Origin of the sequence: Enterococcus sp. AZ088 (genome assembly GCF_051714845.1) — a bacterium.
GTDB lineage: Bacteria > Bacillota > Bacilli > Lactobacillales > Enterococcaceae > Enterococcus > Enterococcus faecalis.
Window position 1 is genome coordinate 1,910,204 of sequence record NZ_JBIOSQ010000001.1, and the last position, 57,671, is coordinate 1,967,874.

The following is a 57,671-nucleotide window of genomic DNA, read 5'->3' on the forward strand; positions in this document are numbered from 1 at the left end:
CTTACTTTGAATAGTTAACAGCTCCTGCAGTAAAAGCTGGAGCGTTTGACTATGTTTTTCTCCCGCAGCAGATAAATAATCAATACGTTCTTTGGTTAAAAGCAACTCCTGATGGTCTATCCGCTTCTGTGTTTTACTAAATAAACGATGCAGTTCAAAAAGAAAATCTTGCCATTCATCCACAAAATCCAGTAAACCTTGCTGATAAATTTTTACAAACCGCTGCTCTTCAGAAAACTGTTGAAAAATTTGCTGTAAAGCAACAAAAAGTTGTTCTTTTTCAATAAAATGTGTGACTTGTTTTTTTAGTAGCACACTGTTCACTCGTTCGCTCGCCATCCGACTAGCGATGTCTGGTAAATGATGTGCTTCATCAATAATTAGCCACGGACTTTCAGGTAATAACGGTTGTTTTCTTAGCGACTCTTGCGCCAAAAATGCATGATTAACAATCAACACGTTACTTTGAGCGACTTTTTTATACAGATGTCTTAAAAAGTCAACTTCATAAAGTTCATCTTTTTTTGAAAGAAAATCCAATCCGCGATGTGTAACTTCTTTCCAGAATAAATGATTTAAATTCGTCAATTGTAGTTCATCTAAATCGCCCGTTTCTGTTTCTAGCAACCAGACGAGAACGCCCATTTGATAAAGAGCGTATTGTTTTTGCGGAGTTGGCTGATTCAACGTTGCCTTAAAGCGTTGTAAATCAAGATAGTGTCGATGGCTTTTAATAACAATGCCTCGTAATTTCCCTTGGCAGATTTGATTGGCTAATGGTAAATCTTTTTCCACTAATTGATTTTGTAAAACAATCGAAACTGTTGAAATGATGACTGGTTTTTCTGGCGTTGCTAAATAGCTCATTGGCAACAGATAGCCTAATGTTTTTCCCGTTCCAGTCGCCGCTTCAATAAATAAATCTTTTGTCGTTCCTTCTGTAAAATGATCATAAACTAAATTCATCATCCGACTCTGTTCCGCACGATAAGCGAAACGTTCGCCAAACAGTTTTTCTTTGGCTTTTTTAGTTTTGGGATACGTGCTAGTCTGATAGAACGTTTCTTCAAAAAGAGGAACTTCTTTTTTGCGTAAAGCAATGCCACTGACCACTTGATAAGCTGGATTTAATGGTGTGACTTGTTTTTTCATTAGTTCATACGTTTGTTGAATAAAAGTACTGGTTTCCCGCGCTGTCTGTTGACTTAATTCCGCAATTTTTTCCATAGTGACTAATGGTAAAGATTTCATTTTTTCTTGAATTAATAACAAAAGTTCGGCTGTAACCTGCGCATCACTATCTGCTTGATGGGGATTCTCATGAGACAAACCTAAGCTTTCCGACAAATCACTTAAACGGAAACTTTTTTCTGTCGGTAAAAAAATCTGTGCCAATTCCACTGTATCAATGGCTGGAATAGTAAGTGGCGGCGTGCCACACCGTACCAGTTCACGAGCTAAAAAATTATAATCAAAGTGGACGTTATGCGCCACAAAAATAGTATCTTCCAGATAATGATAAATTGTATGTGCTACATCTTCAAAATAAGGCGCTTTTTGAACTTGCGTATTACTAATCCCCGTTAAACTTTGAATTTGTTTTGGTACTACTTGATTGGGATTCACATCTGTCGCAAAGTTCGCAATAATCTTTCCATCTTGAACGAGAACGCATCCAAACTGAATGATCCGATCACTTGTAGGATCTGTTCCAGTCGTTTCAAGGTCAACTACTGCATACACTTGTTTGTCTTTCAATGACTTCACGCCTTTCATTCATCTTTGAAAATTATACTACAATTTATAGGATTTTCACTAGTATTTCAAAAATTCTCTTGAAATCTTTTCCAGAGATAATAAGAAAGAGCCTGAAACAAAAATCCAAAGTGATTTTTGTTTCAGGCTTAAAAGCTGATAAACTGAACGGTTTTGTCTTACCTTCTCCTAAATAAACGATTAATAACAGTCAAGGATTTTCTGCATATACTGGTTTAATTGCCCATAGCCTTCCAATTCTCTGATTACTGGGAGCGGACAACGAACCTTTTTATTAAATAGTGTCCGCTTTTCAACATATTCTGTAACTTCGTCTAAAAATTTATCTAATCCTTTTTCTAATTTCATACAACTTAACTGATTGCAAATTCGCACGTCTCCTGCCTTTTTCTTTTGAACTTGTTTAAATGATTGTGAGAATGCTTTTGCTTCAAACATTTGTGCTTCTAACTGTCTTTTTTCAATCGTTATTTTCGGAACTGCTTGATTTCCATCAGTATCCTCTAACTGGCGACTCATAAAGCGACGATAAATTTCCTCTTCTAATTCGTCCAATTGTCGTTGAAAGTCTGCAGGAATTGTCCGACTTGATGAATTTTCTTTCTCACTTTCCATAGAGACAGCTTCTTTTTCTGGCTTCTGTTCCTCCTCTTTTTCGGCAGACTCATTCGCTGAATTTAGCGAGCTTTTTTCTGTTTCTTGTAGAAAAGTAAATAAAGGTTTTGCCGCAGTGCTCTGCTGGTTTTCTTGTTTTTTTTCTAGCTGCACTTCTTTAATTGGCGCTGGTTCAGATAACACTGGTTCTTTCGCTGGTTCTTCAAGCACTAGTTTGTTAACGGGAAGCACTGCTTCACTTGTTGCTACAGTTGTTTCACCTTCTTGATTTTCCAGATTATCAGGCGATAGATTGACGTCTGGTTGTTCCAGATTAGTATCCTCTGATACTTTTAGCGATGCCTGTTCTGCGGCTATCACAGGAGAAGCTCTTTTCAAATGGATCGTTTTTATTTGTCTAGAAATGACGGGATTTCTCGTTTGATTAACGGCTTCATTTAAGGAGGCTAAATTTTCTTTTAAAAGTGTCAACATTTCACGTAAGACAGCAATTTCACCAGCTAATTCCGTTAATTGATTTTCTTGCGGCACTACTTGCACATTGGTTTCATTCATACGGACTGTTTTTTTATTTTTAGTTGTCGGTATTTCATACATCCATTGTTTCAATGCGAATCGTAAGTCACGAGTGGTCGGCTCAAAGCTTCCAAAATAAACAGTGTAGTACATTAACTCCGTTTCAACATAGACATAAATCTTTTTAACAATTAACTCTTCAAACTGTTCTGATTCATCCCAACTTTCACATAAAGCCTCAAAAAATTGTTCCCCTTCTGCTAAATTTTGGTACTCTTTCGCTAAATAAAGCTTGCGAATTAAGTAAAAATTATACGGTGTTTCAACATTATCCGCATAAATTTCTCGTCCTAAAAAATCTGGATTCGTTTCTTTACAAAGAAAGACCGTTTTCTCTTCTGGTTGTGTTTCAAGTGTTTTAGTCATGAGGTTCACTTCCTTTTTCTCCGTTAATAACCATTTTTAATGATAGATACCTTTAGTATACAGGAGAAATTCTTCTGATTTTCTCATATTTTTAAGAGACAATAGAAATTTTAGAGAAAAATCGACAGAAAAAAACGTGAGACAAACAGTCCTATTGACCATTTATCTCACGAAAAATACTTAAACTGACTATTTTATCCTTGAAACATGTAACCAATTATTCTGCTGAATCAATTGGCAAAATCGTGTCTTTTTTCTCGCGACGTGCAATTGCTGGTAAAATCATTCCTAATAGAATTAAGACGATTGGTGTCACAATGTTAGAAGCTAATTGGAACAACCAGCCTTGGGGATCTGAGGCATACTCAAATTTAGGCACCATTCCTAGGATACAAGCAAAGGCTGTAAATAGGAAACACCAGAGACCAAACACAAAACCAATTTTAGGATTTTTAACAAATTTATATTCTGAATTAAATTGTTTGTATGCTTTGTTTAGAAGCATATAGGCAAAGAAGACCCACAAGTAACGCATTGGCATAACTACAGAATTTAAGTTAGTTAGCCATTTAACCACTTCGTTCATGTCCTTCAACCCAAACATCGGTAAAGCAATAATAATACTTACTAAAATACCTGTTAATAAGTAACCATTAATTAACGTACCTTTTTTCGTACGTTTACGTAACCAACTTGGAACAAATTCTGGATCTGCTTCAGCTAAAAGAATTTTCAGTGGAGCATCAATTGAAAAGGCTAACGCAGCCACTTGACCCACTGTATTCGTCAAAGCATAAACAATCATTAAGAGATTACCGACACCATAATATGCGCCTAATTTTTGGAAGGCACTGTAGGCACCATTTGCCATTAAATCTTTAGGAATATTGTCACTTGAGAATAACATTCCCATTGCAAATGAACCTAAAACAGCCGATAAACCAACCATTGCTGCTAGGAAAATCATTCCTTTAGGGAACTCTTTGGCTGGATTTTTAGTTGCATTTACGTAAGGAGAAATTTTTTCAGCGCCACCTACCGCAAAAACTAACATTGATACGGTTGTAAAATAACTAAAGTCAAATTTAGGAATGTAGGTGCTGACTTGTGACATGTTTGGCGTCGCAAATTCAACCGTTGAATTAATAAATGGTGCGCCTACCGCTAATAAAATAAATAAAATAGACATCACAAACATGGCGGTTCCAGCTAAACCACCAATAACTTTTAAGGTGGTTAACCCTTTTGTTGATAATAACAAGAAAACCAAGAAAATTATTAATGAAATAAATGATACCGTTACGATTGGCATCGTATTGACTAAGTTTCCATTCCCTTGAACTGCCCAACCTAAGGCAATTAAAATTGCTTGTGGTTTTTGTGCCAAGTAAGGAATGTGCACTACCCAATAAGTCCATGCTGCATAATAGGCTAGACGTTTAGTACTGGTATTTTGCACCCACGAACTAACTCCACCATTGCTGTCTTTAAATGTTGAACCTAACTGTCCTACGATTAACGCATAGGGAATAAAATATAAAACTAAAATCAAAAGCCATGAAGTGACCACTGAAATCCCTTGTTGTGCATAATTATTCACAACATTTCCAAGACCCCAGACCATGTTAAAGGCAATTAACCCGACGGTGAACCATCGTAATTGCTTTTTGTCCATATAACCAATTCCTTTCTTATTAAAAAAATAAAGCTCTTCATTTATCATAAGCATTTTACTTTTTATGCACAAGCTCAACATAATTAAATAAAGATGGCTTTTTAATAAGTAATTAAAACGCTTCTAGCAATGATTTTCTAATTTATTTGATGACTAAAAAAGGCCGGTGAATAAGTTGCTTCACCGGCCTTTTTCTAAAAGATTTTTCTTTTATAACATATCAAATAATGATAATTGGTTTTCATCTGGCAAGTCTTTTAAGACACCATTTTCATTCATGTATTCAATTAACGTTTTAGAAACTTTGCCTCGTGTTGCCAAATCTTCTTTCGACAAGAACGGTTGCTCTTCTCGCGCAGCGACAATGGCTTTCGCTACGTTGAGTCCTAAACTTGGCACTGCTCGGAAAGGTGCAATCAAGGTATCCCCTTCAATCACAAAATTTTCAGCGTCCGATTTGTACAAATCAATCATGCCAAATTTATAGCCCCGTTCCAGCATTTCATTACATAATTCTAAAACCGTTAATAAGTTCTTCTCTTTAGTGGAGGCGTCCATCCCTTTGTCCGTAATTTCTTTCATTCGTGCTTTCACAGCTTCTTTCCCTTGTGACATTGCCACTAAGTCAAAGTCATCCGCCCGAACGGAGAAAAATGCACAGTAATATAAGATTGGGAAATAAACTTTAAAGTAAGCGACCCGCAATGCCATTAATACGTATGCTGCCGCATGGGCTTTCGGGAACATATATTTAATTTTAGAACAAGAATCAATATACCAGTCAGGGACGTTGTTTTCTTTCATCGCATTTAAATACGTATCCCGTAGTTCATCAGGAATCTTATTCCATTGTCCTTTACGTACCGTTTCCATAATCTTAAAGGCCATCCCACTGTCCAAACCAGCATGAATTAAATATACCATGATATCATCCCGACAACCAATTACTTCAGCAAGATTGGCTTCGCCACGGCGAATCAACTCTTCTGCATTCCCTAGCCACACATCGGTTCCGTGAGACAGTCCAGAAATTTGAAGTAATTCTGCAAAAGTTGATGGATGGGTCTGCTCTAACATGCCTCGAACGAAACGTGTTCCAAATTCAGGAATTCCTAACGTTCCTGTTTTAGAATAAATTTGCTCTGCATCCACACCTAGAACCTCAGGTCCTTCAAAAATACGCATCACTTCTGGATCGTCTGTTGGGATGGTTTTTGGCTCAATCCCAGATAAATCTTGTAACATCCGAATCACGGTTGGATCATCATGTCCCAGAATATCAAGTTTTAAAATATTATCGTGAATGGAATGGAAATCAAAGTGCGTCGTTTTCCATTCTGCCTCTTGATCATCAGCAGGGTATTGAATTGGCGTAAAGTCATAAACATCCATGTAATCAGGAATTACAATAATACCGCCGGGATGCTGCCCAGTCGTCCGTTTAACCCCTGTTGAACCTTTGGCTAAGCGATCAATTTCAGCACCACGCAAATGTAAATTATGATCTCTTTCATATCCTTTAACAAAGCCATACGCTGTTTTGTCAGCTACTGTACCAATGGTTCCTGCCCGATAGACATATTCTTCACCAAAAAGAACTTTCGTGTAGTTATGGGCTTCGGCTTGATAATCGCCAGAAAAGTTCAAATCGATATCGGGAACTTTGTCGCCATGGAACCCTAAGAACGTTTCAAAAGGAATGTCGTGACCATCTTTAAACAATCGAGCACCACATTTTGGACAGGCTTTTTCAGGCATATCAAACCCTGAACCATAGGAACCATCTTCATAGAACTCAGAATATTGACACTCAGGACAATAATAATGTGGCGCTAAAGGATTTACTTCAGTAATCCCTGTCATTGTCGCAACAAAACTCGAACCGACAGAGCCCCGTGAACCGACTAAATAGCCGTCTTCATTACTTTTATGCACCAGTTTTTGAGAAATTAAATAAATGACCGAGAAACCATTCCCGTTAATCGAATTCAGTTCCTTTTCTAACCGTTTTTCGACAATTTCTGGTAAAGGATCGCCATACAATTCGCGCGCACGATTGTAGCTTAAATCAGTGATCTCTTGTTCAGACCCAGGAATTTTTGGCGTATACAAATCGTCTTTTACTGGAATAACTTCTTCACATAAATCAGCGACTTTGTTGGGATTTTCTACTACAATTCGCTTAGCGACGTCTTGTCCTAAAAATTGAAATTCCGTTAACATTTCATCGGTGGTTCTGAAATGAACCTTTGGTAAACTATGGCGATTTAACGGATTAGCGCCACCCATAGACCCGACTAAAATTTTCCGATAGATGGCATCTTCTTCATTTAAATAATGAACATTTCCAGTGGCGACAACCAGCTTGCCAAGTTCGTCACCGATTTTCACCAGATTACTAATAATTTCTTCCAAATCTGCTTCATTTTTCACCAATTCTTGTTCAATTAATGGCGCGTAAACTGGTTTGGGCATAACTTCAATATAATCGTAGAATTTGGCACGATTTTTTGCTTCTTCGACACCTTTTTGCATCATTGCTTCAAAAATTTCGCCGTTTGAACATGCGGAACCAATTAAAAGCCCTTCTCTTAACTTCGATAATTGCGAACGAGGAATCCGTGGTACTCGGAAAAAATAATCTACATTGGACATCGAAATCAATTTAAAAAGATTTTTTAATCCTGCTTGAGTTGTTGCTAAAATCGTTGCATGGAAAGGTCGAGCTCGTTTGTATGAATCTCCTTCGCCAATATGACGATTCAAATCATCATGGAAATGCATATCATGATTCTCTTTCGCTTCTTTTAAGAAAATCCAGCACAAATGACCTGTTGATTCCGAGTCATAGATGGCGCGGTGATGTTGTTCTAAGTTGACGCCAAATTTTTTCGATAAGGTATTTAGACGATGGCTTTTGAAATGTGGATACAAGAATCTGGATAATTCTAATGTATCGATGACGGGATTAGCCGCTTCAGGTATTCCATGTTTGCCATAACTTGTATTTAAAAACCCCATATCAAAAGAAGCGTTGTGGGCCACTAAAATAGTTCCTTCTGAAAACTCTTTAAACATGCGTAAAACTTCTTCTTCGGATTTTGAACCGCGCACCATTTCATCTGTAATCCCAGTTAAATTGATCGTTGTTTGAGATAATGGATGGCCAGGATCAATAAATTGCTCAAAAGTCTCAATGACATTTCCTTTGTGCATTTTGACTGCGGCCAATTCAATAATTGTATCATAAACAGCGGAAAGCCCCGTTGTTTCCACGTCAAAGACCACATAGGTAGCATCTGTTAATTCAATATGTTCTTCGTTGTAAGCAATGGGTACACCATCATCAACAATATTGGCTTCCACGCCGTATAAAATTTTAACGCCTGCTTTTTTACCTGCAGCATGGGCATCAGGAAATGCTTGGGCTCCGCCATGATCCGTAATTGCGATGGCCTTGTGACCCCATTTCCCCGCTTGCGCCACCAAGTCACCGACTTTATTGGTCGCATCCATTGTACTCATGTTACTATGCATGTGTAATTCTACACGTTTTTCACCTTCTGGCGCGTAGTCTTTTCTTGGCGCATGGGCGACTTCCATCAAATCTTGAGCATTCATGACTAAATCACGCATGAAGGTATCTTCTTGTACACTACCACGAACACGAATCCAACTTTGCGGTTGAATCGCATCAAAAACTTGTTCATCTTTTTCCCCATTCGAAAATTTCTTCACCACGAAAGAGGAAGTATAATCAGTTATTTTCAAAATTAAAATTTTTCGTTTAGAACGCAATACACGCACTTCTTTATCAAAAATAAAGCCTTCAATCGTTATCCGACGTTCTTCTTCCAGTATATTTCCCATTGGCATAATAGGTTCATCATTGGGAATATTCCGACCTAAACGAATTGGACCATCAAACGCAGGCGTTTGTTGTTGTTTTTCTTTTTTCATTTGTTCATGTTTAACAAGCGATTCAGCAGCTTGTTGTTGAAAGGCTGCGGCTTGTTCTAATTTTTGCTCTTCAAACTTTTTCAGCACTTCTGCAGCTTGCTGTTGATCCATTTTTGGTTCAATATGAAATTTAGGAAACCCGTAAGAGAAATAAAGTTCCTCAATAATTGGTAAATATTGTTGCTTCAAATAAGGAATAACTGCTTCATTATCAACAGGTAAAATAATTTTCCGATCTTCAAATTGTGGTGTCTGTGTTTTTAAGACTTTCTGAACTAACGGCGTATTGCATTGACTATTTAACAAGGCCAACTGCCAATAATCCGTTAATTGTTCCTCAGTAAATGTTGTCTGATTTGTGGTTATTTGAACGGAAACCTGTGCAATTTGTTGAAAAGCTAGTTCCAATTGTTGCATAAATGTTTGATATAGCATCACTGGCATCAATTCATCAAAACTTAAATGAAATTCCCATAAGCGACTTTGTTGGTGAACAATGACCTTGTCAATCCGGCCATTTTGAATTAAGGGATGTTCTTTCGCTGTGTCATCTAACTGAATTTGCGTCATCAGTTTATCAAATAAATCGCGTGCTTTTTCTGTCACAAAATGAACCTCCTTCTATCATTGAAAAAAGGCCCTCAGACAAATCTGTCAAGTGCCTTTTTTCGGTTTCTCTGCATTCGCTTCTCTATTAAGTATACTCGTTTTTTGTAAAAAAACAATCTTGTTCCGTCACTGGCTTGCTAAAAATTAGAGAACAAGAGTAATGTACTCGTGAAGAATCCCATTATTTGTATGAACATATTGAACAAAAAAATCCTGTCAATCCGTATTTACCAATCCTTTACAAATCCATTCTTGCCATTTCTTCCAATTTCTCAATCTCTTTTCGATAATTTTTCCGCATGGCTTGTTCTGTTTCTTCTAGAATTAAAACAAATCGGTTTTCTGTTCGTTTCACTTCATCTAAACTGGTGGCTATTTGATGATGAAACATTCGTTTGTCCCAAGTATCATTTCTAGTAAAATAAGCCACCTTGTCTACTAGTTGGTTCGTTTGTTGTCTAAATCGCTGGATTTCAGTGAAAACATGTTGCTGTTGTTGATTGATTCTGCGCTTTTCTTGATAATAGTTGTCTTCAATCATCTGGTAACTGCGGCGTTTTTCTTCCGGCGTCATCTCCTAACCTCCTTTTGCTGGTGTTTTTAAATTTGCGTCAGGAATCGTTTTCAAATAATGGCTCGCTGCGTCCGCCACTTGCCCTTGGAACGCACCTTTTAAGGAAGTAGGCAACGTAGTTTTTGATTGTTTGCTCATCAATTCTGAAAGTTTCTTGATTGTATGTGTGGAGGTTTGTTTGATTGTTGCGATTCTGGTTTGTTTTGCTGTAATCACAGCTTGAATGGCTTGGCGTTCTTGTATCTTTTGTACACGTTCTAATTCCAATTGAAGTTCTCTTTCCAGTTCATCCATGTGCGACATCCTTTCATTTCTGTGCAAATAACTGATTCCCTGCTTGGCGATCGTAGTCTTGAATATTTTTAGCCGCAGTTGTTAACTTTTCACTAAATGTCATCAGTTTTTGATTATATTGTTAAACTTGTTTCCGATTGTGACTGGCCTGTGCCTCGTCCCACAAACGACTTTTTTCATAGGGTGCAATCATTGCTTGGACCTCAGAATAAGACAAATATTGTCTAATTTCATTGGCACTTGTTAAAATTTCCTTGGAAATTTCTGCTAACGCTTGTTCTGTGTCTTGCTGGCTTTGTTTCAGCAATTTCTCCGCTTCTTCACCGATTGTTCTAGCCTGATTAGCTACCTGTAATGCCAAGTCTGCTCGTAACTTGATTTTTTGACCACCAGAAGCACTGGCAATTTTTGTATGTAAGGAACGAATAGCTTTATCAGTACCAGATTTTAATTTTTCCAAATTCGCATTCGTTTGCGCAAATTCGCCATAGAGTTCTAAGTACTCCTGCACTCGTTTTTTCGCTTCGGCTTCATTATTTGTGGTGGGATCCCAGTCGCCATTTTTCTTTGCCCAGACTTTCGCTGCTAACTTGACTTGCTCCAAAGTCATATTCGGTGCGAAAATGCCATCTTTGGCTAAACGATCCAAATCCAAGTCGTCTCCATCAAAATAGTTGGCTAAAGTATTATGTTCACCAACCCCTGAAATCGAAGAAAGCGTGCCATATTTACTATCACGTCCTGACAGTGCTGCCCACGAATCATTTTGGTAGCGAATCAAAAATTCTGGATTTTCTTGTAGCCACTGTTTTTCACTCGTCGTTAAACGTTCAAATTGATTGCGGCCCCAATCATCAAAACTGGTGGTACGAAAGCCCATTTCTTGCCCGTATTTCCCTGCCATTTTCATCATGTAGCCACCTGATTGACTAAAGCCTGCAACATCGGTAATTGTGCCGTTTTGCGAGGCGATTTTTTGCTGCGTTTGTTTTAAAAATTTTTCAGCTTCCTGATATTCTTCAGAAAGTCCACCTACAAAAGCTGTTCCAGCTGTTTCAAAGCCTTTTTTACCTTCATCGCCAAAGGAATTGGTACCAGCGTACACGACAGCGACGTTGTTATAGTCAGGTTTGCCTTGGTCATCTAAAGGGGCGATGGCCATGGCGTTTAGTTGGCTGGATTTGGTGCTGGCGGCTTTGTGGATGATTAGAAACTCTCTTTTTTCTCTCTCAACATCTAGTTTTATTGCATCACTGTTTGTATGGACTATCTCTTTAGTATCATTTATCGCTTTTGCTAAAGTTTCTGTTGTGATTTCATTAGACAAATTCCTTTACCTCCTAATAAGTTAATTCATAAATCTCTAGGTTATACATTATTTTTGCATTTGGACTTCCTTGTGTGGATTTTTTTAGTTTTTCAAAAACTTTCTTTTCGACTTCACTTAATCCGTTTGTAGCATTCTTCAAGCCAACTCTAACTGAAACATCTGTATTTTTGGGGTTCAATGAGTCTAGAACAAAATATTTTTCTGACTTATCATCATATTCTGCTTCATCTGTCAGAAGAAAATATGTCATAAAATATTTATCTTTTGAAACATATACATGTACTTTACTGTTCACATAATTCCCCAACAACGAAGGCCCATATCCTTTTGCATTCCGCCACTCTACACCAATACCTTGCCATTCAATCTTCTCAATGCCTTCGTAGTTTTCCACCAAATAGTTTGACACATATTTTTGAATTAAATCGATTCCTTGTTGGTAATCCTTTTCTATTGCTTTTTTATCCATGTATTGTTTCCCTCCAATTCCTATTATGATTAGTAATGCAGTAGCTAAACCAATTAGCCACCATCTTCCTTTTTTCACTAGCTTCCCTCCTTTCTTTTTATGTACAATCGTGTTTTAACATTCTATTGGATTCGTTCCATAAATCCCTTTCACTAGTACAGCGCCAATGCTACTGGGTTCCCTTTACTAACCTAACTTCATTCAATCGTTTCTATTCTGAAAGAGTATTTTCTTTAATTTTCTAACCTATTTTTTATTAGTTATAACCTCCTCTATTTAATCTAATGAATTAGTCACTATTTTATAATATCATTAACATATAATTTCTGTAAATATAATTTTAAATCCTATCTATATATGAAAATTTTGTTTAAAAACACAAAAATATCATTTAATCAGCTTAAATCACTTATTTATTTCCTTTGTTATTAAAAAAAATAAATGGAATAATTTTATATAGATTAATTTTTAAAATCGAATATTGTTTATAGCTTGAGACATTTAAGTTTTTTATTACATTAAAAAAGCTTAAAACAAAATCAGAGAAACTTTGATTTCGTTTTAAGCTTTATACTGTTATTAAGTTTGTTTATTTATTCCACTTCTGATGTTGTGTTCATCAAAATAGAAAGTGTACTTTCTAATTCTTCTTTGCGTACTTCCAACATTTCACCAGTACGTTTGATTTTGACTTCTACCACACCATCGACTGCTTTTTTCCCGACTGTGATACGGATTGGACAACCAATTAAATCAGCATCAGCAAATTTTACGCCTGCGCGCTCGTTGCGGTCATCAACTAATACTTCGTAGCCCGCTTCGGTCATCATTGCTTCAACTTCTTGTGATAGTTTTGTTTGGTACTCATCTTTCACATTCATTTGGACCACGTGTAAATCAAATGGCGCAATTCCTGTTGGCCAATTAATACCACGCTCGTCTGCATTTTGTTCAACGATTGCTGAAAGTAAACGACTAACGCCGATGCCATAGCAACCCATGATCACTGATTTTTCACGACCGTTTTCATCTAAAACTGTTGCGCCCATAGCATCACTGTAACGCGTTCCTAATTTGAAGATATGACCAATTTCGATTCCTTTGGTAAAGGCTAAGACACCATTGCCATCAGGAGAAGGATCGCCTTCTTGAACAAAGCGTAAATCTTCGTAACTAATTGGTTGGAAATCACGATCTGGATTTACATTTGTCAAATGATAGCCGTCTTCGTTAGCTCCAACAATGGCGTTGGCTAAATCTTGAACAGCTAAATCTGCATAAATTTTAACATCTTCAGAAACATTGACTGGACCAATTGAACCAAAGCCCGCTCCTAAGACACGGCGAGCATCTTCTTCTGTTGCTTCATCTAAGAAATCAGCGCCTAAGAAGTTTTTCAATTTGACATCATTGACATCATGATCGCCACGAACCAAGACCATTACTGGCTCTTCATCGGCAATAAATAGTACTGATTTAATAATTCGTTGTGGCTCAACTTCAAAGAAGTTTGCCACTTCGGCAATTGTACCCACTTCTGGTGTTGCAATTTTTTCTAAATCTAATTGTGTTTCATGTGATTTTTTCGGCGTATAAAGACTTGTTGCCATTTCTAAATTGGCAGCATAATCACTTTCTGTTGAATAACAAATAGTATCTTCCCCAATTTCAGAAATCGCCATAAATTCTTTAGAATCTTTACCACCCATGGCACCACCGTCCCCAATAATGGCACGGAATTCTAGTCCACAGCGTTCAAAAATGCGTGAGTAAGCTTTTTCGTAATCACGGTATGATTGATCTAAACTAGCTTCATCGGCATGGAAAGAATAGCCATCTTTCATGATAAATTCACGGCCTCTTAATAAGCCAGAACGTGGGCGTTTTTCATCACGATATTTTGTTTGAATTTGGTATAAATTCAAAGGTAATCGTTTGTAAGAATTGATTTCATCACGAATTAATTCTGTGAAAGTTTCTTCATGCGTTGGGCCTAAGATATAGTCACGATCATTGCGATCTTTTAAGCGATACAAGTTAGGTCCATAAGTTTCATAACGGCCTGATTCTTTCCAAAGTTCTGCGGGTAATAACGCAGGCATTAACATTTCAACTGCATCAATTTTCTCAAATTCTTCTCGCATAATCGTTTTTAATTTTTCTAAAACACGATTGGCTAAAGGTAAATAAGAATAAATCCCTGCAGCGACTTGACGAATATAGCCTGCGCGCAACAGAATTTGATGACTTAAGACTTCTGCATCATTTGGTACTTCTCTTAACGTTGGAATTAACATTTTTGACTGTTTCATTAAAACTCTCCTCTATTTTAAAATCAACTATTTTTGATTTCTTTACACACTTTTTTACTTAAGCTTTCTCCTTAAAAGAAAAAGCGTTGAATATCGTTCCAAGTAACTAACACCATTAACACCATGACAAACCCAAAGCCAATTAACGTAATGATGCCTTCTTTTTCAGGACTAATTGGTTTTCCACGTACACCTTCAATAATGTTTAAGACAATTTTCCCGCCATCTAAAGCTGGGATCGGCAACAAATTAATAATCCCTAAGTTCATTGACAACATGGCCATTAAGAATACAACTGTACTTACTCCAGCATTGGATGCTTCTTCCGATAATTTAAACATCATGACTGGCCCACCTAGTTTGTTTAAACTAAAGCCTGTGAATAGTGAGCCCAGTGCTTTAAAAATCTGTGTCGTACTATTTAAAGTATCCTGAATACCGCCCATCAATTTTGACGGTAAATCGGTTTTCATATAAGGATAAACACCGACTTTACCAATCGTTTGTTTTTCCACTTTTTGTTTTTCTGGTGTCACTGTTAGTTGCTCTTCTTTGCCGTTACGCTCAACTACGAACGTCAACGGCTTTTCGGGGTTCTTCTGCACAATAGTTGTAAAATCTTCGTATTTTTTGATTTTTTGATTATTAATCGATAAGACTTTATCGTTTTCTTTCAACCCAGCTTCTGCGGCTGGGCCATTAGGAATCACTTGTCCAATTTGATTCGTGTTTAAATCAGTAACGCCTCCTTGTAGAAAGACCGCTAACGTAAACAGAATAAACCCTAAGATAAAGTTATTCATGGGTCCCGCAAAGTTCGTCAAAATGCGTTGCGATAATTTCGCTGATTGAAATTGAACGTCAAGTGGCGCAATCCGCACCTCGGTTCCATCACTTTCAATAATCGTTGCATCATGGTCAACTTTATAAACGGTTTCTTCTTCCTCGTTTCCATTGACATAGCCCTTGATGAATAATTCTTTTTCAAGATCAAAATCAACGACTTCCATCGGAATGCTATGAGGTAATTGTACTTTTTTACTTGTATTAATTTTAACCACATTACCCACGGCATTTAACTCAACAGATAGAGGCATACCTGGTGTGATTTCTGTCATGTCTTCGCCCATCCCAGCCATTCGCACATAGCCACCAATTGGTAATAAGCGAATCGTATAAGTGGTGCCATCTTTTCCACGATGCGCAAAAATCTTTGGTCCCATTCCGATTGCAAACTCACGAACTAAAATACCCGCTCGTTTTGCAAAATAAAAGTGGCCAAATTCATGTACGAGGACAAGAATACCGAAGACAATAATGAATGTGATAATTGTTTTCATAGATGTCCTTCTTCCTTCATTCACTGACGTTCAGTGCTTTTTATTATTACATGGGAAAGTCTCGTAAAACTTGCTCTGTTCCCTTCCCGATAAACCAGTGCAACTGTTTACTGAGAACAGTCGCCACTGTTAGTGAACAAATCTTTCCTTATGTAAGACAAGTTTTATTTTAGCATATTCACTCATAAATAACCATTGGACTTGACCACTTCGCCTAGATATTTTGTGTTTTTTTAGAAAACTCTATAAATGAGAGGAATTGATTACTACGACCAGTATTTTTTTAAAGACCTTCAACAATAGTAGCTAACTTTAGACCATAAACTTTTCCGACAGTTTGTCGTATTTTATCAACACGCTGATTGACATGTGCTACCATGAAAGTATTAATAGTAATTTTAGGGGGAATGAATCAATGTATGGAGAATTACATGGTAAAGTGGCCGTTGTCACTGGTGCAGCTACGGGTTTAGGATTATTTATTACTCTGCGTTATATCTTAGAGGGCATGAATGTTGTTGCTGACTATGTCGGTGAGCTGCCTAAAGAATTTGAAGATGTCCAAGCCAAGCACGCAGACCGCGTAAAATTCGTGAAGGCTGATGTCTCTAATGAAGAAGATATTAAAGCGTTAGCTGAAACCGCTTTAAAAGAGTTTGGTCATGTTGACATTTGGGTAAATAACGCCGGTGTGGAGGCTTCTTTTCCGACAATTGATATGCCATTAAAAGAATGGCAACGTGTCATTGATGTCAATTTAAACGGTGTCTTTTTGGGTTCTAGAGAGGCACTCCGAATATTTAGAGATCAAAAAATCAAAGGGTCAATCATTAATATGTCCTCCGTTCACCAAAGAATTCCTTGGCCAACGTTCGCCCACTATGCGGCAAGTAAAGGTGCAACCGAAATGTTCACGAAAACAATCGCTTTGGAATATGCGGAATATGGTATTCGTGCCAACTGTATTGCACCTGGAGCGATTAACACACCTATTAATGCTGAAAAATTTTCCGATCCCGAACAGTTAAAACAAACAACGAGCATGGTTCCTATGGGCATTATTGGTAAACCAAATCAAGTAGCTGCTGCGGCCGCTTGGTTAGCTTCTGATGAATCCTCATACGTAACCGGAACAACACTCTTTGTAGATGGCGGGATGTCTCTATACCCTTCGTTCCAACACGGAGCTGGTTAAAAAGTAGTCTGCAACAAAATTCTCTATGAATTTTTGTTGCAGACTTTGTACTATCGCACACAAAATCTATTCAGGAGGCTTACCATGAAACTAGTCAAAAATGTTCTTTTAATTTTAATTGGTTTAGTTATTATCGGGATTGGCGCATCCACTTTAAGAGTGGCAGGTTTAGGAGTTGATCCTTTCACTGCTATGAATATCGGACTTTCTTCGATGTTTGGTATGCAATTAGGCATTTTTCAAATTATTGTCAATGCGTTTATTTTATTCTATGTCTATTTAAAAAACAAAAAAGCCATTGGTCTAGGAACTATTTTAAATATGCTTTTAGTAGGGATTTTGATTCAACAGATTTCTACTTGGCTTCAACCTTACGCCGATAGTTTAGGAGGCTCAACAATTGGCAAACTACTTTCTTTATTCGTCGGAGTCCTGATTTTTACATTTGGCTGCGCCTTATACATGGCTACAGATCAAGGCGAATCCCCCTATGATGCGATTGCGCCAACCATCTGTCAACAAACCAACAAACCTTACGCTTCTGTTCGAAAAGCACAAGATTTGTTGGTCCTATTAATTGGCTTTATTGCTGGTGGTCCAATTGGGATTGGTACAATTATTTGTGCATTTGGTGCTGGCCCACTTATTAGTTTTTGGAACAAGTTACTTCAACCTTTAGTAAAATGATTTTTTAACTAAAATATAAGAAAAAGCGATGACTTCATAGAGATTTTCTTCTCGAGTCATCACTTTTTTATTTGTGCTTCTTTGAAGAAGCATGATTAGTATGTTTCTTGTTTGGCTTTCCGTTGTTATTTTGGTTGATTATTTGTTGGTAGAGTGAAAAACTAGCCGACAGAGCCTTCATATTGGAATCGGCTTCTCAACCAGTGTCATTGAGTGTCAAACTAAACAATTAAGATGATTCATAGCAGTACAATTAGTCAATATTTAGCAACAATTATTAAATTAAGATGGTCAAAATCTGGTCAATTTTGATGTGTTATTGGGAGCAATACTTAATGTAAAGTCAGTCTGCTAAGATTGACTTTTTTTATTAACTTGAAGATCTTTCCCCATGTAAATTTTTGGCGTAAAATTATTTTCCAATATCGAACTATACCAATCAACAATTTTTAATTTTAGTAAAATTGAACCTATTTGATTGAAATCAAATTGTCGTTCATCCGCCATCTTTACATATTTTTCTGTACTTTGTAACCATAATACGGAGGAAATTCTAGAATCCAAAATTTTTCCAATAGTTGGTTTCTTAATAGTAGGAAATTTTTCCTTATCTTCATAAATATTTCTGTCATTGTATTTTCGTAATTCTTTTTCTACATCAAACTCAGTAGTATTTCTTAGTAGCTGAACCGACAAAATAGATTGCTCAAAACTATACATACTATTTGATGTATCCATTCCCCTTTTAATTGCTATTAGCTCTTGGGTATCCCTTTTGTATATATCTGCTATTTCTATTGGAACTCCATTATAATTAATATTTCTTTGGTGCAACTTTATATAGTTTTTACCCTCACTTAACTTTTCAATGTATCCGCCCTCTCCTTTTAGACGTCCTTCACCAGAAATATAGGGTATATTAAACTCATCATTGTACTCTATTACTCTATTTACCTCTTCCAATTGTTTCCTTAATAATTCTGAGAATTTGTCGTTAAAATACCCCCAATATCCTGAATCCAGAGTATACAGCATACTCTCATATTCTAATTCACAATAAATCCACTCTTTTAAAGGACGACTTTCGATTACATGGTACTCATGATTAGTTACTCTAATTTTTATGTCTGTTAAAGAGGTTATTATTTCATTGTTCTTACGAATGTATTCTACTATAGCACCATCATAAGGTTCTAGCTCTTCTTTGGTTTTTTGCAAATGGTTGCTTATATATATTTCTAAATGATTGTTTTCTGAATATATATTAATTGAATTGTTTACTAAGTGTATTTTACTTACATCCAAAGCTATGCCTATTTCATCAGTATTATCAACTATCCTTTTTACGACTTCCTCATCCAATAACTTTGATAATTGAGATTTTTTTGCAATCCTTTTCTTTCTTGGTAAAATGGATTTATTATCCTTTAAAGTTAATGCTTCATCTACATTTTTTAGCAATTCAGACAATTGATAAAATCCTTCTGTACTATTTATATCAAAATTTTTCGGAAAAGATACACCAGTTCCACAATCAATAGAATTTCCATAAAAATCAAAATCTGGTTTTCCACTTACATAAGCATAGCTTTCACTCGCTTTAGGAAATTCTCCTTGGTCTTTCTTATAATTAGTAATCCCCTTCATTTTATTTTTTTGAATGTAACTAACATTTTTTAAAGTGATATGTTCATTTTTTATTGTCTTTTCAGCAAACTTTAAACCAAATTCTTCATCAATAATTTTTTCAAGAACTCTAAATCCTTGACTTAATGAATGTGCGTATAAGTTATTCGGAGTTTTTAGAATAATAACTGCATTATACTGATGTAGAGTATCATCAAAAATATTATGTTCTTCGTAATCCTCTTCACTAACATTAAAGAATTTCAATAATTCGGAAAGCCAGTTTACCCGCTCTTTTTCATGACTTTCAAAAAAAAGAAACATTTCTAAATTATTTTGTGGCTCAACTCTACTATCACCTATTTGTATATAATTATTCTCACTAAGTATTCTAGACACCTCATCGAAATCACTTGTTTTACATTTAGACAGTATCAGTTTCATTTTTCTCCTCCTTAAGATTAGAACAACCCAAACTCTATTTTTAATTACTGACTTCAATATTTCTAAAGTATAACTGCTTCTTTTTTTTCTCTACAGGTACATCAAACTTAGTTCTCACGTGGCATAATGTATTCTTATAGTGTTCAAGGTTTCTTTCCCGTTCTATTGATTGAATCGCAGCTAGACACCCCTGTAGTCTATTGCATGTATCAATAAACTCATCTTGAGTATATTTAGTCGGCTCCTTGTCCATATCAAGCAGTAATCTATAATAATCATACATCTTCTTATGAAGCTTTTTAGGAGCCTTTTTAGTATCACCATGAATAATCACTCCTGTAACTCTTGTATGATTACATATTGTTAATCTTGTTTTTTTCTTATTGACCTGTAAACCATATTTTTCTATTATTGCAATTGCTTCTCTCCGCTTACTAGTATGGATAAACTTATCGGATGAAAATGTAAAGTCATCATAGTAAGCTGAAAAAGTAAAATTATTTCTTTTCGAAAAAACATCTAACTCTTCGTACATTTGATGATAAGATAGAAAACTTAGCATAGGACTTGTTGAAAAACCTTGTGGTAAAAAACGCTCTTCATCTTTCTTTATAGTCGTCAAATTAGTTAAAATTTTTGCTATATCCGCTGGCTGAGACATCGTATTATGAAAAAAATCATAAACATATGAATCTTTAGTACTAGGAAAAAAATTTGTGATATCTAGCAATAGCAAATATTCTTTCTCCAAATGTCTACTTGCATTGTCCACATATCCCACAAGAGGAATCCCCCCATATATGTAATGTGGAAAACCAATATAGCTCAGTCTCTTAACAATATTTTTAAGTGCTCTTTTGTGAGCATCTGATGGGTTATATAATTCTCTAATTTTTCCATTAACTTCTTTAAAAAATGGTTCCACTTCGTAATTACTATCAACATCTTTTAAAGTTTTTAATTCCAACTGCAGTAGTTCTGACAAGTATTTTTTATTTGATACCCCATAAAGCCTAGATTTAGCAAAATCCATAAAAAAATCCCCTTCTTTTATAAGAAAGAGATGAAGCCAAGTTTTCTAATAATTGGACAACTTCTATTAGAAAAGGCAAGACTTTATACAGATTACTCAATACGATTACAATTAACTTACAGAATAATTTGAATACGCCTACATAACCCATCATTTCTGCAAAAAAGATAAAAAGTAATCTAATACTGATTTTTCCATTTTTATATGTCTTTTGTTTGAGCCACTGTTTAACTAGAACAATTTTTGACATTATCATGACATTTACCTCCTATAATTATTTAGGTCATTAAGACCCTCCCCTGCGTTATAATTATAGATTTAGAAGTTAAACAGTCTTGTTAACGCTTCACTCTTACTTAGCTAACAACTTTTATTAGCTTGATTAAATCCCCTGCTTCTCACTGAGTGATACAACACAAAGTCATGATATCCTAGACTTATGCTATAGTCCAGATATGCATATATACGTAATCATGATATCAAAACAAATTTTGACGTAATAGAACATGTAGGGGCTTTTTCATACCGCTATTATTTTGAATAATAGCAAATTTATTTGCAGGGAACTCTAGGTAATTGTTCTAAATTAATGATATCACAATGGTAAAAAACAATCAATATAGCGTTTTCTTTTATACTATATGAAATATTTGTAGGTCTGTCTCATCTACAATAACTCCCACAACTATGTAGTACTTTTTAAGGATTTTCAACCAAAAACTATTTTTCATTTCATCTGTATTTGAAACATAAAAACCGTTCTACCTCAACGTTTATAAGCCTTTTTTTCATTTCGTTTCATGTATCAAAACTTATTAACCTTTTACAAAAGTCAAAAAAAGAATACCCCCAGTGAGCACTGTAGCTCATTTAAAGGATACCCTCAGTACGGTCAAATAATAACGGGGTAGGATTCTATATCCTATTCATCCAATTCCTTGTATCATTCTACCGAAGGTATGATTAGCTTGAGTTGGTTGTACTTCAATTAGAGTAAGAGTGTACCCCGTTTTCAGTGGCTCTTTTAAACTTACTGTTATCCCTTCTCCCACATTCTGCTGAACAGATAGGCTAATTGCTTCTGATATAGCTTGCTTATCATTTGGAATAGACTCATCAACATAAATAGAAAAGTAACGTAATCTATCTATACAGATATTGTGAACAGCGCTCCTAAGAAAACTGGTCAAGAGTTTGCTGATATGATGGCTCATCAGTAAAAAGCTGGTCATTTCTACTATCAAGACAAAATAAAAAAGCTAGAATCCTTATAGATTAAGGGTTCTAGCTCCTATAACAGGTTTATCCCACACTACCTTCCATCTCATAACTAATCAACCGATTCAACTCAACCGCATATTCCATCGGTAATTCTTTCGTAAATGGTTCAACAAAGCCCATAACAATCATTTCTGTCGCTTCGGCTTCAGATAAGCCGCGACTCATTAAATAATATAATTGTTCTTCAGAAATTTTTGAAACTTTGGCTTCGTGTTCTAAGGACACTTGGCTGTTATGGATTTCATTAAATGGAATCGTATCTGATTTTGATTTTTCGTCCATGATAATCGTGTCGCATTCGATGTGGGAAATCGAGCCTGCGCTGTCTTTTCCAAAAGTCACTTGGCCACGGTAGTTAACTTCGCCGCCGTCTTTAGCAATTGATTTTGAAACAATTGAGCTAGAGGTATTCGGCGCATTGTGAATCATTTTGGCCCCAGTATCTTGGATTTGGTTAGCGCCAGCAAAGGCAATCGATAACATCGTGCCACGGGCACCTTTGCCATCTAAGTAAACACTTGGGTATTTCATGGTTGTTTTAGCTCCTAGGTTCCCATCAATCCATTCGACAGTGGCACCCTCGTAAGCTTTAGCACGTTTGGTTACTAGGTTGTACACGTTATCTGACCAGTTTTGAATAGTGGTATAACGACAATAAGCATCTTTTCTAGTGAAAATTTCTACGATGGCCGCATGCAAGCTGTTACTTGAATACGTGGGTGCCGTACATCCTTCAACATAGTGAACGCTGGCCCCTTCATCGACAATAATCAAGGTCCGTTCAAATTGGCCGGTATTTTCAGCGTTGATTCGGAAATATGTTTGTAATGGTACATCAACTCGAACGCCTTTTGGTACATAAATAAAGGTCCCACCTGACCAAACAGCTGAGTTTAAAGCGGCCAGTTTATTATCTGTTGGCGGCACAAGTTTTGAAAAATATTCTTTGAATAAGTCAGGATATTCTTTTAAAGCAGAGTCAGTATCTGTAAAAATGATGCCTAATTTTTCAAATTCTTCTTTCATATTGTGGTAAACAACTTCTGATTCATATTGAGCAGAAGCCCCAGCTAGATAAGCACGCTCAGCTTCGGGAATCCCAATTTTTTCAAAGGTTTCTTTGATTTTATCAGGTACATCATCCCAATCGCGTGCGGGTTTGTCACTCGGTTTTTGGTAATATTTAATTTTACTAAAGTCAATATCTGACAGGTCTGGACCCCATTCTTGCATGGGCATTTTATTGAATTGTTCTAACGATTTTAAACGGAAGTCAAGCATCCATTCTGGTTCGCCTTTCACGCGAGAAATTTCGCGAACGACGTCTTCTGTTAGGCCGTCTCCGGTACTAAAGACTGGTTCCACATCGTCGTGAAAGCCAAATTTATATTCTTCTAATTCAGGTACTGTACTCAATTCGTCGTCACCCTTTCTTTATTTTTCACAATGTAAATGACCGGCTTCGCCTTGTCCGTTATTAGCAACAGCCTGCTCTAAGGCTTTCCAAGCCAGGGTTGCACATTTAATCCGAGCTGGAAATTTAGCTACGCCGCTTAACATTGCTGCATCGCCTAATTTTTCATCTTCGGCCACTTCATTTCCTTGAACAAGTTGAGAGAAATCCTCTGCTAAGTCCGTTGCTTCGGCGATTGTTTTTCCTAAGACCGCATCAGTCATCATACTAGCACTTGCTGTACTGATAGAACAGCCACTTCCTTGAAAGGCGATATCTTTAATCACACCATCTTCAATGGCCACATCCAGTTCAATCACATCTCCACAAGTAGGATTATTCAGTTCAATTGTTTGGCTAGACGCATCTAGCGTTCCGTGGTGATGTGGGTGGCTAGAATGGTCCAAAATGACTTGGCGATATAAGTTATCTAATTTAGAAAGTGCCATGCTGGAAAAACTCCTTTGTCGCTTTAATCGCTTCAACTAAGCGATCTGCGTCTTCTTTGGTATTGTATAAATAAAAACTTGCCCGTGCAGTTGCTGGCACGCTCAGATAGTTTAATAGCGGTTGCGCGCAATGGTGACCCGCTCTGACAGCGACCCCTTCCATATCTAACGCCGTAGCCACATCATGTGGATGTAAACCTTCAATATTAAAAGCAATCACACCTGTGTGGTCTTTTGGATTCTGTGGACCATAAATCGTCAGGCCCTCGATAGCTTGCAACTTCGGCAAAACATAGTGAACAAGGGCTGCTTCATGTTGATGAATGGCCTCTAAACCAATTTCTGTTAAATAATCAATGGCGGCACCTAAGGCAATTGCCCCAGCAATATTAGGTGTGCCAGCTTCAAATTTCCAAGGAAGCTCTTTCCAAGTACTTTCTTGAAGATGAACAAAGTCAATCATTTCGCCACCAAATTCCACAGGTTCCATTTGTTCCAATAAATGACGTTTGCCATAAAGGACACCAATTCCAGTTGGTCCACACATTTTGTGACCACTAAATGCATAAAAATCAGCATCGATGGCTTGAACGTCCACAGGCATATGAGGAACTGCTTGCGCGCCGTCTACCACCATCACAGCGCCATTTTGATGAGCTAATTGTGTTAATTCTTCGATTGGATTAATGACCCCTAACACATTTGAAACATGAGCAATCGAAACAATTTTCGTTTTTTCTGTAATTTGTTGACGTGCACTTGCCATATCTAAAAAGCCGTCTTCAGTGACGTCTATATACTTCAAAATGGCCCCTGTACGTTGAGCTAATTGTTGCCAGGGAATAATGTTTGAATGATGTTCCATGTAAGATATGACGATTTCATCCCCGGCTGTAACTGCCAAGTCACCATAACTTTTGGCAATCCAATTCAAACTGGTTGTTGTTCCTCGTGTAAATAAAACTTCCGCTGTTTCTTTGGCATGGATAAATTGGCAAACCTTTTCGCGGGAGGCTTCATAGTCCTTCGTTGCTCGTTCGGCTAACGTGTGCACCCCACGATGAACATTGGCATTATCGGTTTCATAATAATGTCGTAAAACATCTAACACTGCCGTTGGTTTTTGGGTTGTCGCAGCATTGTCTAAATAAACTAGCGGTTCATCATTAACTTCTTGAAATAAAATAGGAAACGATTGACGAATGGTTGCTGCATCCATCATGCGTTTAACTTCCCTTCAATTACTTCTACAAATTCATTTTGTACTTCTTTAACTGGAATTGCTGTAATGACAGAACCTAGGAAGCCACGAATCACCAAACGTTCCGCTTCTTCTTTACGCAAGCCGCGGCTCATTAAATAATACATTTCTTCTGGATCTACTCGACCAACGCTGGCTGCGTGTCCGGCAGTCACTTCATTTTCATCAATTAAAAGAATTGGATTGGCATCACCACGAGCTTTATCAGACAACATTAAAACACGACTTTCTTGCTGTGCGTCGGCTCCTTTTGCTCCTTTTAAAATGTGGCCAATTCCGTTAAACGTTAAAGTACCACGTTCACGAATAACTCCATGTTGTAAAATATGACCAATTGAATGTGGCGCTTTGTTTGTCACTCGTGTGTCGATGCCTTGTGTTTGTTTACCTGCACTAATTGCAACGACTTTAACTTCTGAATGAGCGCCTTCGCCAACTAAATCAGAATCAAAATCAGCAACAACATCGCCATCATTCATGACGCCTAGAGCCCAATCAACAGAGGCATCCCGCATAATATAGCCACGACGATTCATATAAGTCGTTACAGTTTGCCCTAATTGATCTACAGCTGAGTATTTAACTTTTGCGCCATCTTTCGCAATCACTTCCACAACAATATTTCCCGAAGCTTTCTCTGCATGATGACCGGTTGATTGAAAGCGTTCTAAATAACTGAATTCACTATGATTATCTGCAACGATTAAAACATGTTTAAAGAAAGGTTGGTTGCTATCTGAATCCTGAATAAACAAAGATTCAATGGGCTCTTCAATCACTACGTTTTTAGGAACGTATAAGAAAACGCCACTATTCATGAAGGCTGCATGAGCTGCTGTCAGCTTATCTTCTTCTGGTAATACGGCTTTAGTCATATAGTATTCTTTAACTAATTCTGGGTGCTCTTGTAAAGCAGTAAAAATGTCTGTAAAAATTACCCCTTGTTCTGCTAATGAGGCTGGCAATTGCTCAAAAGCATGAAAAGATCCTTGTTGAACAATTAAAGGATTGTCTTTCATTTGATCAAAACTTGCGACATTTCCTTCAGAAGGCACATAACTTTCCATGTGAACATTTAATAAAGGCCAACGATGAAATTTCACACGATCAATATGTGGTAACTCACTTTCGTCAGCGTTTCTTAAAGCCGTTGTTCGCAATTCAGTCATCCAAGCTGGTTCTTCATGTTCTAGTGAAAAAGCGGTGACTTCGTCAAGATAATCCATTAGATTTACTTTTTTCATTTATCTTGTCCTCCTTACGCTTCTTCTTTGTAATCAATACCTAATTCTTGGCTGATACCAGCATAGCCTTCTGTTTCTAAACGTTTTGCCAAATCAGCCCCACCGGTTTTCACAACGCGGCCTTCCATCATGATATGAACAACATCTGGCGTGATATAGTTCAATAAGCGTTGATAATGGGTAATAATTAACGCACCAAAGTTCTCACCGCGCATTTCATTAACCCCTTTAGAAACTACTTTTAACGCATCGATATCTAAGCCTGAATCAATTTCATCTAAAATGGCAAACGTAGGCTCTAACATCAATAATTGTAAAATTTCATTTCGTTTTTTCTCGCCGCCAGAAAAACCTTCGTTTAAGTAACGCTCAGCCATTTCTTCAGGCATATTTAATAATTCCATTTTGCTATCTAATTTTTTTAAGAACTGCATGACTGACATTTTGTTGTCTTCGTCACGTTTTGCATTGATTGCTGCACGCATGAATTCAGCATTGGTAATTCCTGGAATTTCGCTTGGGTATTGCATTGCTAAGAATAAACCTAAGCGAGCGCGTTCGTCTACTTCTAAATCTAAAACGTTGACGCCGTCAAATAGAATTTCTCCTTCTGTGACTTCATAGTTAGGATTTCCCATAATTGCTGCTGATAAAGTAGATTTACCAGTTCCATTAGGTCCCATAATTGCATGGATTTCTCCAGTATTAATTGTTAAATCGACCCCTTTTAGAATCTTTTTATCTTCAATTGATACGTGTAAATTTTTGATTTCTAACACAGACATGTACAATTCCCTCCAACTTGTTTTAATCGTTTTTCCGTTCTCACTCATTTTAGCCTAATTGAGAATGAATCGCAAATTACAATTGCTAAAAATAACAACTCTTATCATCAAATTTTAGGATTCAATTTGTGAAGGAAAATTTTAAAAGGCTGATATTTCAAAGTTTCTCTATATTTTTAAGTGATCGTCCCTACACAAAGAAAAAAATTCTGGTAGAATAAAAAAAATTATTAAAGAAAGCGTTTTCTTAAATAATTACTTTAGAATGACTTTCGCAAAGAGAGATTTGAGATACGCCTTCCTCATCTATACAAAAAAATCCAGAGCATTTGCTTCTCTGGATTCAATAATTTTTATTAGTGATTGGTTTTATACTTCTAAAAGTTCTTGTTCTTTTTCAGCAGTAATCGCATCGATATTTTTGATGCTATCATCTGTTAATTTTTGAACATCTTTTTCAAATGAACGTAATTCATCTTCGGTGATGTCGCCATTTTTTTGAGCTTTTTTCAACTCATCCATTGCATCACGACGAACGTTACGGACAGCAACTTTTGAGTTTTCCGCTTCTTTTTTCACGTCTTTGGCTAATTCTTTCCGACGTTCTTCCGTTAATTGTGGAATCACTAAACGGATGACATTTCCATCATTGGTTGGGCTAATGCCGATATCACTCATTTGAATAGCTTTTTCAATGTCAGCGATAGAATTTTTGTCAAACGGTGTAATCATTAATACACGTGCTTCTGGGATATTGATACTTGCTAATTGGTTAACTGGTGTTGGTGCACCATAATATTCTACTTGAATACGGTCTAATAGACTTGCGTTCGCACGACCAGCACGAATTTGACCTAATTCACGGCGTAAGCTTTCTTCCGCTTTTGTCATTTTTTCTTTGGCTGTTGCTAAAACTTCTTTAGACATTCTTTATTTCCCCCTTACAGTTGTTCCGATATTTTCACCAAGGATGGCACGACGGATATTTCCTGCTTCATTTAGGTTAAAGACAACTAAAGGAATATCGTTATCCATACTTAATGAGCTTGCTGTTGAATCCATTACTTGTAGCCCTTTAGAAATAACATCTAAATGTGTTAGTTCTTCAAATTTTGTCGCTGTTTCATCCACACGTGGATCCGCAGAATAAACACCATCAACATTGTTCTTCGCCATTAAGATGACATCCGCATCTACTTCTGCAGCTCGTAACGCAGCCGTTGTATCTGTCGAGAAGTAAGGATTTCCTGTTCCTCCGGCAAAAATAACAACGCGGCCTTTTTCTAAATGACGTTCTGCACGACGACGAATGTATGGTTCTGCAATTTGACGCATTTCAATTGATGTTTGAACACGTGTAGGCACACCAAGATTTTCTAATGTATCTTGCAATGCTAAGGCATTCATCACAGTAGCTAACATGCCCATATAATCTGCTTGTGCACGTTCCATGCCCATTTGAGCACCAATTTGTCCACGCCAGATGTTTCCGCCGCCAACCACGATGGCCATTTCGATACCTAATTCATGGACCTCTTTAATTTCTTGGACGATTTCTTTAATGACTGGTGGTTTAATGCCAAAACCGTCTTCTCCGGCTAGCGCTTCTCCACTTAACTTTAATACGACACGTTGATACTTAGGTTTAACCATCATAATTCCCTCCAAGATTCTCTAAAAATCATTCAATTCCTCATTTAGATGACTTTTCACCAAAATGATTTTTTAGACCAAGCAGTGCGATCCACTGGTTTTGCCTAAAAAAAGGGAGCGCATATCAAAGTTATGCGTTCCCAAATGGCTGAAAGACTGCCTTGAATCAAGCAGTAATCAATTTATGCAGCTTCCTTTGGGGATCGCTGTCTGTTTAGATACTTATGATTCACGGCTTTTCAACCGAGCGTTTGATGCTCTTAGTTTTTCATTTGGCTCATTACTTCATCCGCAAAGTTATCTTCACGTTTTTCGATACCTTCGCCAACTTCAAAACGTACGAATGATTTCACTTCGCCGCCTTTAGAAGCAACAAATTTTTCGACAGTCATATCTGGATCTTTAACAAATGGTTGGTCAACCAAAGCGATTTCTGCTTTGAATTTTTGTAGACGACCAACAACCATTTTTTCAACGATATTTGCTGGTTTACCTTCGTTTAATGCTTGTTCAGTTAACACAGCTTTTTCGTGTTCTAATTCTTCTTGAGGAATTTGAGATTCGTTGACATAGCGAGGGTTGATTGCCGCGATGTGCATAGCAACATCTTTCGCTACTTCTTCGTCAGTTGTGCCATCGATAACTGTTAATACAGCAATACGGCCACCCATGTGTAAGTAAGCGCCAAATGCAGCATTGTCAGCTTTTTCGACAACTTCAAAACGACGGAAGCTGATTTTTTCACCGATAACAGTTGTTGCTTCGATTAAATCAGATTCGATTGTGCCTTTTTCAGTTTTAATAGCCATTGCTTCTTCCATCGTAGCTGGTTTGTTTTCAGCAACTTTAGTCGCAATATCTTTAACTAAATCTTGGAACATTTCGTTTTTAGAAACGAAGTCAGTTTCTGAGTTTACTTCAACGATTGCTGCAACGTTACCTACAGTTGCTACGTTTGCTAAACCTTCAGCCGCAATGCGGTCATTTTTCTTCGCTGCTTTAGCCATACCATTTTCACGTAAAAAGTCTACGGCTTTTTCCATGTCGCCTTCTACTTTTACTAATGCTTTTTTAGCGTCCATCATTCCAACGCCAGTCATATCGCGTAATTCTTTTACCATTTTAGCTGTAACGTCTGCCATTATTTGTGTCCTCCTCGGATATTATCAATTCTTTTTAAAAAAGCTATCTCAAAGGAGAATCAGGCTTTTTGTCGCCTAGCCTTTGAGACAGCTCCGTAATCATTATTATTCAGCTGATTCGTTGTTTCCTTCAACAACATCAACGATTTCTTCGATTGAAGTTGCTTCTGGTGTTTCTTCAACGAATAACTCTTCAGTTGCTTGGTCTTCCCCTTGGTTACCTTCGATGAAAGCATCAGCCATTTTAGCAGTGATTAATTTCACGGCGCGGATTGCATCATCATTTGAAGGAATTACAACATCGATCTCATCAGGATCACAGTTTGTATCAACCATTGCAACGATTGGAATGTTTAATTTGTGTGCTTCTTGAACAGCAATGCGTTCTTTACGTGGGTCAACGATATACATTACATCTGGAATTCTTGGCATATCAGCGATACCACCTAAGAATTTTTCTAAACGTTCACGTTCTTTGTTTAAGCCAGCAACTTCTTTCTTAGGTAAAACTTCGAAAGTGCCGTCTTCTTCCATTGCATTGATTTTTTTCAAGCGAGCAATACGTTTTTGGATTGTATCCCAGTTAGTTAACGTACCACCTAACCAACGATGGTTTACATAGTATTGACCAGCGCGGATTGCTTCATCTTTGATTGCTTCTTGTGCTTGTTTTTTAGTTCCTACGAATAAAGCAACGCCGCCTTCTTCTGCAACGTTTTTCATGTAATCGTAAGCTGCATCTACTAATTTCACTGTTTTTTGTAAGTCAATGATGTAGATACCGTTTCTTTCTGTGAAGATATATTTCTTCATTTTTGGGTTCCAGCGACGAGTTTGGTGACCAAAGTGTACGCCGGCTTCTAGTAATTGTTTCATAGAAATTACTGCCATGTTGTGTTTCCTCCAGTTTGGTTTTTATTTTCCTCTTCTTTTCGTCAACTCCTTGAAGAACTACCGTAGTAGCACCACTTCGCAGATGGAAAAGAATGTGGATTTCGTGTGTGAAAATCACACCTTTAACAGTATAAGATATTTTCAGAAAAATAGCAAGCCTTAAAACTAGAAATGTCGCTCCTACTGCGCTTGCCAAACAAGATGACATTCTTCGTTTCCCGTTTCATCGATGGTTCGCTTTTGTTGGACAAAGCCTTGTTTTTGATAAAAGGCATAAGCTGCTTGATTTTCCCTGTAAACAGCCAAAGATAAGAGGTCCTGTTCTTCTTTTGCTACTTGAAGTAATTTCTGACCGATGCCCTTCCCTTGAAACGCTTTTTTTATAAAAATTCCTGCGATATAGTTATCCATTAAGCCTAAAAACCCAATTATCTGACCCTCTTCTTCCGCTAAGATCAGTGTTGCTTTTGGCAACGCAGCGCGGACAAATGCCTTATTTTCTTGCCAATAAGTTGGTGCGACAAATGGATGAGCTTCTAGATTCGTTTGCAGCCAAATAGCCATAATGGTTTCTAATTCTTTTTCTGTTAACTGGGTTGTCTTTTTGATAGTCAGCATTTTTTGACACTCGTTTCTGTTATTGATTATTTTCAAAATAAAACATTAACACGCCTGCTGCGATAGCGACATTCAATGATTCCGCTTGACCTTTCATTGGAATATAAAGATTTTTCGTGGTTTCTGCTAACAATTCTGGCGAAACCCCGCTACCTTCATTGCCTAAAATCAACGCATAATTTTCCACTGCCTCTTGTTCATAATAAGCAATCGCAGCTTCATTTAGTTCTGTACCGAAAACTGGTAGACCTTGCTTCTTGAATGCCTGAACCACTTCAGTCAACTCTCGTTGAAGAACTGGTAAATGATAGTGGCTTCCCTGCATTGAGCGCAACACTTTTGTATTGTAAATATCTGCTGTGCCCTTACCTAAAATCACGCCTGCTAAACCCGCTGCATCAGCTGTGCGAATCATCGTACCAACATTACCAGGGTCTTGGATATTATCTAAAAGTAACCAACCACCTTTAAAAGAAAGCGACTGCTCTTGTTGCGTTTCCAAGGTGACAATTGCCAAAATTCCTTGTGAAGTTGGCAGCTCCGACAAGCTATTTAAAACCTCATCACTAACAAAAATTAATTTTTCTGTTTCTTGTTCAGCTAACCAAGTTCCCCATTCTTGTTGACCTCTTTGGTTAAACAAAATCCACTGGACATCGGCATTGGCCTTCACAGCTTCTTCAACTAAATGAAATCCTTCTATTATATATTGGTTCAGTTCTTCTCGGTACTTCTTTTTGTGTAATTTTTTCCATTCTTTTAATTGGTTATTTTTCGTTGATGTAATTTCTTTCATAAGTCACCTCGCCTTTGTATTATAGCATGCTTCTAGCTTGCTTGGATACTTGCTAGAACCAAGAAAAATCGCTATCATAAAGAAAAAAGCAAAGGAAGTGTCTCTCATGGAAAAACTAAGAATGAATGTACAAGGGCGTGTCCAAGGTGTTGGCTTCCGCTACATGACCAAAATGGTGGCAGATCAATTAGGTGTCACTGGTTCAGTGAGGAACGAAGACGACGGGTCCGTTTCAATCACAGCAATTGCACCTGAAGACATAATGGAAACATTTATCAAAAAAATCAAAGATTCCCCCAGTCCGGCGGGACGTGTAACGTATGTTGATATTCAAGAAGACCCTTTGTTAGAAGAAACGGAACAATTTAAAGTGATTCAATAAACTTACTTTCTAACGATTGATTTCTTTGGGAAGAAGCCTTGAACAGCAAGTAGTTCCTGCTTTTTATTGATTTTTGTAAGAGCTTCTTTTCGATTTTGATTGAAAAAGAGCGCTGTTTCAAGTATAGTTAACCATGTAAAAATTTTTTAGAAAAGGACCGAATTACATGCGTAAATTAAACCGATGGCTTTACGGCTCTGGCTTACTATTTTTAGTAATGTTTTTATCAGGCTGTGTGAAAACAGGAGCAGATGGACAACCAACTGGTGAAGGTTTTGTCTATAACTTCCTTGTTTTACCGATGAGTAATGCAATTACTTATCTTGTCGATAACTTTAATTGGAACTATGGTTGGGCGATTATTTTTATCACCATTATTGTACGGATCATTATTTTACCGTTAGGCTTACATCAATCGAAAAAAAGCTTTATCCAAACGGAAAAAATGCAAGCAATCAAACCTCAAGTGGATGTTGCACAAGCAAAAATGAAACAAGCAAGTACGCGTGAAGAACAAATGGCCGCACAAGCAGAACTACAAAGGATTTATAAAGAAAACAATGTGAGTATGGTTGGCGGAATTGGTTGTTTGCCTTTATTAATTCAAATGCCTATTTTCTCTTCTCTGTTCTTTGCTGCTCGTTATACAAAAGGTATTGCCACGGCAAGCTTCTTAGGAATGAATTTAGGGCAACCAAATATGATTTTAGTGGCATTAGCTGGTTTAGCCTATTTAGCTCAAGGTTATATTTCAATGATTGGTATTCCTGAAGAACAAAAGAAAACAATGAAATCAATGCTGATTGTTTCACCATTAATGATTGTTTTCATGTCCTTTAGCTCACCTGCAGGCGTAGCGCTTTACTGGGTAGTTGGTGGTATTTTCACATGTATTCAATCTGCCATCACAAATATCCTCTTACGTCCAAGAATTAAAAAACAAGTACAAGAAGAATTGAAAAATAACCCACCAAAACAAGTGGTTACTCCTATTAAGGATGTGACACCAAAAGAAACAAACAAAGTAACGCAAAAAACGAACCAACCAAAAGCAAACGGCAATAAAGGTCGCAATGCTGGAAAACAAAAACGTAAATAAAAAAAGGATCGCCTCTAAACGGCGATCCTTTTTTTACTTCAATTCTTTCCCAGTCATCTCTTCAATAGTTCGAATAGACTTTGGACCAAAGCCATGCAACGAAAGTAACGCTTTTCGGCCTCGTGCGTAGAGTTCATCCACACTGTCGATTTTTTCATTCGTTAGTGCACGAACAGCTGGCTTTGTTAATTGTGTTAAAATTTGTTCAAACGTTGTTTCTAGCATGCTGTCGGTTCCTCCTTAGCGGTCGAAAAACAGCGCTTTTTATTTTACAATTAATAAATCTAAGCTAGCAATTGATAACGCCATTTTAGCAATTTGCATTAATTGTTTTAATCGGTTTTGTTTGACTTTTTCATCCTCAACCATAACCATCGTTTCATTGAAGTACGCATCAATTAACGGACGTAGATTTACTAGTGCTTCATAGTTTTCTGCAATCGTGCGTGTCGCAAATGCTTCAGATAAATCGTTAACCGCTTGATACAGTTCTTTTTCTGCCTTATTTTCAAACAGACTTGGATCAATCCCTTCTTCAGTATCACCTAAAAGTTCTTGACCTTTTTTCGCTAAATTAATAACACGCGTTAAGGCTTCCATTGATGGTTTAAAATCTTGATCTTCAAAACGGCTTTTTAAAATATTTGCTGAAGCAAATAATTTCGATAAATCGGCCTGCTCAGCAGACACCACTGCATCGATAATGTCATGGCGAACATTTTTCGTCATTAATAATTGACGTAAGCGAGCTTTCACAAATTCAACGACTTCTGCTTGTCCTTCGTTTAGTAAAACGCCATATTTCTCAACATCTTGATTCACTGCTTCATCAACTTCTGTTTGTAATTGGACTAATGGGAAGGTCCAGCCTTTATCTTCAATAATTCGGATAACGCCATAGGTTTGACGACGAAGTGCATAAGGATCGTTAGAACCTGTTGGAATCATACCAACTGAGAAGAATGAAAAGACGCTGTCGAGCTTATCGGCTAAGGCTAAAACAGCCCCGATTGCTGTTTCTGGCAATTCACCTTCACTGGAAGTTGGTAGATAATGTTCTCGAATAGCCGTTGCTACGGCTGGTTTTTCGCCTTGTAATAAGGCATATTTTTCTCCCATAATTCCTTGTAATTCTGGGAATTCACCAACCATATTTGTTACTAAGTCAAATTTATAAATTTCAGAGGCACGTTTTAAATCTTCCAATTCCTCCTCAGATAAGCCAACTTTTCGACCAATGATTTGTGCAATCAAAGCAACCCGTTGCATTTTTTCATAAATTGAGCCAATCTTTTCATGGAAAGTCACATTTTTTAGTTTTTCAACACATGCTTCAATCGTTAATTTTTTATCTTCATTGTAAAAGAATTCTGCATCTTCTAAACGAGCAATTAACACTTTTTCATTTCCTTTAATCACGTTTTCAAGGTGAACATTATCCCCATTACGAACAGCGATAAAATGCGGCATTAATAAGCCTTGGTCGTTACGAACTTCAAAGTAACGTTGGTGTTCTTTCATAGAAGTCACTAATACTTCATCTGGAACAGATAAATATTTTTCATCAAAACTACCTACAAATGCAGTTGGATATTCCACTAAATTCGTAACTTCTTCCAATAACTCTTCATCTAAAGCTAACTGCCAATTTTTTTCTGCAGCGAGTGCGTTCGCTTGATCAACAATCATTTGTTTCCGTTCATTCGGTTGAACCACTACAAATTGTTCTTTTAATTTTGTTTCATATTCATTGGCATGTTGGAACGTCACATCGTCTCCCAAGAAACGGTGGCCACGAGAAGTTTGCCCTGTCGTCACGTCTAACACTTTGAAAGGAATTACTTCATCATCAAGTAGTGCCACAATCCAGTGAATTGGACGAATATATTCGAAATCATAGTTTGCCCAGTGCATTGTTACCGGGAACGTTAGACTTGTAATCACGTCATTTAATTTTGTTAATACCTCTTTGGCACTTTGGCCTTTGGTAAACTTCGTCACATAGACATATTCGACACCATTTAATTCTTTGAAAACAATGTCCTCAGTTGTAACTCCTTGGCCGCGTACAAAACCTTGTGCAGCTTTTGACCAATTTCCTTCAGCATCTAAAGCAATCTTTTTCGCTGGACCTTTTACTTCTTCTTCAACATCCGCTTGTTTTTCAGGAATCGCAGTTACTTTCACGGCTAAACGACGAGGTGTGGCAAAGGATTGCACTGTTTCATAGTCTAAATGATGTTCATCTAAAAATTTGATTACTTTTTCTTCAAGTTGGATACGGCTTGGTGTGACAACATGTGCGGGCATTTCTTCTAAGCCAATTTCTAATAATAAATCTTTTGCCATGTTATTCTGCCTCCTTGGATACACTTTGATCTTTATTTAATAATGGGAACCCTAATTTTTCACGTTCAGCCACAAAAATTTTCGCTACGGAACGAGCCATATTCCGAATGCGGGCTAAATATCCTGCACGTTCCGTTACAGAGACAGCGCCGCGAGCATCTAATAAATTGAATGTATGGCTACATTTTAAAATATAATCATAGGCTGGGTGAACTAAGCTTTCTTCAATACAGCGTTTAGCTTCTTTTTCAAATTTGTCAAAGTTTTCTAAAAGCATTTCTTGGTTACTAATTTCAAAGGAATATTTTGAATGTTCATATTCAGGTTGCACAAAAATTTCACCATATTTAACGCCTTGTGTCCATTCTAAATCATAGACACTTTCGACTTCTTGGATATATGATGCCAAGCGTTCTAACCCGTAAGTAATTTCAGAAGTGACAGGATGACATTGTAAGCCGCCAACTTGTTGGAAATACGTAAATTGGGTAATTTCCATGCCATCTAACCAAACTTCCCAACCTAAACCAGCACAGCCCATTGAAGGATTTTCCCAGTTATCTTCTACAAAACGAATGTCATGTTCTAATGGATCAATTCCTAATAATTTTAAACTTTCTAGATAAAGTTCTTGGATATTTTCAGGAGAAGGCTTCATTACAACTTGGAATTGATGATGTTGGTATAGACGGTTTGGATTTTCGCCATAGCGTCCATCAGCTGGACGACGAGAAGGTTCTACGTAGGCAGCATTCCATGGTTCAGGTCCAATGGCACGTAAAAACGTGTAAGGACTCATGGTGCCGGCTCCCTTTTCTGTATCATAGGCTTGCATTAACATACAGCCATTAGATGACCAAAATTTTTGCAAGGTTAAAATCATTTCTTGTACGGTTAACTTGTTTTTCATTGTTTTCCTCCTTGGAATATTTTTTATAGACATAGGGATTGGCTTTGCTTCGGGAATGTAAATTTAAAAAGGGCTACAGAGAAACAATTTTGTAGAATGGGATAATTTTTATGCTGTTATAACGTTCCACATCTACTCCATGTTTTTGGCTAAGCAGTTTGTTTTAACACAGAGGAGACAACGTTCCCTTTGGTCACCTTGTGCTGTTCATCATCTACTCCATGTTTTTGGCTAAGCAGTTTGTTTTAACATAGAGGAGACAACGTTCCCTTTGGTCACCTTGTACTGTTCATCATCTACTCTGTCGCATTTGCGCCAATTGAGCTTTTTTGAATAAACGTTACTATTTTTTCTTTTGGTGTTAACTGTTTGCTTTTTTTATTCGGTTACAACGTTCCCTTTGGTCACCTTGTACTGTTCATCATCTACTCTGTCGCATTTGCGCCAATCGTAGTGATTCACAGCAAAAAGTCCCCATGCCTATTAATAGACATAGGGACGAATAATTATCGCGGTTCCACCCTACTTCCGATGTGTTCATCGGCAGCTTCGTTTGTCGTACTCCAAAGTGCCTTTCAAAAGTTCCGTGTTTCTGGCTCCCACTCTCCCAGATTCGCTTAACAGAGGGTTCTTTTTACTTCTCTTTTTCTTCGTACGTATTTAACTTCTCTATCATAATACGGTGTCTGAGGGAAGTTGTCAAATTTTTTTTAGAAAAACGTCTGCTTGTTTATGTTTCTTTTTCTTCCTTCTTTCGTGGTGGAATTTTTAACGTATTTTCCCACGTTTTCATTTGATCAATAAATTTTTTGCTTTTTAAGTGCAACCCGACATATTCATCGTATAACATATCAATCGTTTCTCGAATACTTTTCTTAGTTTCTTCTTTTACTTGAATGTTTTGGACTTTTTCATAGGAGACTTGCGAAAATAAGCGAATAAAATGAATTGCTCTAGGATCTGCATGGTAGCGCTGTTCATCTAAATGCCAATGTTTTTCACAAAGCACACCGCTATATTTTGAGGAATAATCAAATTTCCCTTGTGTTTCGCCACAAGCCACACAATGATGCCATTCTGGTCGTACACCAAACCGTTCTAACAATTGAATTTCAAAAATATTTGTAATGATTTCCGGATCTTTTTGCTCATTTAAAGCGGATAATGCCATGTGGGTAAATTGAAATAAGTTCGGATCATAGTGCTGATCTTCAATTGCTGCATCGACTAAGTTTAAAATATATGTTCCATATGCGTTAATAAATATATCTTGTTGAATGTTTCGAAAAGGTTGAACTCCTTTGCTGCTATTGAGAAAAGATAAGCCTTCTTCTCTAAAATTTCCGATGTAGACGGCTTCTGTAAATGGCAGAATCGCTGGCAAAAGAGGATTATTTTTTCGATGCGCGCCTTTCACAAAAAACATCAATTTTCCATATGATTCTGTAAAAATTTTGACGAGTTTATCCTTCTCTTTAAAATCCTTCGTAAATAAAATAATGCCTTTGGTCTCCCCTAATGCCATTCAATTCACTTCCATTTCTTATGTAAATTAGTGTAGTGTTTGGAAAGTTCGTTTATACACTCACTTCCCAAACACTACTTTCTTAATATTCTTCTTTGCGATAACCAAAATCTTGTAAATAGATTTTTTTGTCACGCCAGTCTTTTTGGACTTTTACCCACAGCTCCAAATACACTTTGTCATCTAATAAATATTCAATATCTTGACGCGCCTTGGTACCAATTTGTTTCAGCATTTTTCCGCCTTTGCCAATGATGATGCCTTTTTGACTGTCCCGTTCTACAATAATGGTTGCTTGGACATGGACTTTATCGTTTTCATCCCGTTTCATTGAGTCCACAACGACAGCGACAGAATGAGGAATCTCATCTCTTGTTAAAAGTAACACCTTTTCACGAATTAATTCGGAAACGATAAAATATTCTGGATGATCCGTAATTTGGTCATCAGGGAAATACTGTGGTCCTTCTGGCATTTGCTCAACGAGAACATCCATCAAATGCTCAAAATTATTTCCTTCAGTGGCAGAAATGGGAATAATTTCTTTAAAGTCCATTTGTTTCGAATAGTCTTCAATGATACTCAATAAATCATCTGGATGGACTTTGTCAATTTTATTAATAATCAAGTAGACTGGACTATTATTATTTTTCAATCGTTCAATAATAAAGTCGTCACCTTTCCCGCGTTTTTGATCAGCACTTACCATAAATAAAGTAGCATCTACTTCACGCATCGCATTATAGGCACTTTCCACCATGAAATCGCCTAAGCGGTGTTTAGGTTTGTGAATCCCTGGAGTATCGATAAAAACAATTTGTGCTTCAGGAATTGTATAAATTCCTTGAATCTTATTACGAGTTGTTTGTGCTTTGTCACTCATAATTGCAATTTTTTGGCCGACAATTCGATTTAACAATGTTGATTTTCCAACATTTGGTCTGCCGACAATGGCTACGAAACCAGATTTATGTTCAGTTGTCATTGTATTTCTCCTCTTATTTCCACATTTGAATGATTTGTAAAATTTTTGGTACAAATAGAATTAGTCCTACTAGCACTGCGAAACCGGCTGTTAATAAAACAGCTCCTGCGGCCATGTCTTTAACTTTTTTTCCGATTGGATGAAAGTGAAAATCCGTAAACATATCTACGACATTTTCAAAAATTGTGTTGATAATTTCTGCCAACCAGACAAGAAAAACAGCCAATAACAACCACAGCCATTCAGCAAGTGTTAAGGAAAACAAGAAACCAAACACAATGGCCGTGACACCAAACGCCACATGTTTGCGCATATTACGTTCTTCTCGAAAAACTGTTTTGATTCCTTGCCAGGCAAATTCTAATGAATTAATAAAATGTTTATTTTTTCCTGTTTGCTCATCTTTTAAGGCCATACGCATCTAAAATCTCTTTCTGTAAACCAAACATTTCTTTTTCATCTTCAGGTTCCATATGATCGTACCCATTCAAATGTAAAAAGCCATGTACTGCCAAAAAGCCCATTTCTCGTTCCAATGTGTGCCCATATTCAACTGCTTGTTCTGCTGCTCGCTCTGTTGAAATAATTAAATCACCTAGATTCCGTGGTAGCTCTGCCAACTCTTCATCATCAAAAATAATTGGCAATTCGTCTTCCCCTTCATCCTCTAAAGCAAAACTGATGACATCTGTAGGCATATCTTTGCCCCGATAGTCACGATTAATCACTTGGATACCTGCGTTATCTGTAAAAGTCACCGACATCTCCGTATCTTCGGCAATTTCTAGAAAACCCGCTGCAAATTGCAGCAAGTTTTCGATTTCTTTGATTTCTTCTGTTGGTACTTTCTCGGTTTCATCAATGAAAGTAATATCCATTAGTCATCTCTCTTTTCTTGTTCATCTTTCATTTCTTCTGCTTCAGCTTTCATTTTTGGATACTTAATCCGTGAATGGAAGGTACTGCATAATCCATTAATTAATGATTTTTCAATGATGCGAATCTCTTTCATCGTTAACCCACATTCATCTAATTGGCCATCTGAAATTCTATCTTGAATCACATTATGCACAAAGGCTTGAATTTTTTCGTTGGTCGGATGATCCATCGCCCGCACAGCAGCCTCACAAGTATCAGCAATACTCACAATCCCTGCTTCTCGTGTTTGTGGACGTGGCCCAGGATAACGGAAGTCGGATTCTTTAATTTCAGGATTGCGTTCTTTTGCTTTCACATAGAAAAATTTCATCAATGTTGTGCCATGATGTTGACGACAAATGTCAATCACCATTTGCGGCATATTGTACTCTTCTAAAATTTTGGCGCCATCAATTACGTGGCCAAAAATAATTTGTTTACTATCTTCTGGTAATAAAAAGTTATGTGGATTTTCTGCACCAGCAGGTAAGTTTTCCACAAAGAAATTGGCGTGTTTAATTTTGCCAATGTCATGGTAATAACAAGCAACTCGTGTTAATAGCGACCGCCCGCCAATCTCAGCAACAGCGTTAGCGCTCAAACTAGCCACCATCATGCTATGATGATAGGTACCTGGCGCTTCTTCTAACAGTTGTTTTAACAACGGATGGTTCGGATTACTTAATTCATTCAAGACAATCATACTATCATCAGTCACTAATAATTCGATATATGGATGCAAGCCCATTGTTGCTAAAAATGAAAGTACCGTTCCTGCACCTGCACAAATTAAAGCTGTCCACGTTTTACCATCTGTTAAACTCATTCCTTGATAAATCATTAAGACAACCGCCATGAAAACAGGAAAGACCACTACCCACATTAAAGCTGGGAAAACTTGCTCACTCATTCGTTTCCGTTTAACAACTGTTGCTAGAAATCCTGAGAATAAGTACATAATCAGAATAACCGTCAACGAGTTTGTACCAATAGAATTATAAAAGATAAATAACGCAAAAACGACTTGGAAAATGGCAGCGATTATCCCTGAACGACGATTCACAAAATGATTTAGAATCAGCGGCGCAAAGGCTGCTGGATAGAACAAGGGAATATACATCAACTGCTCTGTTTGGAAAATCTGGAAGAATTTCATTAAAATAACACTGATTAGCATAGCACCCGTGTAAAAGATAATAAACGAGCGTTGTCGCGAAGGCTCAGTCACTTGTTTTGTAAAGAAAATCAACACTTCAACTTGAAGTAAAATAGCTAATGCTAATGCCACCATCGGAAAAATAGAGGTATTTTGACTAGTCATTCCTAGTAACTCAAGTTTTTCGACCGCTTTTGCATCAATTTGAGTACCTTCACGAACAATAATTTCGCCTTGATAAATCATTGCGGGTTGAACAGCATTCATCGCTTTTTGGCGTAGCTCTTCTGTTCGTTTTTCATTGGCAATATCGTTTACCACAATCCCTTGGTTAACAATGTAACGAATAACTTGTTGCATGGTACTCGTAATATCTAAGTATTGAATTTTACCGTTAGCTTCTTGGCGAATTTTATCCAAATCAGATTCTCGAACGTGATTTTGCATTGCGTCATCCACCAACATCAAACTTTCTGAACGAACCTTATCTAATTGCTCAGAGGTTAATGTAAAGATTGTTTGATAAAAAACATTAGGAAAACTTTGATAAAACGTAACTTCATCTTGCGGTAAAGATTCAAATAATGATTTTAAGCTAGCTACTCGTTCTTCCACGGTCGGCGCAGGAATCGTTTCTTCCTTTTTGGCCTTCGCTTGCTTGTTGCTGTACTCTTTGTCTACTTTTTCATTCGCAGAATCAATCAATTTAAATAATTTATCAATACGATTATGTTGGACAGATGCCGTATCTTCTTGATAAATATATTCGGGTGTGACAGCTTCTGCTGCCAATTTTTTTCTTTGTTCTGTTTCGTAGGTATTCTCGATATTTTTATTTGCACGAATGGTTTTCTCGGCCAGTTGACCTTCTTTAATTTCTACTCTTTTCTGATGGACACTGCCAAACATAATCATAAATAAAAGAAGAGAAAAAACGGCTAATAAAATAGGTAAATAGGCTTTACCTAAACGATCCCCTAACTTTGTAAGTACTTTTTTCAAAAGGTACTTTCACTCCTTCCCTAACTGCTTAGGAATGCTTTTGTTGTTCTTTTTCATAGGCTTGAATAATTTGTGCTACAACCGGATGACGCACAACGTCACTGGCTTCAAAATTTACAAAGGCAATTTTTTCAATGTCTTTTAACGTACGCTCGGCATTAACTAAACCGCTTGTTACACCACGTGGCAAGTCAATCTGACTAGTATCTCCATTAACAATCATTTTTGAACTAAACCCTAAACGAGTTAAAAACATTTTCATTTGGGCAACCGTGGTATTTTGTGCTTCATCTAGAATGACAAAAGCATCATCCAATGTACGACCACGCATATAAGCAAGCGGGGCAATTTCAATAACGCCGCGTTCCATTAAACGATTTGTATGATCCATACCAAAAATTTGATACAAGGCATCGTAAACTGGACGTAAATAAGGATCGACTTTTTCTTTTAAGTCACCTGGTAAAAAGCCCAAGCTTTCGCCAGCTTCCACCGCTGGACGAGTTAAAATAATTTTTTGTACTTCGCCTTTTTTTAAAGCTGCTACTGCCATCACCACGGCTAAAAAGGTTTTTCCTGTCCCCGCAGGTCCCACCCCGAAAATGACGTCATGAGTTTTAACTGCATCGATATATTTTTTTTGACCAACATTCTTAATTCGGATGGCCCGACCATGATGGTCCTTCATAATTTCTTCTTCATACATGGCAATAAACGCCTCTAAATTTCCAGCTTTGGCCATTTTTAAAGCAGAAACGACATCTGGCGTATGCACTTTGATGCCTCGTTGAATTAATGTTTGTAGCGCTCTTAACACGGAAGCGACTAACTCTACCTCTGATGATTCGCCAATTAACTGAATAACTTCGCCACGACTATTAATCGTTACGTGGGTATTCTCTTCTAAAAATTTGATATGTTTATCATGTGTTCCTAAAAGCATGTGTGCATCATCAGAATCAGTAAGTATTAATTCCAAAGATTTTGACTGATTATCTGTCAAAAAACGTCCATCTCCTTTATTATATAGTCCTTTACAATGATACCACATTCTTATCTGTTTAAAAAGAAGTCGTACCTGATTTGACTTTGAAAGTCAAAAAAGAGAAAACCGTAAAAAGCTACCGGTTTTCTCTTTGCATAAAAAAACTAGGACAGTATCCTGTCCTAGTTTCGATAACGCTCTTAGTTTTCTTGTAATAATTCTTTCACAATTGCGTTAACTTGGTTGCCATCGGCTTTGCCTTTGACTTTCGGCATCATAGCGCCCATCACTTTACCAAAATCTTTTGGTGAAGTGGCGCCAGTTTGCGTCATTACCTCTTGAACTAGTTGACGAATTTCTTCCTCTGTTAGTTGTTGAGGCATATATTTTTCAACAATTGCTATTTCAACTTTTACTTTTTCAACAAGATCGTCGCGTCCCGCCTTTTCAAACTCTGATAAAGAATCTTTTCTCTGTTTCATCTCACGAGACAATACAGTGAGTTCTTCTTCTCCGTTCAATTCACGGCCCGCTTTAATCTGATCATTTTGAATGGCAGTCTTTAACATACGAAGTACGGCTAAAGTTTCTTTGTCTTTAGCTTTCATCGCTGTTTTAATGTCGTCATTCAATGTGGTTAGCAATGACATACCACCAACTCCAATTCATTCAAAACTAGAATTTTTTACGTTTTCTAGCTGCTTCAGATTTTTTCTTACGCTTTACACTTGGTTTTTCGTAGAATTCACGTTTACGTGATTCTTGTAAAGTACCCGCTTTTGAAACGGAACGTTTGAAGCGACGAAGAGCATCATCAAGAGATTCGTTTTTACGAACGACTGTTTTTGACATGTTATTCCCTCCCTCCGAGCTTAAAAAGTAACCGTTTTTCTTATTTGTGGGAAAAACCCACAAATTAAAATACTGTCCTTGTTATATTATAGCTAAAGCATAAATAACCGTCAACCACTCTACTGATAAAATACGAAATTTTTGTTTGATTTTTCGTCTTATTCACTATTTTTCGCAACAATCGGCACAACGACCAAGTATTTCAAATCGATGTCCTTCAATTGAACAACCTTTTAACTGTTCTTCAAAAAAATTCATCGGACACATGTGAATTTCTTCCGTTTTGCCACAAACCGTACAAATAAAGTGATGATGATGTTCCACCTCTTGGCAACAACGGAAGCGAAACTTTTGCTCGCCATTTAATTCTGTTTTTTCCAGCAATTCTAAGCGCTCAAAGTCATGCAAGTTACGATAAACCGTATCATAACTGACTCCTTTAAAGGTTTCATTCATAAATTCATACACTTCACGTGCAGAAACATACCGATTTCGCTTAATCAAATAGCTCATCAGTAATTCTCGTTTTTTAGTATATTTTAATCCACTGGCTTTCATGGTTTCTAAGGCTTGTTCAATATTGGTTTTTACTGGTGCCATCGCCATTTCCTCCCTCACCAACCTAAATCAGAATCATTACGAAATAGATTCTGGACTTATGGTATAATAAAATTATTAAAAATGCAAGAAAGGACTTACCCTCTATGACTATTTCTGAAGAAAAAAAATGTGTGACGATTTTTGTCATCTCAGATTCTGCTGGCGAGACCGCTTCAAAATTGGCGGCTGCTTCAATGGCCCAGTACCCCACTGTTGATTTTACTTTGATTAGACGAACATTCGTTAAAGACGAAGATAAACTGGTGCAAGCGTTAGAAGATGCCAAAAAAGCAGAGGCCATGGTACTGCATACTATCATTAATGATCATCTCGTGGCGATTGCTAATCAATTTTTCAATGAGCATCAATTGTTCCATTTTGACATTTTGACACCACCAGTTGCGGAAATCGAACGATTAACAGGTGTCGCACCCATGCGGGAACCAGGTGCCTTACATCATCTGAATGAAAATTATTTTAAACGAATTGAAGCAATGGAATTTGCTGTCAAATATGACGATGGCAAGGACCCACGAGGCTTTTTAGAAGCGGATGTGTTACTTCTTGGCGTTTCCCGAACTTCTAAAACACCGCTAAGTCTCTTTTTAGCCAACAAGAACTTAAAAGTTGCTAATTTGCCACTAATTCCTGAAGCACATTTACCGAAACAATTATTCGAAATGGACCCTAAAAAAATTGTTGGCTTAACCAATGATCCCAATGTTTTAAACGGGATTCGTAAAGAACGAATGCGCGCATATGGATTGCCTGAAAATACTTCTTATTCAGATATTGAAAAAATTCGGCGAGAACTGGCTTTTGCTAATGATCTTTATCAAAAATTAGGTTGTATCGTTATTGATGTCGCTTCTCTTTCAATTGAAGAAACTGCCTCAATGATTCTTAATGCTTTGAACTTAGAAGACCATAGCTATTATTCCACGGAAACAGCCGAGGATTAAAAAAAAACGAGAAAAAATCACTAGTGATTTTTTCTCGTTTTTTTTAAAAGACTTGAACGCCTTCTTGATCAATATTGAAAATTTGGATGCTCGCTTTGGTAGATAATTTCTCCAAGCTTTGAACAATTTCGTTGGTTCGTTCTTCTGGCGACAAGATTAGCACAGTAGGACCAGCACCGCTTAAGAAAGAGCCATAAGCACCTTTTTGCTGAGTTAAACGACGAATTTCTTTTAAATGAGGAACCAATGAACGACGATAGGTTTCATGCCATTTATCTTGTTCCATCATTTTGCCTGCTAAAGGTAAATCCCCGTTTAAAATTGCGGCAATCATAACATTGGCAATTGAGCTGGCCGCGACTGCTTCTTTATAAGCCAATTTTTCGGGCAAAACAGCGCGACTTTTTTCGGTAAATAATGGTTCCTCTGGAATAAATGCAATGACATCACACATTGGAAAGTGATGTTTGACATGGTAGACTTGGTTTTCTACATGGCTAGCCACCACGAAATCTCCTAAAATAGCAGGGGCAACATTATCCGGATGTCCTTCCATCTCTGTGGCCAAACGGACTTTTTCTTTAGGGGACAAATTTAAATGTGCTAGTCGGTTAGCTAATTCAATGCCTGCTACAATCACACTTGAGCTACTGCCTAGTCCTCTTGCAAGGGGAATGTCAGAAACCATCCGAATAACTTTTGGTGTTAATTCTGGTGCAATTTTTAATGCCGTTTGAATTAATAAATTCTCTTCATTAGTAGGAATCTCTTCTCCCAAAGTATGTTGAATTTCCCAAAATTCACTTTCACCTAAAACGTTGATTGTTAAATAAGCGGATAATGCAATGCCACATGAATCAAAGCCAGGTCCTAAGTTGGCACTAGTGGCAGGTACTCTTATTTTCATAGTGTTGCGACTCCTTTTCGTAAGTGCAGACGCATTTCTTCCACGTCACTCATTTTTGAAATAGCTACTTCTGTCTCCATTGCTGTATCAGGATCTTTCAGTCCGTTACCAGTAAAGACTGCCACGACGGTTTCACCTGCTTTGATTTTACCGCTTTTAACATGTTGAATAACTCCAGCTAATGAAGCAGCCGAACCAGGTTCAATGAAAACCCCATCTTGAGTAGCAATTTTTCGGTAAGCCGTTAAAATTTCTTGATCTGTCACGGCATCAATGAAACCACCCGATTCATCGCGTGCCTGTTCTGCTAGTTGCCAACTAGCAGGATTTCCAATCCGGATCGCTGTTGCCACGGTTTCAGGTTGCTCAATCACTTGGCCTTTCACGATCGCTGCGGCACCTTCTGCTTCAAAACCATGCATTCTTGGTAAAGTTGTTCCTTGTTTTTCATGCCATTCCTTAAAGCCTTTCCAGTAAGCGGAAATATTGCCGGCATTTCCAACTGGAATCGCTAAGACATCGGGCGCTTGACCTAATTGTTCACAAACTTCAAAAGCTGCTGTCTTTTGCCCTTCTAAGCGATAAGGATTCACTGAATTAACTAGCGCAACTGCCTCAGTTTTCGCAATCTCTCGCACCGCTTTCAATGCTTCATCAAAGTTACCTGGAATCGAAATAATGTCCGCCCCATACATAATAGCTTGCGCCAATTTTCCCAGTGCGATTTTCCCTTCTGGAATCACTACATACGCTTTAATGCCTGCTCTTGTGGCATACGCAGCAGCGGCGGCACTAGTATTTCCTGTAGAAGCACAAACAATCGCTTTGGCACCTTCTTCTACCGCTTTTGCTACAGCCATCACCATCCCGCGATCTTTGAATGAGCCAGTGGGATTTAAGCCTTCGTATTTTCCATATAATTGAATACCTAATTCTTTGGATAAATTAGGTAAAGGAATCAGTGGCGTATTTCCTTCGGCTAAAGAAATCATTGGTGTTTTTTCTGTTACGGGCAAATACGCTTGATACTGTTTTAACAAACCTTCATACATGTTTACTCATCTCCTATAACCTTCATTACATTCAATAACTGAAAGGCTTCCGTATTTTGAATAGCTGTCACAACTTGTTGCATTTGTGCTTTTGATATCTGGTGTGTAATGGCAACAATTCTTGCTCGCTGTCCATCTGATTTCTGTTGAACTAATTGATCAAAGCTGACTTCTGCTTTTGTCATTAATTGTGTCAACTGCAAAAATTGTCCTGGTGTATCTGGAACATCTAATGAAAAATAGTACTGCCCAAATACATTTTCGGAACGCGTCAATTGGGTTTTATGTTGATACGAATTGAACATATGGCCAGTCGTTGCCAAGCGAATGTTTTTAGCAATCGTAATTAAATCACTGACAACACTGGTTGCTGTCGGTTTAGCACCAGCTCCTGGACCGTAATACATTGATTCGCCCACACCTGCACTTTTTATAAATACTGCATTGTACTCATTCCGAACAGATGCAATAGGGTGCTTTTGATTGACTAGCATAGGCGCCACTTCCACCGAGATACTATTCTCATTTTGTTCAGCAGAGCCAATCAATTTGATTTCATATCCCAGTTGTTTAGCCATAGCGACATCATCTAAAGACAATCCGCGAATTCCACGAATATCAACTTGTGGTAATGAAACATTCATCCCAAAAGCAAATTGACTTAAAATAACCATTTTATAGGCTGCGTCAATTCCATCGACATCATTTGTCGGATCCGCTTCAGCAAATCCCAACGCTTGCGCTTCTGCTAAAGCTTCTTCATAACTTTTATCAGCAGAAACCATTTGCGTAAGCATATAATTCGTCGTACCGTTCACAATCCCTAAAACTTGTTGAATATTGTCTGCCGCTAAGCTATTAGCAATTGTTCTTAAAATTGGAATCCCGCCAGCAACACTTGCTTCGTAATATAAATCACAATGATGTTTTTGGGCTAACGCTACTAATTCACTCCCATGTTGCGCCAGTAAATCTTTATTGGCAGTCACAATATGTTTGCCCTTTTCTAAAGCTTTCATGATATACGTTTTGGCTGGTTCAATGGTTCCCATTAATTCCACAACGATTTGAATCTCTTTATCTTCTAAAATATCATCAATTGAAGTTGTTAAAGAAAGACCGTATTCTTCCGCTTGCGCTTGTTTCGTTTCAAGATTTCGGACAAATGCTTTTTCAATGACTACATTCATTCCTGTCACTTGTGAAATTTTCTCTTGATGTTCTTTCAAGAGAGTTAAAACGCCAGTGCCTACAGTCCCTAATCCTAGTAACCCGATCTTTAAGGTATCCTTCATTTTTACCTCCATCAACAGCGCTATTCTAGTTACGCTATTTTTTCCCTACTTTTTATCGATGTTCAATATGCTCAAAGGTCTGATTTAAAATATCTATTACATGATGATCATCCAATGTATAAAAAATCGTTTTTCCTTCGCGACGTGCCTTGACAACCCGGCTATCTCTTAATAATTTTAGTTGATGAGAAACGGCGGACTGTTCCATTCCCAATTGTTCACTAATCGCCGTTACGTTATGCTCGCCTTCTTTTAAAAGTAGCAAAATTCTTAAACGTGTTGGATCACTTAATACTTTATATAATTGACTTACTTGTTTGATTTCTTCCATTTGTTTCATTATAGTCGCCTCACTTTGCACTCATTATAACACAGAGTTTTTTAAAATAAGAACTGCGATTGTTCTTTCCTACGAAAAATATGGCACAAAGAAAGTTGGAAAAATGACAAACTTGTCGATTTTCCAACTTTCTTCATCTATTCGTGGTTGGCTTGCTGAACTGCATCCATCACGGCATAACGGAAGCCATTTTTTTCTAGAGCTACGACACCGCGAATCGTACTTCCTCCTGGAGAAGTCACTTCATCTTTCAATGCTCCTGGGTGTTTTTTCGTGTCTAAGGCTAAGGTCGCCGTTCCTTTTATCATTTGAGCGACAATTTCATAAGATAAGTCTCTTGGTAACCCTTCTAAGACTGCTGCATCTCCCAATGCTTCCATAAAGATATCAACAAAAGCTGGACTGCAACCAGCCACAGTACCAAAAGTTTCCAGTTGCGCTTCACGAATTTCTTTGACTAACCCTAAAGTAGCAAGAAGTTCCATTACCAGGTCCTTCGTTTGGCCTTCAATTGTTGGTGCCAAGGCTACGCCAATCACACCCTGATTCACGCTAACTGGTGTATTAGGAATGGCATGAACAACTTTGGCTTCTTTATTGCCAAGAGCCATTTGTGCTTCTTGTATGGTATGACCTGTTGCAACAGAAATCAATAGACTTTCGTTGGAAAAATGAGGAGCTAATTCCTGAAGAACAGGTAACACGACCTTTGCTCCTGTCGCAATAAAAATAACCTTACATTCTTGGAAAAGTGCATAATCTGTGACAAGTTGAAAGCCCCACTCTTTTTGAAGTGCTTCTGCTGTTCCACTTGAGCCGCCTTTCACATATAAATGTTCCTTCTTGACTGCCTCAGCTTTCAGTAACCCTTTAATCATGGCACCGCCCATACTGCCAGCACCGATAAAGCCAATTTTCATAGCATTCCCTCCTTAGTTAAATAAAGTGTTTGTGTCAAAAGTCAATTAGCTTTTGACACAAACACTAACATTCGTACTTTTTTCCGTACAGCCTGTTTCGTTTATTTTATTTTGTTAATTCATTAACGACTGCTTCAAACGCAGCAATTTTTTCAGAAGCTTCTGAACTACTTTTTGCTTTTGTCGCTAGGTAGAATTTAATTTTTGGTTCTGTTCCTGATGGTCGGATAGCAATCCAACTGCCATCTTCTAAATGATATTTCAGCACATCAGAAGGAGGCGTTTGTAATTGTTCTGTTTGACCATCTGCAAAAGTGCGTGTTAATTCTTTAAAATCTTCCGTTTGAGCAACTTGAATCCCGGCAAACTCAGTTGGCGCTTGTTCACGACATTTTGCCATTAAAGCTTTGATTTTACCGCTTCCTTCAATTCCGCTCATTGTTACGGAAATAGTTTTTTCTTCAAAGTAACCAAATTCTTCAAAGATATCTTGTAAGCCATCGTATAATGTTTTTCCTTGTTTTTTATAGAAAGCCGCTACTTCTGCTAATAAAACTAACGCTTGAATCGCATCTTTATCACGAACAAAAGGTTTCACTAAGTAACCATAACTTTCTTCAAAACCAAACATAAACGTTTGACTGTGGTCTTCTTCGTATTGTTGAATTTTTTCAGCAATAAATTTGAAACCTGTTAAAACATTAAACATCTTCGTATTATATTTCTCAGCAATCGCTGTAGCAAGTTCACTAGAAACGATTGATTTTAGAACCGCAGCATTTTGAGGCAACGTGCCTGCTTGTTGATGGGCTTCTAAAATATAATGAATCATAATTGAACCTAATTGATTTCCTGTTAATACTTGGTAGTCTCCGTTTGGCATCCGCACAGCAGCACCTAAACGATCAGCATCTGGATCTGTTGCAATCAATAAATCAGCGCCTTCTTTTTCCCCTAAACGAATCGCGTATTCAAAAGCTGAATGTTCTTCAGGGTTTGGTGACTTAACTGTAGTAAAGTCAGGATCAGCAACGGCTTGCTCAGGTACTAAAACAAATTTTTCAAAACCGGCTTGTTTTAATGCCTTTTCTCCTAACATTTTCCCAGTTCCATGCAAGGGAGTGTAAACTAATTTTAATTCTTTACCCATTTCGTTAATTAATTCTTGATTAATCGTAACTGTTTTAATTTCTTTCAAATACGCATTATCGACTTCTTCACCAACAATGTTAATTAAACCGCTGTGGGCAACTTCTTCATCTGATAAGACATCAATTTTCAAAGGATTTTCGATACTACGAACATATTTAGTTAATGCATCTGCATCAGCTGGCGGCATTTGACCACCGTCTTCACCATAGACTTTGTAGCCATTATAGGCAGCTGGATTGTGAGAAGCCGTAATCATGATTCCCGCAAAAGCTTTAAAGTAGCGGACCGCAAAAGATAATTCTGGTGTTGGTCGTAAGCTTTCAAACACAAAAGAAGGAATATCATGTTTAGCTAATGTTTTAGCTGCTTCCATTGCAAATTCTGGAGACATATGACGTGAATCATAGGCAATGGCTACACCGCGACGTTTTGTTTCAGGATCTTGCGTATCCATAAAACGTGCAAGCCCTTCTGTCGCTTGACGAACCGTAAAGATATTCATCCGATTAATACCGGCGCCTAAAATTCCGCGCATCCCGGCAGTCCCAAATTCTAATGGTGCGTAAAATGCATCTTCACATTTTTCAGGGTCTGTATTTAAGTCCTTTAATTCATTTTTTAAATTTTCTGGAATATTTTCTTCATTTAACCATTGTTGGTAAACTTGTTCCCAAGACATGGAAAACACCTCATTTGTTTTTTTGTTTTTACTTTTTAAGTATAGCATTGGATATTCGTTTAGAAAAGGGAAGTTGTAGCGTTTTCTCTCAGCAAATGATTTTTATAAGAAAAATCTTACTTACTGTTCTATTTTTGTTTGTCTATTTTCAGAAAGCTGTCGTGTAATCCGTACCATTCGCTCACAAAAAAGAGGAATTTCTTCTGGTGAAATTCGGGAACAGTTCAAGCGAATACTTCCACGTTTTTCACTAAAAGCGACACTTGGTGCTACCAAAACACCTTCTCGTAAAAACACTTGCCAATCTTCTGGCTTAAGTGCCCCTTGACGCCAATGTGCCCATAAATAAAAGCCGCCTTTTACTGGCGAAACTTCCCATTCTGGCAACGATTTAAATACTTGATATACAGCTGTTGCTCGTTGTTCCACTTGTTTATTTAATAACGTAATTTTTTCAGAAAAAGAAGGATCTTCAATCGCCATTTTAGCGAGCATCTGCGGAAAAATACTCAACGAAACATCCATCATTTTTCTGGCTTCTGCAATTTGTTTCGTCACGGAGGCGGGCGCACTTAACCAACCAATTTTCGTGGTCGAACCTAAAATTTTTGACAACGAACCGATATACAAGACATTATCTGGATCTAATTTTTTTAAAGGAGGAATTTCTGTTTTCGGGATAAAACTTAGCTGCCCAAAAACATCATCTTCTAAAATAGGAACTTGATACGTTTGACAAACTTTCACGAGCTGTTCTCTTTTTCTCAAAGGCATCACTGTCCCAGTGGGATTTTGAAAGGAAGGATTAACCATAACCATTTTGATGCGATGTTGTCGAATTGTTTGTTCTAGCGCTTCAAGATCAATCCCTTCCTCTGTCATGGGCACACCAAATAAGCGCACACCAGCAGCTTGGAAAATTGGTAAGGCATAGAAGAAAGATGGATCTTCTACGGCAACACTATCTCCTTGTCTCAATAAAACTTGTAAAACTAAAAAAAGTGCTTGTTGCGCACCTGAAGTAAGCAATAGACTTTCACTTGGTAAATGAAGCTGATACTCCGTTGCTGTAATGGCTTGGATTTCTTTTCTTAACGGCAAATAACCTAATTCATCTTGTGCTTCCTCTTTTAAAAATTGTTTCCAGTTTAATGCTGGAAAATCGAAACTGGGAATTAAGTCTAACGGCAACTCGCCTGTATACATATCTAAGTCAGTCGGCAAATTTTGTTTAGCACGTAACTCAATCTCTGCCACCAAGGGATGAACTTGTTTGAACACATTTTGTTCTAAATAACGATGCCAATCCGTTCGTGGCGTCATCATTACCCCCCATTTTCCTTCGTTGACGATCGTTCCGCTCCCTCTTTTTCGCACAATCCAGCCTAAGTCCACCAGTTCATCTAATGCATGAACAACGGTTGAACGATTGACAGACAAGTACTCTGCCAGTTTACGTTCCGAAGGGATTTTTTCGCCTGGTAATAATTCGCCTGTTTGAATCTTTTGAACAATCATTTCCATAATACTGCGATAAATGGGAACATTTTGTTCTTTTTTAAGTTGCCACATAGCAATCACCTCAACAATTGGATGAGTTAAAAGTAATCCAGTTCAATACTTTTGTCAATCAAAATACAAGAAAAGTGGGACAGCCGTTTTGACGAATGTCCCACTTTTCTGTTTTACTATTAACAGTTTTGTCTCAATGTTTGTGTAAAAATGCTTGGATGGTGTTATAAAAGATTCCTGCGAACATAAAGATTAACCAACTAAACCGCCAATCCCCTAAAACAAAACTAATAAATAGATAGAGTGCAACAACTAAGGGCCAATAAACGGATGCAATAATTGCACCGACAGGATTCCCCACAGGTCTTTCCTCTGTTTTTGTTTGTTGAGGGGCAAAATCAGGATGACCAACATGTTCTGAATAAAAATAAGTTTCATTCAACAATTTATTAAAACTTCCTTTAATTACTCCACCAAATATAAACAAGAAGACACCAACCGATACTAAAAAGAAGAGCCAACTAATCCCCATCGTTCCATTATAATATTGTCCGCCCATCATTTGATGCATGGAACGGCGCATCATCAGATGAAGGCCACTACTAAAGACAACAACTGGGATTAAACCCAAAATACAAAAAACGACGCCCGCTGCCATACAAAAAATAAATGATCGTTGAAAACTTTGTTCTCTTTGTGCAACTTCTTTTTTTAACTTAGTCGGAATCAATCGTTGCCCCAGTTGTTTATCCATTGCAACAAACCGATTACCAGCAACAATAAATAATGGAACGCCAATTGCCACACCTATGAAAAGACAAACTAAATCGAGACCGTTAGAAAGAACACCACGCATACCAACCAGCAAGCCAACACCCACCATGATTGCAACAACACCAAGACCAATTTGAATCGCACCTTTACGTTGGACAGCTAAATAGTCAAGTCCTTCCTCCACTGAAATTTCTGGCAAACCGTTCATTGAATCGTTTGTTTCATCCACTTGTTTATTTTCTAAATTCAATTCTTCCATTAATTCATCAATAGTACCAAATTCAGAAATAATTGTACCAATTGCTTCATTTTCCGATTTTCCTTGGCTGAGCAAATCTTCATAACGATCCTCAGCATTTGCTAATAAGTCCGCCTTTAATTGTTTTGTTTCAGATGTTTCAACAACGCCTGAAAATAAGCTATCAATAAATTCTTCTATAATTTTCATTTTCCCATCTCCTTTACAAATGCTTCGACGACGTCTTTTGTTACTTCCCATTCTAGTAACTTTTCCTCTAAATAACGCTCTCCTGCATGGGTTATTTGATAATAGGTCCGCTTTTTGCCATGCGTTACTTCTCCTGGAAATGATTCAATGTAGCCATTTTTCTCTAAACGTGTAAAAGCAGAATAAAGTGTCGTTTCTTTAATCGAATATTGTTCTTTAGAAATTTCACGAATGCGTTTAGAAATCGCATAACCATATGAAGCGCCGGATTGTAAGATTGAGAGAATAAAGGTATCGTTGTATCCTCGAATTGCATCACTACCAATCACATAAATTCCTCCCTCAAGTACTTCAACTATCGTACTACGTCTGTCGTTGTAATTATCTTAACACGATTACTACGATAGGTAAAGTAAAAAAAGCACGTAATGCAGAAATCATTTTAATTTCTGCACTACGTGCTGTCTTCTTTTCAGTCTATAGTTGAATCTTAAATGGTATCACCATTAAAAATAGAATTTTTTACAATCACATAATCAACTTTACGAATCGCTTCTAAATCGCGACCTCCCGCGTATGAAATGGAAGATTGTAAATCTTGTTGCATTTCGACTAAAGTATCTGCCAACTTCCCTTTATGGCGTAACCAGATTTTTTTCCCTTCAACGTTTTTCTTTTCGCCTTTTTGGAATTCAGAGGCGCTACCAAAGTATTCTTTGTAAACAACGCCATCTTCCACTTTTGTTTCACCTGGTGATTCTTCATGTCCAGCAAATAGTGAACCAATCATGACCATAGTTGCCCCAAAACGCACAGATTTTGCAATGTCTCCATGGGTCCGAATCCCACCATCTGCAATAATTGGTTTCCGAGCAGCTTTGGCACACCAACGTAAAGCCGCTAACTGCCAGCCACCTGTCCCAAAGCCAGTCTTAATTTTAGTAATACAAACTTTTCCTGGTCCAATCCCCACTTTGGTGGCATCGGCTCCAGCGTTTTCTAATTCGCGAACGGCTTCTGGTGTTCCAACATTGCCCGCAATAACGAACGTTTCTGGTAAAAATTTTTTTAAGTGTTGAATCATATTAATCACCGCATTTGAATGACCATGGGCGATATCAATTGTCACGTAATCAGGAACTAAACCTTCTCGGGCTAACGTTTCAACAAAAGCGTATTCCCCTTCTTTCACACCCACACTAATTGACGTGATTAAGCCCTTTTGTTGCATTTTTTTAATAAATGGCACTCGCGCCTCTTCATCAAACCGATGCATGATATAAAAATAACCATTTTCAGCAAGGGTTTCCGCAATCGTTTCATCAATAATTGTTTGCATGTTCGCTGGAACGACAGGCATTTTAAACGAATGTTTTCCTAAAGTTACTGTAGTATCACATTCAGAACGACTATTCACGATACATTTATTGGGAATTAATTGGACATCTTCATAATCAAAAACTTTCATACTTACTGCCTCCTAGTTATTTACAAAAATAACGTAAAAACCGAACATTCGGTCATTTAACGTTCGTGTTTACAAACACCATTGTTAATTTACACTATTTGCCGCCACTTGTCAAAGGCGTTTTAACGAAAATTAATCTTTTTACCCTTCTTGAATGTTTGGTAAAATGGCCTGCAATAAAATAGCAACAATTGAGGCAGTTGCCACGGGTGAACTAAATAAATATTGTAAAAATTGTGGTAGAGTTTCCAAAAACTCTTTTGGTAACAATGTCAACGCTAATGTCATAATAATCGGAACGGCAATTACATACATCTCTTTTTCATGAATTGTTACATCGCTCATGACTTTCATTCCACTTACAGAAATGATGCCACAAACAACCACAAAAATACCGCCGATAACTGGTGCCGGAATGGCCGAAATCAAGGTGGAAAGTTTTCCAGATAAGCCAAATAAGACAAACCACGCACCTGCAGCCACAAAAACCTTGCGACTAGCAACTCCAGTGATTGAAATAATCCCAGCATTTGTAGAGTAACTAGTTACTGGCGTGCCGCCAATGAATGAAGAAACTAAGCAACCTAAGCCTTCACCAATTACGCCGCGATTAATTTTTTCTTCGGTCAAAGGTTCAGCGACAACATGACTCACAGCAAACCAAGTGCCTGTTGTTTCCGCCATTAAAACCAGATAAATAACTAACATCGTGGCAATAGCTGACCAATCAAATTGGAAAGAAAAGTTAACTAATGGTAACTGAGGCAAACTAAACCAAGCCGCTTCACTAACGGCTGATAAATCAAGTACCCCTAATAATTGTGCCGCGATGCTCCCAAATAATAATGCCAAAATGACAGAAGAAACGCGGAAAATCCGCCCTTTTTTCAAAGCAGAACCTAAGAGCGCAAAGAAGATCAACGTCCCCGCTGCTATAAATGC

General features: G+C 37.5%; 52 protein-coding genes and 1 pseudogene (2 of these 53 running past the window's edge). 5 read left to right on the forward strand and 48 right to left on the reverse strand.

Annotation, left to right across the window (positions count from 1 at the left end; genetic code table 11):
* The 10 genes and pseudogenes from IGL17_RS09225 to rseP form a co-directional block, all read right to left on the reverse strand.
* Window positions 1-1,776 carry the 5' portion of an ATP-dependent DNA helicase DinG gene (locus IGL17_RS09225; RefSeq protein WP_016618162.1) on the reverse strand. 1,014 nt of this gene lie to the left of the window's left edge, so only the first 1,776 of its 2,790 coding nucleotides appear in the window; it begins with the start codon at window positions 1,774-1,776; the stop codon falls past the left edge of the window.
* Between the two features lie 180 nt (window positions 1,777-1,956).
* Entirely contained in the window at window positions 1,957-3,333 is a 1,377-nt protein-coding gene (locus IGL17_RS09230; protein ID WP_016618161.1) for a hypothetical protein, read from the reverse strand.
* Between the two features lie 217 nt (window positions 3,334-3,550).
* Window positions 3,551-5,008: an amino acid permease gene (locus tag IGL17_RS09235; protein ID WP_002356790.1), complete on the reverse strand. Its 1,458-nt coding sequence runs from the start codon at window positions 5,006-5,008 to the stop codon at window positions 3,551-3,553.
* A gap of 210 nt (window positions 5,009-5,218) precedes the next feature.
* Window positions 5,219-9,574, reverse strand: coding sequence for a PolC-type DNA polymerase III (locus tag IGL17_RS09240; RefSeq protein WP_016618160.1), 4,356 nt, complete (start codon window positions 9,572-9,574; stop codon window positions 5,219-5,221).
* 241 nt (window positions 9,575-9,815) lie between these two features.
* Window positions 9,816-10,151 carry a hypothetical protein gene (locus IGL17_RS09245; protein WP_078126821.1) on the reverse strand — a complete coding sequence of 112 codons (336 nt, stop codon included), beginning with the start codon at window positions 10,149-10,151 and terminating at the stop codon, window positions 9,816-9,818.
* Between the two features lie 3 nt (window positions 10,152-10,154).
* The gene (locus tag IGL17_RS09250) at window positions 10,155-10,445 is read right to left on the reverse strand and encodes a hypothetical protein (RefSeq protein WP_179117022.1); all 291 of its coding nucleotides are present in this window, start codon (window positions 10,443-10,445) and stop codon (window positions 10,155-10,157) included.
* Window positions 10,446-10,458: 13 nt separating this feature from the next.
* Window positions 10,459-11,772, reverse strand: a pseudogene (locus tag IGL17_RS09255) (hypothetical protein).
* A 13-nt stretch (window positions 11,773-11,785) separates the two neighbouring features.
* Window positions 11,786-12,322 (reverse strand): hypothetical protein, encoded by a 537-nt coding sequence (locus tag IGL17_RS09260; RefSeq protein WP_016618267.1) that lies wholly within the window; start codon window positions 12,320-12,322, stop codon window positions 11,786-11,788.
* Window positions 12,323-12,837: 515 nt separating this feature from the next.
* Window positions 12,838-14,556: a proline--tRNA ligase gene (locus IGL17_RS09265; RefSeq protein WP_002359769.1), complete on the reverse strand. Its 1,719-nt coding sequence runs from the start codon at window positions 14,554-14,556 to the stop codon at window positions 12,838-12,840.
* A 71-nt stretch (window positions 14,557-14,627) separates the two neighbouring features.
* A complete protein-coding gene (rseP, locus tag IGL17_RS09270; protein ID WP_002362168.1) occupies window positions 14,628-15,896 on the reverse strand; it encodes an RIP metalloprotease RseP in 1,269 nt (422 codons plus the stop codon).
* Window positions 15,897-16,311: 415 nt separating this feature from the next.
* Here rseP and IGL17_RS09275 point away from each other — a divergent pair, with 415 nt between their 5' ends.
* Both IGL17_RS09275 and IGL17_RS09280 read left to right on the forward strand, forming a co-directional pair.
* Window positions 16,312-17,091, forward strand: a complete 780-nt coding sequence (locus IGL17_RS09275; RefSeq protein ID WP_002359767.1) for an SDR family oxidoreductase — start codon at window positions 16,312-16,314, stop codon at window positions 17,089-17,091.
* A gap of 84 nt (window positions 17,092-17,175) precedes the next feature.
* The gene (locus IGL17_RS09280) at window positions 17,176-17,778 is read left to right on the forward strand and encodes a YczE/YyaS/YitT family protein (protein WP_016618268.1); all 603 of its coding nucleotides are present in this window, start codon (window positions 17,176-17,178) and stop codon (window positions 17,776-17,778) included.
* A gap of 351 nt (window positions 17,779-18,129) precedes the next feature.
* Here IGL17_RS09280 and IGL17_RS09285 read toward each other — a convergent pair whose 3' ends face one another.
* From IGL17_RS09285 to IGL17_RS09355, 15 genes are all read right to left on the reverse strand, one after another.
* Window positions 18,130-19,848 carry a DUF6119 family protein gene (locus IGL17_RS09285; RefSeq protein ID WP_033591896.1) on the reverse strand — a complete coding sequence of 573 codons (1,719 nt, stop codon included), beginning with the start codon at window positions 19,846-19,848 and terminating at the stop codon, window positions 18,130-18,132.
* Between the two features lie 40 nt (window positions 19,849-19,888).
* Window positions 19,889-20,881: a reverse transcriptase family protein gene (locus IGL17_RS09290; RefSeq protein ID WP_002394702.1), complete on the reverse strand. Its 993-nt coding sequence runs from the start codon at window positions 20,879-20,881 to the stop codon at window positions 19,889-19,891.
* Entirely contained in the window at window positions 20,868-21,137 is a 270-nt protein-coding gene (locus tag IGL17_RS09295; RefSeq protein WP_002394703.1) for a hypothetical protein, read from the reverse strand. The genes IGL17_RS09290 and IGL17_RS09295 overlap by 14 nt, the downstream gene beginning before the upstream one ends.
* A gap of 670 nt (window positions 21,138-21,807) precedes the next feature.
* Entirely contained in the window at window positions 21,808-22,125 is a 318-nt protein-coding gene (locus tag IGL17_RS09300) for a hypothetical protein (protein ID WP_174098035.1), read from the reverse strand.
* 58 nt (window positions 22,126-22,183) lie between these two features.
* Window positions 22,184-23,578: a Fe-S cluster assembly protein SufB gene (gene sufB / locus IGL17_RS09305; protein WP_002356769.1), complete on the reverse strand. Its 1,395-nt coding sequence runs from the start codon at window positions 23,576-23,578 to the stop codon at window positions 22,184-22,186.
* 18 nt (window positions 23,579-23,596) lie between these two features.
* Window positions 23,597-24,064, reverse strand: a complete 468-nt coding sequence (gene sufU / locus IGL17_RS09310; protein ID WP_016618269.1) for a Fe-S cluster assembly sulfur transfer protein SufU — start codon at window positions 24,062-24,064, stop codon at window positions 23,597-23,599.
* Window positions 24,051-25,286 (reverse strand): cysteine desulfurase, encoded by a 1,236-nt coding sequence (locus IGL17_RS09315; protein WP_016618270.1) that lies wholly within the window; start codon window positions 25,284-25,286, stop codon window positions 24,051-24,053. Before IGL17_RS09315 ends, sufU begins: the two co-directional genes overlap by 14 nt.
* The gene (gene sufD, locus IGL17_RS09320) at window positions 25,283-26,569 is read right to left on the reverse strand and encodes a Fe-S cluster assembly protein SufD (RefSeq protein WP_002364433.1); all 1,287 of its coding nucleotides are present in this window, start codon (window positions 26,567-26,569) and stop codon (window positions 25,283-25,285) included. The genes IGL17_RS09315 and sufD overlap by 4 nt, the downstream gene beginning before the upstream one ends.
* Before the next feature lie 14 nt (window positions 26,570-26,583).
* Entirely contained in the window at window positions 26,584-27,354 is a 771-nt protein-coding gene (sufC, locus tag IGL17_RS09325) for a Fe-S cluster assembly ATPase SufC (RefSeq protein WP_002356763.1), read from the reverse strand.
* A gap of 369 nt (window positions 27,355-27,723) precedes the next feature.
* Window positions 27,724-28,281: a ribosome recycling factor gene (gene frr / locus IGL17_RS09330; RefSeq protein WP_002356762.1), complete on the reverse strand. Its 558-nt coding sequence runs from the start codon at window positions 28,279-28,281 to the stop codon at window positions 27,724-27,726.
* A 3-nt stretch (window positions 28,282-28,284) separates the two neighbouring features.
* On the reverse strand, window positions 28,285-29,007 hold the full coding sequence (gene pyrH, locus IGL17_RS09335) for a UMP kinase (protein ID WP_002356761.1): 723 nt from the start codon (window positions 29,005-29,007) through the stop codon (window positions 28,285-28,287).
* 260 nt (window positions 29,008-29,267) lie between these two features.
* Window positions 29,268-30,149, reverse strand: a complete 882-nt coding sequence (gene tsf, locus IGL17_RS09340) for a translation elongation factor Ts (protein WP_002356760.1) — start codon at window positions 30,147-30,149, stop codon at window positions 29,268-29,270.
* A gap of 105 nt (window positions 30,150-30,254) precedes the next feature.
* The gene (gene rpsB, locus IGL17_RS09345; RefSeq protein ID WP_002356759.1) at window positions 30,255-31,040 is read right to left on the reverse strand and encodes a 30S ribosomal protein S2; all 786 of its coding nucleotides are present in this window, start codon (window positions 31,038-31,040) and stop codon (window positions 30,255-30,257) included.
* A 183-nt stretch (window positions 31,041-31,223) separates the two neighbouring features.
* Window positions 31,224-31,661, reverse strand: coding sequence for a GNAT family N-acetyltransferase (locus tag IGL17_RS09350; protein WP_050540681.1), 438 nt, complete (start codon window positions 31,659-31,661; stop codon window positions 31,224-31,226).
* A gap of 19 nt (window positions 31,662-31,680) precedes the next feature.
* Window positions 31,681-32,457, reverse strand: coding sequence for a TrmH family RNA methyltransferase (locus IGL17_RS09355; RefSeq protein WP_002356757.1), 777 nt, complete (start codon window positions 32,455-32,457; stop codon window positions 31,681-31,683).
* Window positions 32,458-32,563: 106 nt separating this feature from the next.
* Here IGL17_RS09355 and IGL17_RS09360 point away from each other — a divergent pair, with 106 nt between their 5' ends.
* Window positions 32,564-32,839, forward strand: coding sequence for an acylphosphatase (locus tag IGL17_RS09360; RefSeq protein WP_010706543.1), 276 nt, complete (start codon window positions 32,564-32,566; stop codon window positions 32,837-32,839).
* Between the two features lie 166 nt (window positions 32,840-33,005).
* The gene (gene yidC, locus IGL17_RS09365) at window positions 33,006-33,938 is read left to right on the forward strand and encodes a membrane protein insertase YidC (protein WP_002382768.1); all 933 of its coding nucleotides are present in this window, start codon (window positions 33,006-33,008) and stop codon (window positions 33,936-33,938) included.
* A gap of 33 nt (window positions 33,939-33,971) precedes the next feature.
* Here the strand turns inward: yidC and IGL17_RS09370 are convergent, their stop codons facing one another.
* The 12 genes from IGL17_RS09370 to IGL17_RS09425 all read right to left on the reverse strand — a co-directional run bounded on the left by IGL17_RS09370 (window position 33,972) and on the right by IGL17_RS09425 (window position 45,226).
* Window positions 33,972-34,163 (reverse strand): DNA-directed RNA polymerase subunit alpha C-terminal domain-containing protein, encoded by a 192-nt coding sequence (locus tag IGL17_RS09370; RefSeq protein WP_016618271.1) that lies wholly within the window; start codon window positions 34,161-34,163, stop codon window positions 33,972-33,974.
* 39 nt (window positions 34,164-34,202) lie between these two features.
* Complete coding sequence (glyS, locus tag IGL17_RS09375; protein ID WP_010776002.1) at window positions 34,203-36,287, reverse strand: glycine--tRNA ligase subunit beta; 2,085 nt, start codon at window positions 36,285-36,287, stop codon at window positions 34,203-34,205.
* A 1-nt stretch (window position 36,288) separates the two neighbouring features.
* Window positions 36,289-37,197, reverse strand: coding sequence for a glycine--tRNA ligase subunit alpha (glyQ, locus tag IGL17_RS09380; RefSeq protein ID WP_002379669.1), 909 nt, complete (start codon window positions 37,195-37,197; stop codon window positions 36,289-36,291).
* 730 nt (window positions 37,198-37,927) lie between these two features.
* Window positions 37,928-38,722 (reverse strand): DNA repair protein RecO, encoded by a 795-nt coding sequence (recO, locus tag IGL17_RS09385; protein ID WP_010713216.1) that lies wholly within the window; start codon window positions 38,720-38,722, stop codon window positions 37,928-37,930.
* A gap of 82 nt (window positions 38,723-38,804) precedes the next feature.
* The gene (gene era / locus IGL17_RS09390; protein WP_002359745.1) at window positions 38,805-39,707 is read right to left on the reverse strand and encodes a GTPase Era; all 903 of its coding nucleotides are present in this window, start codon (window positions 39,705-39,707) and stop codon (window positions 38,805-38,807) included.
* Between the two features lie 13 nt (window positions 39,708-39,720).
* A complete protein-coding gene (locus IGL17_RS09395; protein WP_002382764.1) occupies window positions 39,721-40,122 on the reverse strand; it encodes a diacylglycerol kinase family protein in 402 nt (133 codons plus the stop codon).
* On the reverse strand, window positions 40,106-40,585 hold the full coding sequence (gene ybeY, locus IGL17_RS09400; protein ID WP_002356745.1) for an rRNA maturation RNase YbeY: 480 nt from the start codon (window positions 40,583-40,585) through the stop codon (window positions 40,106-40,108). The genes IGL17_RS09395 and ybeY overlap by 17 nt, the downstream gene beginning before the upstream one ends.
* A complete protein-coding gene (locus tag IGL17_RS09405) occupies window positions 40,585-42,783 on the reverse strand; it encodes an HD family phosphohydrolase (RefSeq protein ID WP_002382763.1) in 2,199 nt (732 codons plus the stop codon). The genes ybeY and IGL17_RS09405 overlap by 1 nt, the downstream gene beginning before the upstream one ends.
* Before the next feature lie 28 nt (window positions 42,784-42,811).
* A complete protein-coding gene (locus IGL17_RS09410) occupies window positions 42,812-43,726 on the reverse strand; it encodes a PhoH family protein (protein WP_369810298.1) in 915 nt (304 codons plus the stop codon).
* 242 nt (window positions 43,727-43,968) lie between these two features.
* Window positions 43,969-44,418, reverse strand: a complete 450-nt coding sequence (locus IGL17_RS09415; protein ID WP_002356741.1) for a GatB/YqeY domain-containing protein — start codon at window positions 44,416-44,418, stop codon at window positions 43,969-43,971.
* Between the two features lie 25 nt (window positions 44,419-44,443).
* Window positions 44,444-44,620, reverse strand: coding sequence for a 30S ribosomal protein S21 (rpsU, locus tag IGL17_RS09420; RefSeq protein WP_002356740.1), 177 nt, complete (start codon window positions 44,618-44,620; stop codon window positions 44,444-44,446).
* A 165-nt stretch (window positions 44,621-44,785) separates the two neighbouring features.
* Complete coding sequence (locus IGL17_RS09425) at window positions 44,786-45,226, reverse strand: Fur family transcriptional regulator (protein ID WP_002387080.1); 441 nt, start codon at window positions 45,224-45,226, stop codon at window positions 44,786-44,788.
* Window positions 45,227-45,324: 98 nt separating this feature from the next.
* On the opposite strand from IGL17_RS09425, the gene IGL17_RS09430 reads away from it, so the two are divergent.
* The gene (locus IGL17_RS09430; RefSeq protein WP_002389973.1) at window positions 45,325-46,182 is read left to right on the forward strand and encodes a pyruvate, water dikinase regulatory protein; all 858 of its coding nucleotides are present in this window, start codon (window positions 45,325-45,327) and stop codon (window positions 46,180-46,182) included.
* A 43-nt stretch (window positions 46,183-46,225) separates the two neighbouring features.
* On the opposite strand, the gene thrB is transcribed toward IGL17_RS09430, so the two are convergent.
* From thrB to IGL17_RS09485, 11 genes are all read right to left on the reverse strand, one after another.
* Window positions 46,226-47,089 (reverse strand): homoserine kinase, encoded by an 864-nt coding sequence (gene thrB / locus IGL17_RS09435; RefSeq protein WP_002356734.1) that lies wholly within the window; start codon window positions 47,087-47,089, stop codon window positions 46,226-46,228.
* On the reverse strand, window positions 47,086-48,141 hold the full coding sequence (gene thrC / locus IGL17_RS09440) for a threonine synthase (protein WP_016618272.1): 1,056 nt from the start codon (window positions 48,139-48,141) through the stop codon (window positions 47,086-47,088). The genes thrB and thrC overlap by 4 nt, the downstream gene beginning before the upstream one ends.
* Before the next feature lie 2 nt (window positions 48,142-48,143).
* Entirely contained in the window at window positions 48,144-49,436 is a 1,293-nt protein-coding gene (locus tag IGL17_RS09445) for a homoserine dehydrogenase (protein WP_002376723.1), read from the reverse strand.
* 52 nt (window positions 49,437-49,488) lie between these two features.
* Complete coding sequence (locus tag IGL17_RS09450; RefSeq protein ID WP_002356730.1) at window positions 49,489-49,797, reverse strand: ArsR/SmtB family transcription factor; 309 nt, start codon at window positions 49,795-49,797, stop codon at window positions 49,489-49,491.
* Between the two features lie 116 nt (window positions 49,798-49,913).
* The gene (gene proC / locus IGL17_RS09455) at window positions 49,914-50,696 is read right to left on the reverse strand and encodes a pyrroline-5-carboxylate reductase (protein WP_002362189.1); all 783 of its coding nucleotides are present in this window, start codon (window positions 50,694-50,696) and stop codon (window positions 49,914-49,916) included.
* A gap of 106 nt (window positions 50,697-50,802) precedes the next feature.
* Window positions 50,803-52,527, reverse strand: coding sequence for a phospho-sugar mutase (locus IGL17_RS09460; RefSeq protein ID WP_010707311.1), 1,725 nt, complete (start codon window positions 52,525-52,527; stop codon window positions 50,803-50,805).
* 120 nt (window positions 52,528-52,647) lie between these two features.
* The gene (locus tag IGL17_RS09465) at window positions 52,648-54,099 is read right to left on the reverse strand and encodes a PLP-dependent aminotransferase family protein (protein WP_016618275.1); all 1,452 of its coding nucleotides are present in this window, start codon (window positions 54,097-54,099) and stop codon (window positions 52,648-52,650) included.
* A gap of 133 nt (window positions 54,100-54,232) precedes the next feature.
* Window positions 54,233-55,261 carry a permease prefix domain 1-containing protein gene (locus tag IGL17_RS09470; RefSeq protein WP_016618276.1) on the reverse strand — a complete coding sequence of 343 codons (1,029 nt, stop codon included), beginning with the start codon at window positions 55,259-55,261 and terminating at the stop codon, window positions 54,233-54,235.
* Window positions 55,258-55,590: a PadR family transcriptional regulator gene (locus IGL17_RS09475; protein WP_002356722.1), complete on the reverse strand. Its 333-nt coding sequence runs from the start codon at window positions 55,588-55,590 to the stop codon at window positions 55,258-55,260. Before IGL17_RS09475 ends, IGL17_RS09470 begins: the two co-directional genes overlap by 4 nt.
* Window positions 55,591-55,751: 161 nt before the next feature.
* A complete protein-coding gene (gene guaC / locus IGL17_RS09480) occupies window positions 55,752-56,729 on the reverse strand; it encodes a GMP reductase (protein WP_002362677.1) in 978 nt (325 codons plus the stop codon).
* A gap of 141 nt (window positions 56,730-56,870) precedes the next feature.
* On the reverse strand, window positions 56,871-57,671 hold the 3' portion of the coding sequence (locus tag IGL17_RS09485; RefSeq protein WP_016618277.1) for a nucleobase:cation symporter-2 family protein. The gene runs 531 nt beyond the window's last position; only the last 801 of its 1,332 coding nucleotides appear in the window; the start codon falls outside the window, past its right edge; it ends in the stop codon at window positions 56,871-56,873.

Excerpts from the sequence above, each read along its gene's own strand:
- IGL17_RS09230 (WP_016618161.1), bottom strand. The coding sequence starts at position 3,333 with ATGACTAAAACACTTGAAACACAACCAGAAGAGAAAACGGTCTTTCTT.
- IGL17_RS09235 (WP_002356790.1), bottom strand. The coding sequence starts at position 5,008 with ATGGACAAAAAGCAATTACGATGGTTCACCGTCGGGTTAATTGCCTTT.
- IGL17_RS09245 (WP_078126821.1), bottom strand. The coding sequence starts at position 10,151 with ATGACGCCGGAAGAAAAACGCCGCAGTTACCAGATGATTGAAGACAAC.
- IGL17_RS09250 (WP_179117022.1), bottom strand. The coding sequence starts at position 10,445 with ATGGATGAACTGGAAAGAGAACTTCAATTGGAATTAGAACGTGTACAA.
- IGL17_RS09265 (WP_002359769.1), bottom strand. The coding sequence starts at position 14,556 with ATGAAACAGTCAAAAATGTTAATTCCAACGTTAAGAGAAGTACCAAAT.
- rseP (WP_002362168.1), bottom strand. The coding sequence starts at position 15,896 with ATGAAAACAATTATCACATTCATTATTGTCTTCGGTATTCTTGTCCTC.
- IGL17_RS09275 (WP_002359767.1), top strand. The coding sequence starts at position 16,312 with ATGTATGGAGAATTACATGGTAAAGTGGCCGTTGTCACTGGTGCAGCT.
- IGL17_RS09280 (WP_016618268.1), top strand. The coding sequence starts at position 17,176 with ATGAAACTAGTCAAAAATGTTCTTTTAATTTTAATTGGTTTAGTTATT.
- IGL17_RS09285 (WP_033591896.1), bottom strand. The coding sequence starts at position 19,848 with ATGAAACTGATACTGTCTAAATGTAAAACAAGTGATTTCGATGAGGTG.
- IGL17_RS09290 (WP_002394702.1), bottom strand. The coding sequence starts at position 20,881 with ATGGATTTTGCTAAATCTAGGCTTTATGGGGTATCAAATAAAAAATAC.
- IGL17_RS09295 (WP_002394703.1), bottom strand. The coding sequence starts at position 21,137 with ATGATAATGTCAAAAATTGTTCTAGTTAAACAGTGGCTCAAACAAAAG.
- sufU (WP_016618269.1), bottom strand. The coding sequence starts at position 24,064 with ATGGCACTTTCTAAATTAGATAACTTATATCGCCAAGTCATTTTGGAC.
- IGL17_RS09315 (WP_016618270.1), bottom strand. The coding sequence starts at position 25,286 with ATGATGGATGCAGCAACCATTCGTCAATCGTTTCCTATTTTATTTCAA.
- sufD (WP_002364433.1), bottom strand. The coding sequence starts at position 26,569 with ATGAAAAAAGTAAATCTAATGGATTATCTTGACGAAGTCACCGCTTTT.
- sufC (WP_002356763.1), bottom strand. The coding sequence starts at position 27,354 with ATGTCTGTGTTAGAAATCAAAAATTTACACGTATCAATTGAAGATAAA.
- frr (WP_002356762.1), bottom strand. The coding sequence starts at position 28,281 with ATGTCTAAAGAAGTTTTAGCAACAGCCAAAGAAAAAATGACAAAAGCG.
- pyrH (WP_002356761.1), bottom strand. The coding sequence starts at position 29,007 with ATGGTTAAACCTAAGTATCAACGTGTCGTATTAAAGTTAAGTGGAGAA.
- tsf (WP_002356760.1), bottom strand. The coding sequence starts at position 30,149 with ATGGCAGACGTTACAGCTAAAATGGTAAAAGAATTACGCGATATGACT.
- rpsB (WP_002356759.1), bottom strand. The coding sequence starts at position 31,040 with ATGGCAGTAATTTCTATGAAACAATTACTAGAAGCCGGCGTACACTTT.
- IGL17_RS09350 (WP_050540681.1), bottom strand. The coding sequence starts at position 31,661 with ATGCTGACTATCAAAAAGACAACCCAGTTAACAGAAAAAGAATTAGAA.
- IGL17_RS09355 (WP_002356757.1), bottom strand. The coding sequence starts at position 32,457 with ATGAAAGAAATTACATCAACGAAAAATAACCAATTAAAAGAATGGAAA.
- IGL17_RS09360 (WP_010706543.1), top strand. The coding sequence starts at position 32,564 with ATGGAAAAACTAAGAATGAATGTACAAGGGCGTGTCCAAGGTGTTGGC.
- yidC (WP_002382768.1), top strand. The coding sequence starts at position 33,006 with ATGCGTAAATTAAACCGATGGCTTTACGGCTCTGGCTTACTATTTTTA.
- IGL17_RS09370 (WP_016618271.1), bottom strand. The coding sequence starts at position 34,163 with ATGCTAGAAACAACGTTTGAACAAATTTTAACACAATTAACAAAGCCA.
- glyS (WP_010776002.1), bottom strand. The coding sequence starts at position 36,287 with ATGGCAAAAGATTTATTATTAGAAATTGGCTTAGAAGAAATGCCCGCA.
- glyQ (WP_002379669.1), bottom strand. The coding sequence starts at position 37,197 with ATGAAAAACAAGTTAACCGTACAAGAAATGATTTTAACCTTGCAAAAA.
- recO (WP_010713216.1), bottom strand. The coding sequence starts at position 38,722 with ATGGCATTAGGGGAGACCAAAGGCATTATTTTATTTACGAAGGATTTT.
- era (WP_002359745.1), bottom strand. The coding sequence starts at position 39,707 with ATGACAACTGAACATAAATCTGGTTTCGTAGCCATTGTCGGCAGACCA.
- IGL17_RS09395 (WP_002382764.1), bottom strand. The coding sequence starts at position 40,122 with ATGGCCTTAAAAGATGAGCAAACAGGAAAAAATAAACATTTTATTAAT.
- ybeY (WP_002356745.1), bottom strand. The coding sequence starts at position 40,585 with ATGGATATTACTTTCATTGATGAAACCGAGAAAGTACCAACAGAAGAA.
- IGL17_RS09410 (WP_369810298.1), bottom strand. The coding sequence starts at position 43,726 with ATGCTTTTAGGAACACATGATAAACATATCAAATTTTTAGAAGAGAAT.
- IGL17_RS09415 (WP_002356741.1), bottom strand. The coding sequence starts at position 44,418 with ATGTCATTGCTAACCACATTGAATGACGACATTAAAACAGCGATGAAA.
- rpsU (WP_002356740.1), bottom strand. The coding sequence starts at position 44,620 with ATGTCAAAAACAGTCGTTCGTAAAAACGAATCTCTTGATGATGCTCTT.
- IGL17_RS09425 (WP_002387080.1), bottom strand. The coding sequence starts at position 45,226 with ATGGCGATGGCACCAGTAAAAACCAATATTGAACAAGCCTTAGAAACC.
- IGL17_RS09430 (WP_002389973.1), top strand. The coding sequence starts at position 45,325 with ATGACTATTTCTGAAGAAAAAAAATGTGTGACGATTTTTGTCATCTCA.
- thrB (WP_002356734.1), bottom strand. The coding sequence starts at position 47,089 with ATGAAAATAAGAGTACCTGCCACTAGTGCCAACTTAGGACCTGGCTTT.
- thrC (WP_016618272.1), bottom strand. The coding sequence starts at position 48,141 with ATGTATGAAGGTTTGTTAAAACAGTATCAAGCGTATTTGCCCGTAACA.
- IGL17_RS09445 (WP_002376723.1), bottom strand. The coding sequence starts at position 49,436 with ATGAAGGATACCTTAAAGATCGGGTTACTAGGATTAGGGACTGTAGGC.
- proC (WP_002362189.1), bottom strand. The coding sequence starts at position 50,696 with ATGAAAATTGGCTTTATCGGTGCTGGCAGTATGGGCGGTGCCATGATT.
- IGL17_RS09460 (WP_010707311.1), bottom strand. The coding sequence starts at position 52,527 with ATGTCTTGGGAACAAGTTTACCAACAATGGTTAAATGAAGAAAATATT.
- IGL17_RS09465 (WP_016618275.1), bottom strand. The coding sequence starts at position 54,099 with ATGTGGCAACTTAAAAAAGAACAAAATGTTCCCATTTATCGCAGTATT.
- IGL17_RS09470 (WP_016618276.1), bottom strand. The coding sequence starts at position 55,261 with ATGAAAATTATAGAAGAATTTATTGATAGCTTATTTTCAGGCGTTGTT.
- guaC (WP_002362677.1), bottom strand. The coding sequence starts at position 56,729 with ATGAAAGTTTTTGATTATGAAGATGTCCAATTAATTCCCAATAAATGT.